Origin of the sequence: Christensenella hongkongensis, assembly GCF_000981035.1 — a bacterium.
GTDB classification, from domain to species: domain Bacteria; phylum Bacillota; class Clostridia; order Christensenellales; family Christensenellaceae; genus Christensenella; species Christensenella hongkongensis.
This window is the reverse complement of sequence record NZ_LAYJ01000103.1, coordinates 1-57,671: the sequence shown is the minus strand read 5'-3', so window position 1 is coordinate 57,671 and position 57,671 is coordinate 1. Positions and strand designations below refer to the sequence as shown.

The following is a 57,671-nucleotide window of genomic DNA, read 5'->3' as shown; positions in this document are numbered from 1 at the left end:
ACTTCTGAAGGTGGAGGACAAGTGCCAGTACGCCCAGGAGCTGAACGAAACCGGCGCTGTAAAAACAGCGGTATCCGCAACGCCTGCGGCAATCGGATATGTTTCACTCGAGGCGCTTGACGATACGGTAGTAGCGCTCAATGTAGACGGCGCTCCTGCCACGGAAGAGGCGATCAAGGCGGGAGAGTATCCGCTCTCAAGGCCCTTCCTCATGGTAACTGCGGAAGGCGAGCTTCGCCCGGAGGTACAGGCGTTCATCGACTTCGTACTCGGTGCGGAAGGCCAAAAGGTTGTCGCAGACAATAAACTGATCACGATTTCATAAATTTCCTCTTATGAAGAATAAAGAAAGAGACGCAGAGGAGTCTGCGTCTCTTTCGGCGGTTGTGGAAGGCGAAACATGGCGCGTTCCAAAACGATGGGAAAAAGGAGTGAAAAAGCAGAAATGAATGTCAGTGCGACAATCATGGGTGGAAGGAAGACAAAGACCGCCCTTGAAAAAACAATGAAAGGCGTTTTTATTGCGTGCGGCGCGTTTGCGGTGGTGGCGGTGCTGGTCATCACGATTTATATGGTCGTATCCGGCGCCCCGGCGATGTTCCAGATAGGTCTTAAAGATTTTCTGTTTGGTACGGAATGGGCGCCTACGGCTGCGGATCCAAAATTCGGCATCCTGCCCATGATACTCACCTCGCTGGTAGGTACGGGAATCACAATCGCGGTCGGCGTTCCGATTGCGCTTATGGCAGCGGTTTTTGTCTCGGAAGTGGCACATAAAAAGCTTGCCGGGATCGTAAAACCCGCAATCGAGCTTTTGGCAGGAATCCCTTCAGTGGTATACGGACTTTTGGGAATGATTATATTGGTTCCTCAGGTATCCAAGCTCGAAATGCTTTTGTATGCCAACGATCCGACGCATGCCTTTACCGGCGGCGCAAATCTGCTTTCAGGCGTTGTGGTGCTTACGATTATGATTTTACCAACAGTGGTCAATATCAGCATTACTTCTTTGAAAGCAGTTCCAAGGGAATACATGGAGGCGTCTCTTGCAACCGGCGCCACCAAAATGCAGACGATCTTTAAGGTGCAGATACCGGCGGCAAAATCGGGAATTATCACAGGCGTAGTGCTGGGCATTGGCCGGGCGCTCGGCGAGGCAATGGCAATCATCCTTGTGTCAGGCAACGTTGTGAATATGCCGGGGCTGTTTAACAGCGTCCGGTTCCTGACGACGGGTATTGTGTCAGAGATGAGTTATGCGTCCGGGCTCCACAGGGAGGCGCTTTTCAGTATCGGGCTTGTTCTGTTTATATTTATTATGGTCATTAACGTTATTTTGAATACGTTACTGAAAAAGGAGGCTGCGGGAAATGAAAAGTAGTGCGGAAAAGCTTTCCAACGACGTAAGCCTTATGAAAAAAAAGCGCCGCCCCAAGGATGGCGCGCAGCAGATCACGATTTATGCGTGTGCAATCCTTACGGTCGTTATCCTGTTTTATTTGCTTGTTTATATCATGGTGCGCGGGCTGCCGTCCGTAAATTGGGAATTTCTTTCCACCGCGCCAAGTGCGCTTAATAAAACCGTGGGAATCCTTCCCAGCATTATCAATACCCTGTACATGATTGGAATAACGCTGCTTATTGCAACGCCAATCGGAGTAGGCGCGGCGATCTTTCTCAATGAATACGCCAAACGCGGTAAAATCGTCAAGGTGATTGAGTTTACAACAGAAACGCTGGCAGGCATCCCTTCCGTATTGTACGGACTGTTTGGCGCTGTGTTTTTCGGCGTCACGCTGCAGCTTGGATACTCCATACTTGCCGGTGCGCTGACGCTTGTGCTGATGATCCTTCCGATCATTGTGCGTACTACGCAGGAGGCGCTTAAAACAGTGCCAAACGAATACCGCGAGGGCGCGCTTGGAATTGGAACGACAAAGTGGCACATGATCCGCACGATCATCCTGCCGGGCGCGATTCCGGGAATCATTACGGCCGTGATCCTTGCAATCGGCAGGATCGTGGGTGAATCGGCAGCGCTGCTTTTTACGTCGGGGATTGGAACCAATATGCCCACCAATTTCTTTGGGCATATGATGGAATCGGGCGCAACGCTCACCGTGCAGCTCTACACATACGCGGCAAAGGGGCAGAACGATTCTGCGTTCGGGATTGCCGCCGTATTGGTGGTGATCGTATTGGTAATCAACCTGCTGACGAATTACCTGAGCAAGCGTTTCAGCAATAAGAGGCAGTAGCGGAAAGGGGAAAAATCTTGAGTACTAAAATAGAAACAAAGCATCTCGATTTATATTACGGGCAAAACCATGCCTTAAAGGACATCAATATTGATATCGAAGCAGGAAAAATCACAGCCCTGATCGGACCGTCAGGTTGCGGAAAGTCCACTTACCTGAAAACGCTTAACCGAATGAACGATCTTGTGGATGGTGTAAAAATTACAGGAGAAGTTCTTTTGGACGGCGAAAATATATACGATACCAAAGTGGACGTTACCATTTTGCGTAAAAAGGTAGGAATGGTATTCCAGAAACCAAATCCGTTTCCAATGAGTATTTATGATAATATAGCCTATGGGCCGCGTATCCATGGCATCAAAAACAGGACGGATCTTGATGAAATCGTGGAAAACAGCCTGAAGGGGGCTGCGCTCTTTGAAGAAGTGAGGGACAGGCTCAAAAAAAGCGCGCTCGGGCTTTCCGGCGGGCAGCAGCAGCGCCTTTGTATTGCACGGGCGATTGCGGTTTCGCCGGAGGTGATTCTCATGGACGAGCCTACTTCCGCGCTCGATCCGATCTCCACGACAAAGATCGAAGATCTGATGAGCGAGCTCAAAAAGAAATTCACAGTTGTGATTGTCACGCACAATATGCAGCAAGCCGTCAGGATATCAGACAGGACGGCGTTTTTCCTGCTTGGTGAAATGGTAGAGTATAATAAAACAGAGGACCTGTTCAGTATGCCAAAGGATAAGCGTACGGAGGATTATATTACAGGTCGTTTTGGATAAGGACGGAGCATCAGGAAAAGAAAGGAATTGATTATGAGAAATAAATTTGACGTTGAGCTCGAGGATCTGAACCTGGACCTCATACGCATGGGCGCGAGGGCGGAAGAAACGATCACAAAAGTTGTGAGCGTGATTGAAAACTGCGATATGGAAGGAGCCAAAGAGATCATCGAGGACGACGACCTTGTGGATGCGATGGCGCGCCAGATTGAGAGCCGTTCCATGAAGCTCATCATGAAGCAGCAGCCGGTGGCGAAAGACCTGCGGATGATCTCCACAGCGCTTAAAATGATTACCGATATTGAACGCATCTGCGACCAGGCAGCGGATATTTCAGAAATAACGCTTTGCGTATGCAAGGAAATTGTGATCGAAAAACCAAAGCATATCCCCAAAATGGGAAAAACCACGGCGCAAATGGTTCACATGGCGGTGGAATCCTATGTGCACAGGGATATGGAGCTTGCCGAAAAGGTCATCGAAATGGATAACGAGGTAGACAGGCTTTACGACGTTGTCAAAAACGAGCTTCTTGAGATGGCAATCAGGGATAAAGACAAGATCGACCAGATTGTGGATTTTTTGATGATCGCAAAGTACCTGGAACGGATCGGCGACCATGCGGAAAATATAGCAGAGTGGACGGTGTTTTCAGAAACGGGCGTGCATAAAGACAAACGTATTTTGTGATATAATATCCATGTGAGGTGATAAAGTGGCGACGATCATGATTGTAGAAGATGACGCTTCGGTCAGGGAACTGATTGTGTGTACCCTCAAATCGGCGGGATTTGAGGTGCGGGCATATGAATGCGGCGAAGAGCTTTTGAAAAACTATAGCGAGGACGATGCGCCGCAGGCAATTTTGCTTGATATCATGCTGCCGGGTATCGACGGGTTTGAAGTATACCGGCGGCTTTCGGCGCAGGAAGGGTTCAATGTTCCTGTTGTGTTCCTGACTGCCCGCACCACCGAGGTAGATAAGGTATCGGGCCTGAACCTGGGGGCGGACGACTATATCACCAAGCCGTTTGGCGTACTGGAGCTGATCGCCAGGGTAAATGCGGTTATCCGCAGGGCACAGAAAATTTCTGTCAAACCGTTGCCAAAGGTGCGGGAGGCAGGAGGAGTCCGGCTTGATGCGGCGGCGCATGTGTTGTATGTAGATGGGGAAAAAACAGACCTCACCTATAAAGAGTTTGAAATACTCCACTATTTCATGCGCAACGAGGGTATGGTGCTTACGCGTGAAATGCTTCTCAATGAAATATGGGGCATTGATACGGATATCGAAACCCGTACAGTGGATATGCACATCAAGACATTAAGGCAAAAGATAGGGCGCTGCGGTTCGTACATCAAGACGGTGCGTGGCGTGGGATATCGGTTTGAGGTATAAAAGGTGAAAAAGAAAATTGTATTATTGACTACCTGCATGATGGTCATCGCGCTGGTGGTGACGGTACTGGTTTCCATGGCGAGCTTTAAAAGCACTTATACAAACGATGTGATTGCGGTCTTAAGGGGAAATATCAACGGCATGGAGCTCGCGATGGAGGGCAGGACCGATTATCAGCAGTTTGCGCAGGAATATCAGCAGGCATACGGCCAGAATAACAGGATCACGATCATTGCCGGGGATGGAACGGTGCTTGCGGATACGCAGGGCGACCTTGCGCAGGCCGAAAACCATCTGGACCGCCCGGAGGTAAAGGAAGCCCTTGCGGGCGGGTTTGGAGCGCAGGTGCGTTACTCGCAAACGACGGGTTCGGATATGATCTACGTAACGAAGCAAATGCCGGACGGGATAATTTTGCGCAATTCCATGCCGCTTAACAACGCTACGGCAATTATCAACCAGACGCTTCCCGCAGTGATCATTGTTTTTGTGCTGCTTGTGATTGTGGCGGCGGTGATATCCAATAAGATTGTACAGAATACGCTCATGCCGTTTACACAGCTGCACGATTCCATACAGGGATATATCGACGGCGACAATAAGGAGCTTCGAATTGAAAGCCCTTATCCGGAGCTTGACGATATTACGCAGGCGTTTGGACGTATTTCAGAAAGCCTGAACCAATATATCGAGAAGGTCAAGATAGAGAATAAAAAAACGGCACTTATCATAGACAGCATCAACGAAGGCCTGCTGATCATGGACGAGTCTTCCAACGTATTGCTGATCAACACCGCCGCCAAAGAGATATTTGGCGTGCAGGCGGTCGGGGCCAACGAAAATATTCTCCATTATGTGCGCCGCCAGGACGTGGTCTCCAAGCTTGAAAAAGCGCTCAGGAAGAAAAAGAACACGCGCTTTGAGGCGCGTGACGATATGAACGGCAAAACATACCGTTTTTATACGAGTATTGTGGATGAACCGGCATTTCTCGCAGGGAACAGCTACGGTATGCTGGTGCTGATCAGCGACGTAACGGATATTGAACTTTCAGAGCGGGTACGCAGGGATTTTGCGGCCAATGTTTCGCACGAGTTAAAAACGCCGCTTACATCCATCAACGGTTTTGCGCAGTTGATTGCAAACGGCATGGCGGGAGATAAGGAGAGTGTGGAATCTTACGCAAAGCGGATTTCAGGCGAAGCGGACAGGCTCATGGGGCTCATCAACGATACGCTGATGCTTTCGGAGCTGGAGCAGATCAGCATTGACGAAAATACAGAGGAAGTGAATGTGCGCGACGTTGCGGAGGATGCTCTGCACCTTCTGGAGAACAAGATTTCAGAAAAAGAACTTACCGTTAGCGTTGTGGGAGAAGCGAGCCTCAAAGCAAACAAAAACAGGATAAGCGAGCTGATGCTGAACCTGTGCGATAACGCGGTAAAATATAACCGGGAGAAGGGAAACGTCGATATCGGCCTTTCAGAGCAGGACGGTTACGTGACGATTACAGTAAAAGATACGGGAATCGGTATTCCCAAGGATGAAACGGGCAGGATTTTCGAGCGGTTCTACCGCGCGAAAAATTCCGGCGGCGCGACTGTCAGCGGTACGGGCCTTGGCCTTGCGATTGTCAAGCACATTGCTGCGCATTACGACGGGGAACTGGAGCTTACAAGCGTGCTTGGCGAAGGAAGCGCCTTCACGGTCCGGCTTAAAAAGGATTGATCGAAATTTTGCAAAGCAGTCCCGCCCGGATTTATCCGGCGGGGCTTTTTTGACTGATTCGGTTGACATTGGCAGGCAGAAATAATAAGATGAAAAGTAGAATTTTGTTGCAGTTTGCCAAATGGTTGCACAGCAAGCATTTGTTAGAAACTGTTATGCAGCGAACCTTTCCGGCGGAGCAGCCCTGCGATGCCGCAAGTTAATACGCTGTAATTTGATTGATTATGATTTTAAAGGAGTAAAAATATGCGGCTGGCAAAAATAGTCGGGGTTGCGCAAAGCCTGACAAAATCAGACGAATTATATGGAACGGATATACTGATCGCAATTCCTGTGGAAGTGGATACGTTAAAAGAAAACGGAGCGTCTTTTTTGGTGATGGACAGGCTTGGAGCAAAGACCGGGCAGATCGTAATTTGTTCATCCGGCAGCGCTTCGTGGGACGGAATGGCTGCCGGAGCGCCGGATGAGCGCGTGGTGGCGATTCCCGAGTCTCTTGAATTTGAAGGCAAAAATTATTTCGAGCAGATTGCCGCACGCCAGGAGGAGCCGGAAGAGGAATATGTGACGGCGCCGATTCCGGATATTTACGCGGCGCTTGAAGAAGAGCAAAAGCAAACGGAAGCGGCGCAAGCGCCTGCTCCGGAAGCCGCGGTAGACCTTGTGACAGACCTCACAGCGGAATTCAAAGCCCTGCACGAAGAGCTTGACAGCAGCTACAGGGAGGAAGCGCCGCAGGAGCCTGTACCGCAGGTAACAAGCTCGGTGCCATATGAAGATTATGCAAAATACCTGACGACCGAATTCAAGCCTGTCGAAATCCCGGCAGATTCCTATATGAGGCAAATCGGCACGGAAGAGACAGGAATGCAGGAAGGTACGCAGCCGGGGCAAACGACAGATAAATCTGCGGAAAATGAAGAGCAGAAAGAAACCTTTTCACGGCTCGATAAATACCGCAACAGAAAGAAAAAATAACGATACTATGGGAGATTCAATGGATACGATCTTTGACATGGAAACCGTCGCCCTGGACGATGAAAACAGCGCGCTTCTGATTATCGACCAGACGCAGCTGCCCTATCATAAGGAAATACTTCACCTGAAGGATCAGGAAAGCATCTGGGATGCGATCTACCTTCTTAAAGTACGCGGTGCGCCGGCAATCGGAGTTGCGGCGGGATTTGGTATCTATTTGGCGGCAAAAGAGATAGAAGAACAGGATTTTGACGCATTTTATGAAAAATTTAAGCGGGCGAAGGACTACCTTGATTCGGCTAGGCCAACTGCGGTAAACCTTTCGTGGGCCCTGAACCGCATGGACGCGGTTGTTCTTGCCAACCGCGAAAAAACAGTCGGGCAGATTAAGCAGCTGTTGCTCGCAGAGGCAAACGAAATCAAGCGCGAGGATATCCGGGTTTGCAAAACCATCGGAGAGAACGGGTTATCCCTTTTAAAACCGGGCATGGGGCTGTTGACGCACTGCAACGCGGGCCAGCTTGCCACATCAAAGTACGGAACGGCAACCGCGCCCATGTATCTTGGACAGGAAAAAGGTTACGGTTTCCGTGTGTTTTGCGATGAAACGCGTCCACTCCTGCAGGGAGCGCGCCTTACTGCTTACGAGCTGATGGAGGCGGGCATCGATACGACGCTTCTTTGTGATAATATGGCTCCGTCCGTTATGCGGCAGGGGCTTGTGGACGCTGTGTTTGTGGGCTGTGACCGTGTGGCGAAAAACGGGGATACAGCGAATAAAATCGGGACCTCTTATGTTGCCATTGCGGCAAAAAATTATGGAATTCCGTTTTATGTCTGCGCGCCGACCTCCACGATTGATATGGACTGCGAGTCCGGCGGAGATATCCATATCGAGCTTCGCCCCGCGGAGGAAGTAACGGAAATGTGGTATGAAAAACGCATGGCCCCTGAGGGCGTAAAGGTATACAACCCAAGCTTTGACGTGACAGACGCGCAGTTTATCACGGCGATCATCACAGAATACGGCATTGCATATCCGCCGTTTGATGTTTCCCTTAAGGAAATCTTCGAGAAGAAAAGCAAGGCGCAGAATGATTAAAAAGTTTAAACAGTAAGGGCTGTGGGAGAAATTCCCACAGCCCTTTATTGCTTTGATGAGTGATTCAGCTGATCAATTTTTCGATCAGGTTCTCCGCACTTTCCTTAAGCTTTCCGAGCTGGTATTCCGCCTCCTGCTTATCCATAGAGGAGGTGGAAAGATAGGATTTCAACTTCGGTTCCGTGCCTGAAGGACGGATAATAAACCTGCCGCCCTCCAGCTCGAAATAAAGCACATTGGATTGCTCCATATCGATGGGCGTTGCTTTGCCTGTTTTAAGGTCGATGCGCTCCTGTTTCAGATAGTCGCGCACCGCGACAACCGGGAAATCACCGATTGTTTCCGGGTAATGCGCGCGCAGGGTTTTGACCGCGTTCTGTATCTTCTCGATTCCTTCTTTGCCATACAGCGTTTTAGAAATCACGAGTTCCTCGAACCAGCCGTATTTTTCATACATATCGATCAATACTTCGTAAAGCGTCTTGCCAAGGGAAGCATACCAGCATGCGGCCTCGGCGATCATCATCGCGGCCTGCACGGCGTCCTTGTCGCGGACGAACGCGCCCTGCAAATAGCCGTAGCTTTCTTCAAAGCCGAATACAAATTTACCCTTTCCGGTACGCTGCGAAAGCTTGATCTGTTCGGCAATGAACTTAAATCCGGTAAATACGCTGCGAAGCTCTACACCGTAATGAGCTGCGATGGTATCCACCATATCGCTTGTCACGATTGATTTCACCACAAATTCGCCGCCTGTGAAACCGGCCTTTTTCTGGGAAAGAACATAATCCATAAGCAGGCAGCCGATCTGGTTGCCGGTAAGGATCACAAATTCATGCTCCGTATTACGCACGGCAACGCCAAGGCGGTCGCTGTCCGGATCGGTGGCAAGGATAAGGTTCGCGTCCTTCTGGTTTGCAAGCGCCATTGCGAGGTTAAAGCATTCGCGTTCCTCGGGATTGGGAGCCTTTACCGTCGAAAACGCCGGATCGGGATGCTCCTGCTCGGGAACGACGTGAAGACGTTTGATACCCAGGTCCTTTAACACGCGCCGCACCGGAACGTTTCCCGTGCCGTGCAGCGGCGTGTAGACGATATTGAGCGTATCGGCCATTTTTTTGACGATTTCAGGATGAATACACAAATCCTCAACTTTTTTGAAATAGATTTCATCGAGCTCCCTGCCGATATATGTCAGCAGGCCTTTGCGTTCCGCCTCGTCAAGCGGCATGGATTTGATATGGAACATATCGTCGATTTCTGAAATGTATTGCGTAATACGGTCGGAATCAGCGACAGGACACTGTCCGCCGTCCTCGCCGTATACCTTATATCCATTGTACTCAGGCGGGTTGTGGCTCGCCGTGATCACGACACCTGCTGTCGTATTGAGCTCGAGGATCGTAAACGAAAGCTGCGGAACGCTATGGGGCGTATCGTACATAAATACGTTGATGCCGTTCGCGCACAAAACGCCCGCCGTCTCACGTGCGAAAAGGTCGCTGTTTTTACGCGTATCATAAGCGATTGCTACGCCCGCAAGCGGATCTCCATGTGCAAGGATGTTGTTTGCAAGGGCCTGCGTCGCGCGTTTTACAGTAAACACGTTCATACGGTTGGTACCCATGCCAATAATGCCGCGCATTCCGGCAGTACCAAATTCCATTTCTTTATAAAACGAATCCTGAAGCGTTTCCGAGTCTTTTGCAACGTCTGCAATCTCCTGTTCGTATTCAGTTCCTGCAAGGGCCTTTTTCCAAACCTCATAATTTTCCTGATAAGTCATGAGAATCCTCCTTGTATTTTAAAATCCAAACGCTCTGTTTTCATTGCTGTGCATATATCCGTATAATCAATCAGCGCAAATACATCGATCGGCAGTTGCGCCGCCTTTTCATTAACACTATTATTATAACACAATTATATTTGCCAACACGGATTATTTTGTTGATTTTTAGGGCGGCTGTCTGTATCATGATAATAGGACAGTTTGCCCGTATTTTTGTCGTGTGCAGATTTTTGACAGGGCGTCTGCCGGGGAATGGTCACGCAAGGAGAATCTATGAGAAACGAATACCAGAAAAATATACGTAATTTTTGCATTATTGCACATATAGACCACGGAAAATCAACGCTTGCCGACCGTCTGATCGAGATGACGGAAACAGTGGCCCAGCGCGATCTGAAAGAGCAGCTTCTTGATACGATGGAGCTCGAACGGGAGCGCGGAATTACGATCAAATCGCAGGCGGTGCGTATGATCTACGAATATAACGGCGTAGAGTATGAACTGAACCTCATCGATACGCCCGGCCACGTCGATTTTACCTACGAAGTTTCACGCAGCCTTGCCGCATGCGAAGGAGCTGTGCTTGTGGTGGATGCGAGTCAGGGAATCGAGGCGCAGACACTGGCAAACGTCTATCTGGCCATGGATAACAACCTTGAGATCATCCCGGTGATCAACAAGGTAGACCTTCCAAGCGCCCGCCCGGATGAAATCGCCAAGGAAATCGAAGATGTGCTTGGCCTCGATGCTTCGGATGCACCGCGCATCAGCGCCAAGAGCGGGGAAAATGTAGAGCAGGTGCTGCAAGCCATTGTAGAGAAACTGCCACCACCGTCAGGCGAGGTAGAAAAGCCGTTGAAAGCGCTTGTATTCGATTCTTTTTATGATAATTATAAGGGCGCTATCAGCTATGTGCGCGTGATGGACGGACGGGCGTGCGCAGGAACGCGTATCAAATTTATGGCGTCAGGCAGGACGTTTGACGCGACAGAGGTTGGCATGTTTACGCCTGAACTGATACCGACCAAGGAAATCAAGGCAGGCGAGGTGGGTTACATTGCCGCGAGCATCAAAAACGTCGCGGATACGCGCGTGGGCGATACCATCACGGATGAGCAAAAGCCTGCGAATGAGCCGCTCCCCGGATATAAGAAGATTACGCCGATGGTTTACTGCGGTATTTATCCTGCAGACGGTGCAAAATATGACGACCTGCGCGACGCTCTGGAGCGCCTGCAGTTAAACGACGCGTCTCTGATTTACGATCCTGAAGTGTCTGTGGCGCTGGGCTTTGGATTTCGCTGCGGTTTTTTGGGACTGCTGCATATGGAGATCATTCAGGAGCGGCTGGAACGCGAGTTTGACCTGGACCTCGTTACGACTGCGCCAAGCGTTTCCTACCGCGTGCGCCTTACGAGTGGGGAAGAAATTGAGATTGAAAACCCAACGAACCTGCCGGATCCCTCCCTCATCGAATATATGGAGGAGCCGGTTGCAAAGGTGGGGGTTATGATGCCGGATACGTATGTGGGCGCGGTGATGGAGCTGTGCCAGGAAAAACGAGGCGTTTTCAAAAACATGGAATATATTGAATCCACGCGTGTGCTGCTGCATTACGAGATTCCGCTCAACGAGATCATCTATGATTTTTTTGATAACCTGAAATCGCGTACCCGGGGCTATGCGTCCATGGATTACGAAATCAAGGGATACGAAAAGAGCGAGCTTGTGAAGCTCGATATCCTTTTAAACGGGGAAATGTGCGACGCACTGTCGCTGATTGTCCATAAGGATAGGGCGTATGGGCGTGGCAGGATGATTGCGGAAAAACTCAAGGAAGTGATTCCGCGCCAGATGTTTGAAATCCCGATTCAGGCCGCAATCGGCGGGAAGATCATTGCGCGCGAGACAGTGAAGGCGCTGCGTAAGGATGTGCTTGCAAAGTGCTATGGCGGGGATATTTCGAGGAAAAAGAAACTGCTTGAAAAGCAGAAAGAAGGAAAAAAACGGATGCGTCAGGTGGGCAGCGTAGAGGTGCCGTCCGAGGCGTTCATGAGCGTTTTGAAGATGGATAAGTAAAGGTTTTGTTATGCTTGGATTATATTTTCACATCCCTTTTTGCCTGAAAAAATGTTCGTACTGCGATTTTTTGTCGATTGATAAAAAAGACAGGATAGACGCATATATGCGTGCTCTTTTGAAGGAAACGGAGCTCACCGGGGCGATGTATAATAAGCCGGTGGATTCCGTTTTTTTCGGAGGAGGAACGCCGTCGCTGCCGGATGCGGGCTATATCGTTGCGGTCATGGACGAGCTGCGCAGGTCGTACGCACTCTATAGCGACGCGGAAGTGACGCTCGAGGCAAATCCATGCTCCCTTACGAAGGAAAAGCTTGCAGCCTACCGGGAGGCGGGAATAAACCGCCTGAGCATCGGATTGCAGGCGGCACAAAACAGGCATTTGCTGACACTGGGGCGGCAGCATACGGTAGAGCTCTTTGACGAAGCATATGATTTGGCGAGAGAAGCGGGCTTTACCAATATCAATATCGACATTATTTACGCGCTTCCGGAGCAAACGCTTGAGGACTGGGAAGCGACTCTTATCCATGTAATCGAAAAAAGGCCGGAGCATGTCTCCGCTTACGCGCTGGGGCTGGAGGAAGGAACCCTCCTGTATGAAATGGTTGAAAACAGGGAGCTTGAGCCTGCGGGGGAGGATATGGACCTTGCCATGTATCATATGGCACAGGACCTGCTTGCGGACAGGGACTATGAGAATTACGAAATATCCAATTTTGCACAAAGAAAGCGTGAATGCAGGCATAACCTCAAGTACTGGAATATCAAGGATTATCTCGGACTTGGCGCCGCGGCACATTCGTGTATAGACCGCCTGCGGTTTGCAAATACGTTGGATATTGACGAATATATTGCGAATTTGGGTACGGGAAAGCTTCATTATTCGTCATATGAGATGTGCTCGGATGACGAGCGGAAGATAGAATATATCATGCTGAAGCTTCGCCTGAAAAACGGATTTTCTTTTTTCGATTATAAGAGCAGGTTTGGGGAAGACTTTTTAGAGCGTTTTCGTAAAGAGGTGCTCCATGTATACGAGTTGGGCTTGATTACGCTTGACGATCGTGGTATTGCGCCGACAAGGCGCGGATTTGACCTGCAAAACCAGTTGGTTGCAGAGATGATCAGGAACTTATGAGGAATTTAAAGATTACATCAGATAGGTAAAGAAAAGAATGCTTGTATCAATTACGGACGTAACCGTTGCGTACGGCGAGACCGAAATATTAAATCACATTACGGCGAATATCAACGCGGGAGATAAAATAGGGCTGATCGGCGCGAACGGCGCGGGGAAGACCACGCTTTTAAAAACCATTGTGCGGCGCATCCTTCCGGAGGAAGGGAACGTTACACATAAGGCGGACCTCTCCATCGGATATCTGGAGCAGAACAGCGGGCTTGTGGCGGATCATACCATTATTGAGGAGATGCGTACTGTTTTTGCGAAGGCGCTTGCCGCAGGAAAAAAGATGCGCGAGCTGGAAAAGCAGATGTCGCTGCATCCGGAGGACAAAGCGTTACAGACGGCTTATGCACAGGCGCAGACAAACTTTGAGGCGAGCGACGGGTATCAGGTAGAGGTAAAGATCAAAAAGATTTTGAACGGTATGGGCTTTGCAGATAAAGCCTGTGATACCAATATTTCGACACTTTCGGGAGGAGAAAAAACGAGGCTTGCGATCGCAAAGCTGCTGCTTATGGATCCTGAACTGTTGATTCTGGATGAGCCGACCAACCATCTTGATTTCAAGACGCTGATGTGGCTGGAGGATTACCTGAACGGCTATAAGGGAGCGGTATTGATCGTGTCGCACGACCGTTATTTTTTGGATAAACTGGCGCAAAAGATATGGGAAGTGGACGATACGGAGCTTACGGAATATACGGGAAATTATACCCAATATAAACAGCTGAAAGCGGACTATATCTCTTTCCAGATGAAGGAATACGAAAAGCAGTCCCGGCAGATCGCTCACATGGAAGATTACGTCGCGCGCAACCTCACAAGGGCCTCCACGGCAAAAAGCGCGCAAAGCCGCGTGAAAAAGCTGAGCAGTATGGAGCGGATCAGGAAGCCAAAGACTTCTGTTAAGGCGCCCAGCTTCAACTTTACTTTTACGCAAAGGCCGGTAAACGATATCCTGACAGTGACGGGGCTTACGCTTGCGGTGGGGGAAGAAAAAACAATATTGGCCCGGGATATCGGCATGGAAATGAAACGTGGCGAAAAAGCGGCGATTATCGGCGATAATGGAACGGGCAAATCGACGCTCATGAAAAAGCTGGTGGCTGTGGCAAACGGTGAGGCAGATACAGCCGTTGCGTTTGGAAAAAATACACTGGTTGGTTATTACGATCAGGAAAACAAAAATATGACGCCGGGCAAGACTGTATTGCAGGAAATTTGGGACGCGTATCCTTCCCTGCTGGAATACGGCTCGCGCTCCATGCTTGGTCGAGTGCTTCTGACGGGGGAGGATGTATTCAAAAAAGTGGGAGAGCTTTCCGGCGGGGAGCGGGCCAAGGTTGGGCTTGCGCTGCTTATGTGCGGGGAATACAACGTGCTTCTCCTGGATGAGCCGACCAACCATTTAGACCTTCCGGCGCGCGAAAGCCTGGAGGCGGCGCTGAAGGAGTATACGGGAACGCTGCTCTTTGTGTCGCATGACCGCTATTTCATCAATGCGCTTGCGGGAAAGATTTATGAGATCGCAGGCGGGGGCATCAATGAATTTGACGGAACCTTCGACGAGTACAGGGAATTAAAGGAGCAGGAAGAGCAGCAGGAGGCTGCAAGCCGCGAAGCTGCTGAGAAGAAGACAAAGACCGTAAGCGAGATCGCTGAGGTGAAAAATCCGAAGCAGCGCAGGGCGCAGGAAGCAAAACGCAGGGAGCGGATTTCATCGCTGGAGAAAAACATTGCTGAAATTGAAGCGCGCGAGACGCAGCTCAATATGGAGATAGCCGAGAACGCTGCCGATTTCGAACTGATTGGCAGGAATTGTGCGGAGCTGGAAGAATTGAAAGCGCGGCATGAAGAGCTGATGGAAGAATGGTTGCTCATTTCCGAGGAAGAATAGAAGGGGATATCCGGTCAGGAAATGCCCGGCGGCTTTGGCGGGCAATTTTCTTTTGAGGAATTGTGTTGTGAATTTACCGCGCTTATATTATAATAAGAACGCATAGAAAATTAGGCTCTGCGAGGTGGCGGGGCACACAAAGGGGCAGTTAGCTTGAAGATTTTTAATTCAATGACAGGCAAAAAAGAGGAACTGAATCCGCTCACGCCGGGGCAGTTCAATATATACGCGTGCGGACCGACGGTTTACAATTATGTCCATATCGGGAACGCACGTCCGCTGATCGTATTCGATACGCTCAGGAGGTATTTGGAATACCGGGGCTACAAAGTGAATTTCGTACAGAATTTTACGGATGTGGACGATAAGATGATCCGCGTGGCGGCAGAGGAAGGCATTACGGTAAAAGAGCTTGGAGACCGCTTCATCGATGAATATTTCAAGGATGCACAGGCATTGAACGTTCGTCCGGCAACCATTCATCCGAAAGCGACGGAACATATTGGCGAAATTATTGCGCTCGTGCAAAAACTCATCGATAAAGGCCACGCATACGAGCTGAACGGCGACGTATATTTCGATACGCAGAGTTTCCCGGGCTATGGCAAGTTGTCCGGGCAAGACCTGTCCGAGCTTGAGCTTGGCGCGCGGATCGACATCAACGAGAGTAAAAAGAATCCTATGGATTTTGCGCTGTGGAAGGCGCAGAAGGACGGCGAAATCGCATGGGACAGTCCATGGGGCAAAGGCCGCCCGGGCTGGCATATCGAGTGCTCGGCAATGAGTATGAAGTACCTTGGGGATACGCTTGATATCCACGGCGGCGGGCAAGACCTGAAATTCCCCCACCATGAAAACGAGGTTGCGCAGAGCGAAGCGGCCACGGGAAAACCGTTTGCAAACTACTGGATGCACAACGGATATATTAATATCGACAATAAAAAGATGTCCAAATCGGCCGGAAACTTTTTTACGGTCCGTGATATATTAAAGGAATTCCGCGGGAATGCGGTGCGGCTATTTATGCTGTCCGCGCATTACGCAAATCCGATCAACTTTTCGCGGGAGCTGCTACAGCAGTCGGAGACGGCATACGACCGTATCCTGAACTGCCGTGAGAACCTGAAATTTGTGATGGCAAATCCAAAGGACAACGCGGTGCAGGTCGCTCCGGCGATTGCCGCCCTGAATGAGAAATTCAACGCGGCGATGGACGACGATCTCAATACTGCGGACGCGATCGGCGGAATATTCGAATATGTCAAGGAGATCAACACGCTGTTTTCGGACGGTGGAAGGGCGCAGGACGCAAAAGCTGCAAAGGATGCGATGGATGCGCTTCTTGATGTGCTCGGCATCCTTCCGGCAGAGGAAAGTGAAATACCAAACGAAGTGATGGAGCTTGCAGAGAAAAGACAAGCGGCACGCGCAGAAAAAAACTGGGCGGAAGCAGACCGCCTGCGCGACGAAATTAATTCGCTTGGATATGAACTAAAGGATACGCCGGACGGCGTAAAAATCAATCAAATATAGGGGGAAACAGGTAAATGGATGGCGCTTTTAATTTTATGATGTTATTTGACATCTTTATTGCGGTATATTTATTGTATTACGCAATCAAGGGGTCAGGTAAGGCTTACGAAAATGATTATCCGGCAGAGATGCAGGAAGAACATTGCAAAATGCTCAGGAGGTTCTGCTGGATTGCCGGTGTTCCGCTGCTTGTTCTTTCTATTCTGGAATACACCAGCAGCGAGGGGATTACTTCCATCTGGAGCATTATCAGCATCGTGTATATCCTGACATGCGTGGTGGTGTACTTTGTAATGTTCCGTGTGAAATTCAAGGAATACCTGCGCAACCCGCGCAAAAATCTGCCCAAGAAATAAGAGCGGAAAAGATAAGCGTAAGAAATTTTGCGCTTTCAGGAAAAACGCAGCATTTCTTGCCTGCGTTTTTTTGCGTATAGCGTATAAGGCTACCGGTGCGCCTTGGCCGGAGCCAAAACAATGCGTTTATCGCGGGAGGAAAAAACATGGAATATTTTGCGCCGTATCTTGACATTATCACCACGTGCCTCAGTTTTGTTTCCATTATCATACTGGTGTGGGGCGTGGTGCTCAGCGTAAAGGATTTTTTGATTTCGCAAATCAGGCCGCGGGATAAAAACGCGAGGCTTCAGATGCTGACGGAAATCAAAAACCGCCTTGGCGGCTATGTCCTGTTAAGCCTTGAAATACTGATCGCGGCAGATATCATAGATTCGATCGTAAAGCCGACGTTTGATGATATCGTGCGGCTGGCGGCGATTGTAGCGATCCGTACGGTGATTTCATATTTCCTGAATAAGGAAATCAAGGAAGCCGATATGAAAAAAGACAGGGAACAGCAATAAAAGCAGCCGCTCTGGTTTATCAATAAAACAGGCAGATTTTAAAACGGATAAGGAGAATGAGGCAAATGAGTGAAAATTGTACGCACGATTGTGGAAGCTGCGGGGAGGAATGCGGTTCGAGACAGATGAATCCGGCGGATTTTCTGGAATCGCCGCACCAGTCGAGCAGCATCAAAAAGGTGATTGGCGTTGTGAGCGGGAAAGGGGGCGTAGGAAAATCCCTCGTGACCTCCATGCTGGCAGTGCTCCTTGAGCGCAAAGGCCTTCGCACAGCGATTCTGGACGCGGATATCACAGGCCCTTCGATTCCCAAAATGTTTGGCGTGACCGAAAAAGCGCGGGGCACGGAGGATACGATTTTTCCGGTGGAGACGGAGGAAGGGATACAGATTATGTCCATCAACCTTCTGCTGCCGGATGAAACGGAGCCTGTCGTGTGGCGCGGGCCGATTATCGCGGGCACGGTCAAGCAGTTCTGGACGGATGTGATCTGGACGGATGTGGACGTAATGCTGGTAGATATGCCGCCGGGAACAGGCGACGTTCCTCTGACGGTGTTCCAGTCGATCCCGCTTGACGGAATCGTGATTGTTACTTCACCGCAGGAGCTTGTGTCCATGATTGTGGAAAAGGCCGTCAACATGGCAAAGATGATGAACGTGCCAATCATTGGCCTGGTTGAAAATATGAGCTATCTCGAATGCCCGGACTGCAAAAAGCAGATCAGCGTATTTGGAGAAAGCCATATCGAGGAAACCGCAAAACGCTTTGGCGTTCCTGTGCTTGGAAAGGTACCTGTGGATCCTGAAATCGCGCGGGCCGCGGATGCGGGGACAATCGGTAAGGTAAAGGGCGAGTGGCTGGAGAACGCCGCAGAGACGGTCAGCAAGCTATGAGTACCAAACCAGAGGAGGCTGTCGCTTATTTTAAGCAGGGATATAACTGCGCTCAGGCCGTGGTGCTTGCATATGCGGACGAGATCGGCATTGACCGGCAGACTGCCGCAAAGCTTTCTTCCTCATTTGGCGGGGGCATGGGGCGGCTGCGCGAGGTTTGCGGAGCGGTAAGCGGAATGTTTATCGTGGAAGGCCTGAAAAACGGGTATGCCGATCCAGCCGACAGGGAAGCGAAAAAGGCGCATTATGCCAGAATCCAGAAACTTGGCGAACAGTTTCGAAAGGAAAATGGCTCTATTGTATGCAGGGAGCTTTTGGGACTTGCGGAAAAAACGAGCGAGCCAACGCCGCAGGAACGGACGCAGGAGTACTACAGAAAACGTCCGTGTGCGCAGCTTGTGGAATGCGCGGCGCGAATCGTCGGGCAGGAAATCATGAAATAAACGGATGAATCAGTCAAACAAGCGGGAATGCGTCCGGGCGCTGCCCGCTTGTTTTTTGTTGTGAATACGCAATTTGATACAATTTTATGAATAATTTGCGGGAGAGTTGAAAAAGAAGATGAAAATCACTATAATATAAACTACGGAACCGTATGGGCAGAGTGGCGGCGGGGAAAGCCTGCAACCATTCGCTGAGGCTTAAAATATATGAGGTGTTTAAAATTAAAATTATTGATATTACCCGCGAATTGACCGCGGAAACAAAGGTTTATGAAGGAGACCCGCACGTTCGTCTGGAATGCTTTTTCACAGTGGATAATTACGGTTATTCCGTTACCAAGCTTTCGATGGGTTCTCACAGCGGCACGCATCTTGACGCGCCCTCGCATGTGCTGAACGGCGCGCGTACAACCAAAGACATTCCCTTGAACGATCTGGTAGGAGAATGCGTGGTTGTGGATAAAAAGGATTTCCGGGTTCCGGCGGGAACCAAGAAGATTTTGCTCAAGAGCGCGCCCGGCGTTCCAGCGAAGCTGACGGCAAAAAGCGCGCAGAAGCTTGTGGACGCGGGCGTTCGCCTGATTGGAACGGACGATCTTTCCATCGGCGGGGACGAAGTGCACAAAATACTTCTTTCGGAAGGAATCGTCGTACTGGAATCCCTGTATCTTGACAAGGTAAAGGCGGGAGATTATTTCCTGTGCGCCCTGCCATTGAAAATCGAGGCCGACGGATCGCCGATTCGCGCCTGTTTGATTGAAAGCGGAGAGGTAGAATGAGCGAAATCGGAGCCGAAAAGGAAAATCTGGCAGGAATAAGGCTCATGGCGGCGGTTGCCGCGGTTTTGCTGATTTTTTCGGTTGCGGTGCTCTGCATTCAGGCGATTGCTTTTGATCACGATTTTTATAAAAATGAATACAAGAAGATGAATACGGCGGCGTATGTGGGCGTATCCGGGGAAAGTCTCGGGATGGCGACTGATACGCTGCTTGATTATCTGGAAGATAAAACCCCCACGCTCGATTTGCAGGTACAGGTAAACGGGCAGGATGAAGAATATTATAACGAGCGTGAAAAGGCGCATATGGTGGATGTGAAGGCGCTCTACCAGAAAGCCTTACAGTTTATGGCGATTGGCTTTTGCGGGGGCGGGGGATTGTTTGCGCTTTGCTTTGCGTTGAAACGAAGAAGGGCGGCAGGGCCGGTACTGCAGGCATATTTTTGGGCAGCGGTCGGCGTGCTTGCTTTTTTCGCCGTGATTGGCTGCGTTGCGGCAGCCGATTTCAATTATTTCTGGGTTAGCTTTCACCATGTGTTCTTTACGAACGACCTGTGGATGCTTGATCCGGCTACCTCGAGGATGATACGTATGTTCGAACAGGATTTCTTTGCAGATATGGTGGCAAAGATACTGGCTTGGTTTTTGGCTGTTACGTGCGGAACTGCCGCAGCGGCGGGAATTGGATATCAAAGGATGAAGAAGCATGGAAGACATTAGAATATTAGCGATTGAAACCTCCTGTGACGAGACGGCGGCTGCGGTTGTGAAAAACGGACGCGAGATTATCTCTGAGGCTTTGTATACGCAGATTGAAATACATAAAGAGTATGGCGGGGTGGTACCGGAGCTTGCGTCAAGAAACCACGTGGAAAAGTTGCCGGGCGTGGTGGAGGCTGCTGTCCGGGCAGCGGGTGGATTTGACGAAATCGACGCGATTGCGGTCACAAACGGACCGGGGCTTGTGGGCGCGCTCCTTACGGGCGTTTCTTACGCGAAGGGCCTTGCCTATGTGCTGAAAAAACCGCTGATTGCGGTGCATCACATTGCAGGGCACATTTGTGCGAATTATATTTCGCACCGGGAGCTTGAGCCGCCTTTCCTGTGTCTGGTCGTTTCAGGCGGGCACACGCAGATTGTATTGGCGCGCGATTATACGACCTATGAAACGCTTGGAAGGACACGCGACGATGCGGCAGGCGAGGCGATTGACAAGGTGGCGCGCGTACTGGGACTTGCGTATCCCGGCGGGCCGAATCTGCAGGAGCTCGCGAAAAAAGGCGATGAAAACAAGTATCGGTTCCCGCACAGTTTTCGTGGGGAGGCTCACCTTGATTTTTCATTCAGCGGACTGAAAACCGCGGTGATCAACCTGCTCCACCGTTTTGAGCAAACTGGCGAAGCGTACAGGAAAGAGGACGTCGCCGCATCCTTTTTAAAAAATGTGTCAGACACGCTTGTAAAAAATACATTTGAAGCAGCGGCAAGGACAAACTCAAAAATAATCGCTGTGGCGGGCGGGGTTTCCGCCAATGAGCAAATACGCTCTGCGTTTGAGAAAAAAGCGGAAGAAGAAGGGCTCCGGCTGTATTTTCCGGAACTGAAATATTGTACTGACAATGCGGCTATGATTGCTTCGTGTGCGTACTATGAATTTTTGAAGGGCTCGCGCGCAGGGCTTGACCTCAACGCGGAGCCTGTTATGGAGCTTTCCACATAAAGTTAGGACGGGGGAGAATGCGTTTAAAAAAAGCATTAATCATATTGCTTGCGGCGCTGCTTATTTTTACAATAACCGCCTGTGCAAAGGAAGAGGGGAACGCAGATGGGCCGGACCTTACTTCTGTGAGCCTTGATGGAATGAAAATCGTTGTAGATCCGGGGCATGGAGATACGGACGCGGGGACGATAGGCGTTTCCACCGGCAGGCTGGAAAAGGAAGTGAACCTTGAGATCGGCCTGAAGCTGCAAAGAGCGCTTGAGGACGAGGGAGTCACGGTCGTTATGACGCGCGAATCGGATGAGCCTATTGCAGCGGCGGAAGAAACGGACATCGCCAAGCGCAAGGAAGCGGATATGCAAAAACGCGAACAGATCATCAGGGATGCAAAAGCGGATATGTATATCGGCGTGCACCAGAACAGCTTTGAAAGCGCCGACGCGGTTGGGCCGCAAATTTTTTACCATACGGATTCCGTTCTTGGAAACGAGCTAGCAAAGTGTATTCAGGAAATTATGAACAACGAGCTGGAAATCGAATCGCCGCGAAAAGTGAACTGCGGCAGGTACCGCCTCCTGAAGCCGGGAAGCCAGCCGAGCGTAACTGTGGAATGCGGCTTTTTTACAAATCCGGACGAGGAAAAGAAGCTGCAGGACGACGATTACCAGAATAAGGTAGTCAAAGGTATCGTGGACGGGATCAAATATTATAAACTGGAGCAGGGGAATGCTGAATAATCTGCAGGATGAATTTATTTTAAGCGAAACAAAAGCGGCGCAGCTGCCGCCGCTTACTCTGGCATATATTGGGGATTGTATTTTTGACTTGTACGTGCGCACGAAGCACGTACTGGGTTGCTCCAAAAATGCGGGCAAACTGCACTCCATGAGCATCAGGCTTGTGAACGCGAAGGCCCAGTCCGAATTTGCGCACCGCTGGCTGGAACGGTTTACAGAGCAGGAGCGTGAAATTTTTATGCGGGGGCGCAATGCCAAAAGCCCTTCCGCACCAAAAAACATGAGCGTTGCGGATTATAAATACGCGACGGCGATTGAAGCTGTGATTGGCTACCTGTACCTGAGCGGACAGGCGGAACGCGTGAACGAGATACTCGGTACGATGGAGTTTGACCTGTAGCGCGACAGACATAAAACCTATATTGAGAGTGAGGAAGTATCAATGCCCAAGACGACTTTAAAAACAGTATTGCTGATGGCTACGCCGGACCCGGAGCTTATCGTTTCGATGGGGGCGAAGCTCTGTTATTCCAAAGCGGATATCGAACAACTGCAAAAGACCGCCAAAAGCGCGGAGTTCATTGACAGGCTGACGCAGATGGGGCATTTATCTCCGATAGAACACGCGTCGTTTTCGTTTGGGGTGGAGGGTGTATCACGTGCGCTTCTCGCGCAGATCACAAGGCACAGGCTGGCGAGTTTTTCGGTGCAGTCTCAGCGCTATGTGAACCAGAGTGCGAAAAAGGGGGAGTTTTCCTATATCATACCGCCAAGCATTGAAGCGCTTGGAAGCGAAGCGGTGGAGAAGTATGAACACCAGATGCAGACCATGCAGAAGTGGTATGACGAGTGGGTAACGGCGCTTGGCGCCAGTGGGGAAAAATCCAATGAGGATGCGCGGTTTGTACTGCCAAATGCCTGCGAGACAAAAATGATTATTACGATGAACGCAAGGGAGCTTTTGCACTTCTTTAGCCTGCGGTGCTGCAATCGCGCACAGTGGGAAATACGTGAGCTTGCATGGCAGATGCTTGCGCTTGTGATGGAGGCAGCGCCGGGGCTCTTTAAGAACGCGGGGCCGTCCTGCGTGGGCGGCGCATGCCAGGAAGGCAGGATGACGTGCGGCAGGGCTGCGGAGGTAAAGCGGCGGCATAAAGCTCTGATGGAGGGTAACCGCAATGATTGAAAAGAGGGGCGAATATATATTTGGACGCAACAGCGTACGTGAAGCGATCCGCAGCGGAGAGCAGATAGACCGTATCTATGTGATGCAGGACCAGTCGGAAGGAAGTATCCGCGAGCTCATTATGCTTGCGCGCCAGAATAAGATTGTGATAACAGAAGTGCCGCGCATCAAAATGGACGAGATGTGCGCCGATATGGGGCATGACGGAAAACCCGGGAACCATCAGGGCATCATTGCACAGATTCCTGCATTTGCCTACAGCGAAATGGACGATATTTTTGAGCTTGCCCAGGTGCGGGGAGAGCAACCTTTTATTGTGATACTGGACAGCATACAGGATCCGCACAACCTTGGCGCGATTATCAGGAGCGCCGAAGCACTGGGAGCGCACGGGGTGATTATTGGCAAACGCCGTTCGGCTTCGCTTACAACCTCTGCGTTTAAGGTGTCGTGCGGAGCGGCGCAGTATATTCCGATTGTAAAGGTTACGAATATCAATCATGCAATCGAAGAACTCAAGAAAAAAAATGTTTGGATCGCAGCGGCAGATATGGATGGGCAGCCGCTTGCGGGGACAAACTTAACGGGCGCGATAGCGCTTGTGATAGGCGGGGAATCCGAAGGGGTTGCACGCCTTACCAGGGAATTATGCGATATGGTTGTAAAAATCGAGATGGGAGGAAAGACGACCTCTCTTAATGCGTCGTGCGCGGCGAGCATTATGATTTACGAAAAGCGCAGGCAGGATTTGCTGAAATAAAATTGGAATGCGGGGGACGCAGTTGGAAAAGAATTTGAAGGGGCAGGATGGGGAACTGATGGAGGAACCGGCGCAGGACGAAAAGGTTGTCGTACACGCCGGATTTGAACGTTTTGCCCTGCTTACGGACGAGCAGGCTGTTGCGCTTGCCGACGAGGACAGCCTTGCCCTTGAATATATTTTGCATAAATATAAAAATTTTGTGCGCGCCAAAGCAAGGTCTTATTTTTTGATCGGCGCGGATAAGGAAGATATTGTGCAGGAAGGCATGATTGGACTTTATAAGGCGGTTCGTGATTACGACGTTGAAAAAAAGGCTTCGTTCCGTGCGTTTGCAGAATTGTGCATTACGCGCCAGATTATCACGGCGATCAAAACGGCGACACGCCAGAAGCACCAGCCGCTCAATACATATGTATCCCTCAATAAGCCGGTCTACGACGAGGAATCGGAGCGCACGCTGGTGGACATCATCGCGGCGACAAAGGTGTCTAACCCGGAGGAGATTATTATTGATAAAGAGGACTATGCAAGCATTGAGGAAGAAATTACCAATATGCTTTCAAGCCTTGAGAAAAAGGTGTTATCCTTTTACCTTCAGGGGCTTTCTTACCAGCAAATTGCAAAGATCATGAACCGGCATGAAAAGTCAATCGATAACGCATTGCAGCGGGCAAAGGGAAAAATCGACAAATTTCTTGCAGCAAAGGGAACGCCGCAGGAGTAGGAGGACAGCCGGCAACTTGACAAACCGGGCCTTTTCCCTGATAATATATGTCATGTAAAATGGATAGGAGTATGCGGTAAACGCCGTATGCAGAAGGAGAAATGAATGGCAAACGAGGATGTAGTATTAACACACCAGGGTGTGAAAGAGCTGGAAGAAAAACTGGAATACTTAAAAACTGTCCGCAGGCTTGAGATTGCGGAAGAGATTAAAGTGGCAAGAGCGTTTGGCGATCTTTCTGAGAACGCCGAATACGACGAAGCGAAAAACGAGCAGGCGAAGATTGAAGGCGAGATCGTAATGCTGGAAAAAATGCTTCGCAACGCGACGGTTGTAGACCAGGACGACGTGGATGTTCAGCGTGTAAACGTAGGGACGACGGTCAGGGTTCTGGACAAAGAATTTGACGAGGAAATCGAGTATAAAATTGTCGGATCTGCAGAAGCGGACGTCAGCATCAATAAAATATCGAATGAGTCTCCTGTGGGGCGCGCGCTTTTGGGCAAAAAAGTGGGCAACCTCGTGAAAGTGGAAACGCCCGGCGGCGTAGTCAAGCTGAAGATACTGGATATTCACAGATAAGGAGAAGCATAGAATGGAACAGCAGGAAAATACGCAGGAGCTGTCTGAGATTCTGCGCGTGCGCAGGGATAAGCTCGCCGCGCTCAAGAAAGAAGGACGGGATCCTTACGAAATTACAACCTTTGATAAGACACATTCCTCGGTTGATATTATTGGTAATTTTGATGCGCTTGAGGGCAGCACGGTAAGCGTTGCCGGAAGGATTATCTCTAAGCGCGTTATGGGAAAAGCAAGCTTTTTCCATATTATGGACGGCAGGGGCAAGATACAGATTTACGCCCGGCGCGATGTGATGGGCGACGAGCCTTATGCGGAATATAAACGCTTTGATATCGGCGATATCGTTGGCGTTACGGGCGAGGTTTTTAAGACGAATGCAGGCGAAATATCGGTAAAAAGCCACGAGGTTGTTTTGCTCTCCAAATCCCTGCTGCCGTTGCCGGAAAAATGGCATGGGTTGAAAGACACGGACCTTCGGTACCGCCAAAGGTATGTAGACCTGATCGTGAATCCGGATGTGAAGGATACGTTTTACGCGCGTTCGAAGATTATTAAGGGGATTCGCGATTTTCTGGACGAACAGGGCTATATCGAGGTGGAAACGCCGGTGCTCCAGCCGAGCGCGGGCGGAGCGACTGCAAGGCCGTTTATTACGCATCACAATACGCTTGATATCGATATGTATCTTCGGATTGCAACGGAGCTGCATTTGAAGCGCCTTATCGTAGGCGGTTTTGAACGCGTTTATGAAATTGGCAGGATTTTCCGGAACGAGGGCATGGATCCCAAGCACAATCCGGAATTTACAACAGTAGAATTATATCAGGCGTATACTGACTATAAGGGTATGATGGATTTGTGCGAGAAGCTGTTCCGTTATTGCGCGAAGCAGGTGTCTGGCAGCGATGTGATCACATACCAGGGAACGCAGATCAACCTGGGCGCGCCGTGGAAGCGCCTTACCATGAACGACGCGGTGAAGGAATATGCGGGCGTGGATTTTGCGGCGTGTAAGACGGACGAAGAGGCGCGTGCGCTTGCAAAGCAGGCGGGAATCGCGTTCGAAGGGGAGCCGTCGCGTGGGATGCTTTTGAACGAGGCGTTTGAGCAGAAGGTGGAAGAAAACCTCATCCAGCCGACGTTTATATGCGATTATCCAATCGAGGTTTCGCCCCTTGCAAAGAAGAAACCGGGCAGCGACTGGCTGGTGGAGCGTTTCGAACTGTTTATCACGGGCAGGGAGCTTGCGAATGCGTTTTCAGAGCTTAATGATCCGGACGACCAACGCGCAAGGTTTATGGATCAGGTTGCGAAGCGCGAGGCCGGAGACGACGAGGCGAACATGATGGACGAAGATTTTGTAACCGCTCTTGAGTACGCAATGCCTCCTACGGGCGGTATGGGAATCGGCGTGGACAGGATGGTTATGCTGCTCACGGATTGCTTCTCGATCCGTGATGTGCTGCTGTTCCCGACGATGAAACCGAAGAGCGAATAAACCCAGTGTTTATGCGGGTTTCAAGGTGGAAAACGCAAAATTTACGACTAACTTACGACCAGAACAAAGAGAATACGCAAAAAAATGGTTAGACTTCGAAGTTTAACCATTTTTAATTATATAAGCAACCTGTAATCTCTCTGATTGCATTGGTCGGGGTGGTACTATAAGGCTTACAACAAAAAAATTATTAAATAAAGGTTTCCGGGCGGTCGGTAAGCAGCATTTTATTCTATGATATTTTATAATAAACATGATATAATTATATTACTAATATGATTTGGTGTGTAAAATGAACAATATAGCCATAAGTAAAGGTGCATTTTCCTCACAAGAAGATTATACTCAAAGCGCAAATACCCTTTTCCATTTTATGAACAAGTTTACTTTCCTCAAATTAGCTCTAAAGAAGAAAGCTTTATTTCCAAGGTATTGCGTAGAAGATATTCAGTATCTTGGGTTGAAAATTCAAGAAAAAGAGTTCCAAGAAATAGCAGTTTTGCAAAAATGTTTTTGTGATATCCCACTCCATAAAATTGCCGCAAATTTTAACTGCGAGTTTTCTTCAGATTCATTAATTCGGATTGCCGAAATTGACGAAGCAAAGTGTCCCATTGTAAACAGCCATCCTGACTGCTATGGTGAATATGCTGTTGGATTTTCTAAAAAATGGGGAGAACAACACGATTTGCAGCCTATTCATTATCTAAACTCGACCTCACCCTATACCCGCGATTTTGTTCACCATTTTCTAGAAATTTATGAACGAGAAAATTTAGATGAAATTATTGCTTCGGATATTCTTCAGAGATTGTCCCTTATCAAGCCTCTTCGCGGAAAAATGAAACGAATTTTTGATATTAATGGTGAGCGCGTTGAACTTGAATTCAATAAAAATTTTCATGATGAGCAGGAATGGAGATTTATTCCTGATTTACGAGAGATAAACAAACTAAATGCAGAACGGGATTATACCATTGATCCTATCCTTGCAAACCTACGAGCAAGAGAATACCACAAAGAATATATTAATAGTCAATCATTAGAAATACAAAAAGAAGAGAATAATGTACTCTGGTTAAAATATAATTATTCAGAAATCAAGTACATAATTGTCCCCAGTCAACAAAGCCGAATCGATTTGATTGAATTCATAATGTCATTGGAGGATTCTAATTTTGTCGATCCGAATGATACACTTTTAGAAAGATATGTGCTGATTAGCAAAATAATGGTTTTGGACGACATAAGAAAGGATTGGTAAAGTGAGTAATATTCTTAAAGATATATTTTCTACTGACGAACCCCAAATGCAATTTACATTTAAATTTAAGGACGAAAACCAATATAAATCTTTTGTTGAAACGGTTAATGCAGATGTTGAGGATGGTGAAATGAAAAAAGTCCCAACTCCTGAAAGTCTCCGGCGTTTCATCAAGGTTGGCGAACATTCACATCTGGTAGAAGAAACTGAAGGAAATTTAGTAGCATTTTACCTTGGTGCCCCCTATCATGAGCACTCTTTGACCGTGCAGACAGAATACGGTGATTATACTTACTATTTCAAGTTGTATGACTATAAAAGCAAACGTGTTTTTGAAAATGATAAGGATAGTATTGTTTATTTTCGTATTGAATATAATAAAGAGCAACCAGAATCTGGTGCTCTTCAAACTCTATTTACATATAAAACAAACCCTAACAAAGCAAAAAGTGTTGAGGAACTGCATTTGGAATATAATCGTGCAAAACATTTATTAAAGAAAATATTTAAGTCACCCACTCCGAAAGAAATAGATAATGCAATTACAAGCTTAGAAAAATTAGAACAATATTGGCAACGTATTCATGAAGTTGAAACCGCTCTTCATATTAGTTTTAATCCCGAAAATATAAATGATAATGCTTCTGATGAAGGGAACATTGAAAAACTCTATTTATTATTAGTAAAAAAATACGCCATAAGGCAAAATTTAAAGGATGCCATTTATTCAGCTAAATATGATTCAACATCGGAAAAAACCATGTATCAGATTGGACAGGGCATAAGGATGTCAGGAACAATAACGCAAGAATATGAAATTTATGGGGAAACATTTGAAGTACATGAAGTTAGAGTTACTTTCAATTCCGTTATCGATGCAATAGAAGATAACGAAGCTGAAAACGAACTCATCATTAAATGTAAAGGTAGTGATATTGCACCTATTTATGTTTCATATAAAGGCTTTATAACATTGGATGAAGCAAACGAAGCCATAAAAGATTTTGATAGTTATGAAACCGATTATAAAAATGCCAAAACCTTTAATGAATTGATGGAAGAACAAATTTATAAAAGCCCGATACGATTAAAAAGCGAAAATCCAAAATAGTTTAGTATTTTGAACTTTCAATTAGATTTCTGATCATACTTTTTTTGTTTCAAAGCATATTTTAGCGTATACTCCGTTCCGCCCCGTTTGCCATCATAATAACAAATCAAACTGCTTGAATTATTCACCATAAAGTGGTTAGGTTCAAAAAAGCAATCACGCGAATATTCTTCTTGGACATATAGAATCTGATCGGCGTTAGCTTCTAAGTTAGCGTGGCGCAGACGCCAATCCTCTTTCCAGCGTTCGCTATGCTCCATATATGGAATTACCGCTACAAGCCGTATATGTTCGCAATCAGGGTGCTTTCTAAGCCTTAGTACGATTTCACCACATAGTATGTCAAAGCTCTGCGCCATACCGCAAAGGAATGTTGTATAGCCATGTTGTATGCGGTAGCAAAGGATGTATCGCCGTGTTTACGATATCAGGAGTTTTCTGTAATAACCTCCTGTTGAGAGCCTTTGAAACAAGAAAAAGCGAACGCGCAGCCCGCTTATATGGTTAAGGCATTCCCTGGTATGGTTCCTCACTTAGACCAAGAGGAATTATCTATTCTTGTTCTTTTTTCTTCTGCCATCATACCACGCAGCTGCCCCGGCGTATATCCGTAGACGTTTTGAAATGTATGGTAAAAGTTTGCTTTGCTGTGGTATCCTACTTCTGCCGCGATTTTCTCCACTGGAAGAGAAGTTGAAGTCAAAAGTTCCACCGCACGTTCTACCCGCACCGCGCGCAAATATTCCGAAACCGATTTTCCTTCGGTCAGCCGGAACCCTTCCTGCAATTTATTTTTATTGATTCCTACCATTGAAGAAAGTACAGAAATTGTCGGTGGATGGATTAATTCTTTTTTTAGTATTTGTTTTGCCTGTTCGAGCAGCAAATGGTCTTCCCGCCGCAATGAGATACACGGTTCCGTGCGGCTGCGATCCATATAGTCCATGATCATTCCTGCCGCAGCAAGCCCTTGTCCGCGCAGGAAAAGATCGAATGCAGCACCGGAGAGGGAACAGCTTTCAATTTGCCGGCACAGGGCGGATAATGTGGGAAGAAACACTGTCTCCGCATTCAGTAACTTATCGCAAAGAGGCCAGAAATCGGCAGGGAGGGAGACATTGTTACGGGTGAAGAAATCTTCAAAAAAATATAACGCAGTAAACGTGAGATGGGCCCCTTTTGGTACCCGCATAAAAAACGGTACGGTGGAAATACAAACATAAAAATGAAGCCCTGCATCCAGCGTGCGTTTTTCATCTCTACGCCGGTAAGTCTCTACTGCGTCTGCGTTATTGATGGAAAACCCCATATATTTTTGTCGAAGCTGCGTACGGCTCAAGTATCCTTCGTATATCGTAATGTCTGATTTTGCAAACATCAGGGATGCAGGATCGCCGCACAATTCTACACGTCCGTACGCCTTTGCCCCGCAGCCGCCGGGAAAACGGTAAATTACGCCTCTTTGGGTATCTTCCCTGACACCACCCAACCGTTCGTACAATGTATATACATCTTTTATTGAATTGGATACGATCATTTTCTTACTCCGTATTATTTTGGCATAAGCCGTATTGTTTTGGCACACATTTTCCCGACCTGTTTTTCGTCAAACACTGGAAAACAAAGGCGATGAACGAATTACCGGCCCTTTGGAGGGTATCGTTCCAAACACAGGAAAGGCCTTGCCTGTAAGATAATTTTATGCTATTCTTTCAAACGGTTAGCGTAAACTAACTACGGAAAATTATACTATGATTCGATTCGCCGGTCAAGAATGGTTACGGCGGGAAAGGAAGGGTATGTACAAGCAAAAGAAAAATACAATTAGCAGGGTATTTTCCATGGCTTGCTGCCCGAAAGGGAAATATACGATCGGCATTATTTTGTCAGCAGGCGGAATCCTCTTGGCCGCAGTACCGTTTTATGCCATTTACCGGATCGTTGAGGGATTCCTTTTTGCGGCAGCCCAAGAAACGGTTTTTCAATCAGCCTCTGCTTTTACATGGGCGGGCGTTACAGTAGGCAGCATTGCAGCAGGGATTGGTTGCACGATCGGAGGAAGCTGCCTGTGCCACGCGTCGGTTTTCGATGCTCTTTACCGCCTGCGGCTGCGCATCATGGAACACATGGGAAAACTAAGTATGGGATTTTTTACTGATGGGCGCGCGGGCGCTACGCAAAAAATGATGGAAGATAATGTCGAAAAAATGGAATCGATCATGGCTCATACGTTTCCCAATGTGGTAGGAGCCGCATTGCTGCTGGCTGCACTTGCCGCGCTGATGTTTTATTTAAACGTATGGCTGGCTATAACGGTTTTTGCCGCGCTCGGAATTGCATTCGCCATTCAGTTTTCCGCTTTTGGCGGGAGCCGCGGACAAAAAAACTGGGCGAACCTCAATAAAACGGTAACCGACCTTGACGCTTCTTTTTCGGAGTATGTATCGGGAATGGAAGAAGAAAAGATATTCGGGCATTCCAAAGCGGCCGCTTCCAAGCTGACAGAACTGATTGAAAAAACCCGGCAATACTGGGCCGTTTACTTAAAACGTGTTACTCCAATTTTTGGAGCATACAAAACAATTACCCTGTCGCTTCTTGCATTTATCCTTGCTGCGGGAACGATTCTAGTCCTAAATCATCCTGGCGACCAAGAAATGGTGAGCCAGATATTGACGTTCCTTATCATTGGTCCGGCTGCCATGAATCCGTTGATGGAACTTGTTGAGATGGGCTCTGATTTACAAAATCTTTCCGTTAAGATGGATCAGATCGACAACGTATTCGACTGTGTGCCTATGGTGGAACCCCAGAACGGAAAAACTCCAAAGGGCGCGGATATTGTTTTCCATGACGTATCTTTTTCCTATCAGCCTGCATCTGATCCGCTCAGGCGAATGGCGCTTGACCATGTCAGCATGAAAATTCCATCAGGAAGTTTTGCTGCCCTTGTAGGGCCTTCAGGCGGCGGAAAAACGACGGCAGGACAACTGCTTGCCCGGTTTTGGGATATCGAGAGAGGTTCGATTTCCATTGGCGGTGTCGACCTGAGGGACATGAAAACCGGGACACTGATGGACCAGGTTGCATTCGTTTTTCAGGATACGCACATTTTCGCACAGTCCGCATTCGACAATATCGCAATGGGACGCCAAGCAAGCCGGGCTCAGGTTGAAGAGGCTGCGCGTGCCGCACGTTGCCACGATTTTATTGCCGCGCTTCCACAAGGATATGATACGCGTCTGGGCGATGGCGGACACAAATTATCCGGTGGGGAAGCGCAGCGGATCGCCATTGCGAGGGCAATTTTGAAAAATGCTCCGATTGTTGTACTGGACGAAGCGATGGCTTTTACGGATGCGGAAAATGAACTTGCGCTTCGCCAAGCGATGGAAGAGCTGTTGCAGGGAAAAACTGTGCTGATGATTGCACACCGCTTGTACTCCATAAAGGATGCTGATCATATATTCGTCTTATCGGAAGGAAAAGTAGCGGAAGAAGGGAAGCATGGGTTCCTGCTGGAAAAAAATGGGCTATATGCCCATCTGTGGAAGATCCAAAGCGAAAGCGAACAATGGAGTATGAAAGGAGTCACTACCCATGCGTAAGATGATACAACAATTCACGTTTCACCATCCCAAAGAGTTAATTGCGCCCACTGTATGGCTGTTTGTATCTGAGGTGTCCACGCTGGTTCCCGCTATTTTGGTCTTTTTCGGAATATATGTGTTTGGCGCAGCCTTTTTTCCACCCTATACACTGGACACCGGGAGCCTGATCCAGTTGTCTGTCGCTGCGCTTGTATTTTGCGCCCTGCAATATGTCATTGAATTGATCTCCTATTGGAATACTTATTTCAGGGCTTATCGTGACACAGCGAAAAAACGGATTGCCTATATTAAAAAACTGCGCACGTTACCTCTCGGATTTTTTACAAAAAAAGAATCCGGAGAGTTGATCAATTCGTTTGGGAACGATTTTGCAAATGTCGAATATACGATGTGTTATTGGCTCCCATTTACCATTGCATCAAGTTTGTTAATGGTAGTATTCGCCGTTTGGATGGCTATATTTGACTGGCGTATGGCAATCGCAGCTTTTGCCTTGCTTCCGGTATGTCTGCTGATGAATCATTTCGCAGGAAAAATAAAAAGCAGGACCAGCCGTAGAGTCTTGGAAGCGCGCGCGAAAGCCGCTACCCAGCTGAACGAATATCTGCATGGCATGAAAGACCTTAAGGCCTATCGACAAGCCGGCCAAGGATTCAAACAGCTTCAGAAGGCATACGACAATCTACGGAAAACGACCATGAAAGACGAACTTGTGGCCGGGAGCCTGGGAAATCTATGTTCCGTGCTTACACAATTTGTCGTCCCGGTCATCGTGGTATCCGGTATGTATATGCTTCTTGGCGGGGGACTGCATATCCTCGATTATATAGGGCTTATCATTGTTGCAACCAAGCTCTCATCTCCTATGATGATGTTGGTAACGAGCCTTGGCGCATTGCGCGGTATGGCCCCATCCGGCGAACGGCTGGATTCCGTGATGGAGACACCTTCACAGGAAGGCAGCCAGACGGTGGAAAAAGTGGATGAATATTGTTTCGGGGATGTCGGGTTTTCGTATGGCAGTGAAGAGAACGTGATTCGCTCGGCAAACTTTGATATCCCGGCCGACCGGTTTACTGCGCTAGTAGGCCCCTCCGGGAGCGGAAAATCGACCTTGCTCCGGTTGATGGCACGATTTTGGGACAATCAGGAAGGGATGCTTACTGCAAATGGACGGGATATTCGCCAGATTCAGCCAGACAGCCTGCTTTCCAATATTTCTATGGTAATGCAGGATACCTATCTGTTCCGCGGGACCATACGTGAGAACCTGTGTTTTGGTAAAGATATTCCGGACGAGCAGTTGGAAGAAGCTTGTCGAAAAGCAAGCTGCCATACCTTTATCAGTAAATTGCCAGAGGGATATGACACGATGGTAGGAGAGGGCGGCGCCACTCTTTCCGGTGGGGAGCGGCAGAGGATTGCGTTCGCAAGGGCGTTACTCAAAGACGTTCCGATTTTGCTTCTGGACGAGCCGACCGCTTCGCTGGATGCAGATAATGAGGCCTTGGTACAAAACGCATTAGACGAAATTGCAAAAAACAGAACGGTAATTATGATTGCACACCGCCTAAAAACTGTTCGCGGGGCAGATCAAATTCTTGTGATCGAGAACGGAAGCGTTACTCAGCATGGAACGCATGACGAACTTCTGGCGCAGGAAGGACTGTATCAAAGATTATGGGCGATTCAAAATGAAGCCCAATCAATACAATTCAAACATATGGAGGAAAAATGAAATGGAAATTCCAAAAAGAAAATTCTTAAACTTGAAAGAACTTGTAACAGATGTACTTCTTTCTGTCTTGATGCTGGTGCTATCGTTAATCATTAGCGCGCCGTTTTCTGCAAGTATGCCGCTTCTTTATTTTCTCGTACCCGGCCTGGCGGGGATACTTTGGGGAATTATCTACGTGGTAATCATTGCCAAATGCCCGCATCCCGGCGCACAGATTTTCCCCGCTCTTATTTACGGATTGTATTTTCTGTTGTCTGGCAGCGTCTATGTATTTTTGTTCTTTGTAATCCTTGCTGTTGTAAATGAACTCATTATGCTGAAGGGCGGATATGAAAGCCGTTGGCGGCCGGCTATCCCCATTATTCTCATGGGCTGCCTGAATGCAATGGGATCAACCCTGACGTTATTGCTGTTTCGGGATAGTATGGTACAAAGCTATATGGCAATGGGTATGGATCAGGCCGCAGCGGACGCCGCGCTTTCCTCAGTGGAAGGATTCTGGCTTGCACCACAGAATATTGCGATTGCCCTGGTATGCGCCGCTGCGCTTACTTTCGTCGGTTACCTCTTAGGAAGAAAGCTGATGAAAAAACATTTCCGCCCGGCTGGTGCCGTATAAATCCATGAATAACGAAAAAAAACTTCTCGATCCACGGACTTACCTGTTCCTGTGCATTGCCAGCATTATAGCCGTTATCGTAATTCGAACTGAAACAAGCCTTGCATTCCTTTTTGCCGCTTGTATGGTTATACAGGCAATGTGCGGCAAAGCTGTCCGGATTCCGGTTTACCTTGGCGGATATTTGTTTTTGCTCTGGCTTTCCTGGGCAGGCGTACAATTACTGGGAGACCTTTCTACCTTTTTTATTGGCAGCGCGCTTTCCAACATTGGCATTTTAGGGAGGCGGGCGATGATCCCGCTTTCCTTTGCCTTCTTGATCGGGGAAGCGCCGACCGGAAGTTTGCTCGCTGCGTTCCATGTGCTCCATATCCCCAAATCCGGCGGAATCGCGGTTGCTGTTATACTGCGTTTTTTTCCTACGCTTGGGGAGGAATATCGGTGTATTCGCAACGCACAAAAATTCCGGGGCATTGGCGTCGGGCTTTGGAACACATTGGCACATTTGCCCTCGACACTGGAGTATATTTTGGTGCCTCTGATTATGCGCACTACCAAAATCTCGGATGAACTGTCCGCTTCCATTACCGTTCGCGGCGTGCGGTTTGGCGGTCAGGTTGTAAGTTACCGCCCTCTCTGTTTTTCGCGGAAAGATATTGCTTTATGCGCCGGATATACCGCAGCAGTCTTCTTGTTTGCGTTTCTCGATAAAGCTGGATTGGGAGGCATATGATGATTGAACTGAAAAATATTTGTTATGCCTATCCAGGCGCACACAAAGGAGCCGGACAACTTCAGGGAATCAACCTATCCATCGGTCAGGGAGAGTGCATTCTTTTGTCCGGGGTGAGCGGCTGTGGAAAGACAACGCTTACACGTGTTTTGAATGGACTCTGTCCGCAATTTTACGAAGGAGTCCTCACTGGAGAATACCGCATTGGCGAAAGGGATGCCCGAAGGATTCCGATCCATGAATTGGGAACCATTGTGGGAAGCGTATTCCAAGATCCCCGCAGTCAGTTTTTCGCAACCAACGCAACAGATGAACTCGTATTGGGGATGGAAAATATTCCGCTTGCACGTGAAGAAATGCACCGCAGGACGGCTGCAACGATTTCGCTTTTGGAGATTGAACGCCTGATGGGCCGACGGATTTTCCCGCTATCCAGCGGAGAAAAGCAGCGCCTTGCTATTGCTTCTGTCTGCGCCATGGAGCCGAAGGTACTCGTGCTTGATGAACCATCTGCAAACCTTGACAGCGAAGCGATACGGCATCTTTCCATTTTGTTATATCGCTTAAAAGAAAAGGGCTGTACGATCGTGTTGTCCGAACACCGTTTTTCCTATGTGCGTGAGTTATTTGACCGGTTGGTTTTCATGGAAAATGGGAAAATTAGCTCCATTTTGAGTCGGGACGAGGCGCTTTCCCTTACTCCGGAACAGCTTAGCGCGATGGGGATACGTGGATTTCAGGAACCAAAACTCAAGATTTGTGGAACTGCTTTGGAACAAGGCGATGAAGTTCTTCGCGTACAGGGGATTTCCTGTTTCCGGAGCGGAAGCCAAATATTAGATGATGTATCCTTCCATGTACAACGGGGGCAAATCCTTGCTGTTGCAGGGCAGAATGGAGCGGGAAAATCTACATTATGCCGCGCTGTGACAGGTCTTTACCGTTCACAGGGGGCGGTGGAGAATGAGGGACGGTTCCTCCGGCGGAAACAACGTACCAAAGCTTCTTTTTTTGTCCAGCAGGACGCAGATTACCAACTCTATGCGCCTACGGTCGAAGAAGAATTTTATATCGGATATAAATCCGATCCGCAGCGCCGCGAAAAAACGCAAAAGGCACTGGCAGCAGTAGGGCTTTGGGAATACCGCGAGCGGCATCCGATTTCCCTTTCGGGAGGCCAGAAACAAAGGCTTTTATTAGCGCTCGCCTCTGTAAGCGGCAGACGTATCCTGGTTTTCGATGAGCCGACAAGCGGGCTTGACGGCCATAATATGCGCCTTACTGCTGGCATTTTGAAAGAATTGGCGAGCAAGGGCAACTATGTGGTACTCATTACACACGATATGGAACTAATAGACCTTGTGGCAGATAGTATCCTATATTTATCCGGTGGAAAAATCGTTTACCACAAAAAATTATAAGAATATCGGGAGAGAAAGGCTTGAAACAATCAAAATGAGTAAAAAAATGATACAATAGAAGTGAAAAAATAAAAATTTGTTGAGGTTGTTTTCAATGATTATCAGACAAGAAACGCATAAGGATTACGAGGAAATCTATAAACTTATTGCAGAAGCATTTATGACAGCAGAACATTCTGACGGAAATGAGCAGGATTTAGTGGTTGATTTAAGAGCAGGAAATGCGTTCATTCCAGAATTGTCTTTAGTTGCTGAAATAAATGGAGAAATGGCAGGGCATATTTTATTTACAAAAGCTAACGTAGGTAATGATGAAGTACTTGTTTTAGCGCCACTATCAGTGAAACCGAAATATCAAAGACAGGGAATTGGAAAAGCTTTGATTTTGGAAGGGCATAAGATTGCGAAACGATTAGGGTATCCGTATTCATTGGTCTTGGGGAGCAATACGTACTATCCTAAAGTTGGATATATTCCTGCGGAACGGTTCAATATTGAAGTCCCAAATGGTATATCTGCCGATAATTTTATGGCAATTAACTTACAGGAAAAAGCGAAGCCGATTGGTGGTAAAGTTATCTATGCAAAAGAATTTGGGATATAAATTCCAAATTCTATCCTTTACCCGTTTATGGGTAGCAAGAAGCAGCAGCGCAAGTGGCAGATCAATATGCGTCTTGAGATGCGGCTAGTATCTTAGGGCTACGCCCGCATATGAAATACTCCCGGCTATGCCGGGCTTTTTTTATTTTAGTATGATTCAAATACGTTTTCCACCTGAAGCAATCAAGTCGTTAGCGGGCGGTGCAAAAATGTTGATTAAATTTCCTGTTGACTTGGAGTGCACTCCAGGTATTATGATAAAAGTAAATCAGAAAGGAGAGAGAATATGGAGTATATAAAATTGGGTAATTCCGGCATCGAGGTGTCGCGCTTTTGTGTTGGATGTATGAGTTTTGGCGATCCTGCCAGTAAAATGCACGCATGGACGCTGAATCCGAAGGAAAGCGAAACCATAATAAAGCACGCACTTGATCTTGGCATCAATTTTTTTGACACTGCCAACACTTATTCTGCCGGAACCAGCGAGGAATATCTGGGACGCGCTATTCGCGGCAATGTGCCGCACGATCAGGTGGTGCTTGCCACCAAGGTTTATTTTAACGAGGGAAATTTATCAAAAGAGGCTATCCTGAGGGAAATCGACGGTTCCCTAAAACGGCTGGGAACCGATTATGTCGATTTGTATATCATTCACCGTTTTGATTACAACACGCCGGTAGAGGAGACGATGGAAGCGCTGGACAGTCTGGTAAAATCCGGGAAGGTCAGGGCGCTGGGCGCATCCGCTATGTATGGCTATCAGTTTTTTAATATGCAGCTTGCTGCAGAAAAGAACAACTGGTCGCCTTTTGTCTCTATGCAAAACCACTATAATCTCTTATACCGTGAGGATGAACGTGAGCTGATCCCTGTTTGTAAGCAGCAAAATGTAGCGCTTACACCTTACAGCCCGCTTGCTGCGGGAAGGCTTTCGCGTATGGAGTGGAAGGCCAATACAAAGAGAAGCGAGACCGACAAGATGGCCGCTTCAAAATACGACGGAACGCAGGAAACAGATTATGCCATCGTACAACGCGTAAACGAGCTGGCGGAAAAACACAATGCCACAATGACGCAGGTTGCCCTGGCATGGCAGTTTGCAAAAGGAGTCGCGTCGCCGATTATCGGCGCAACTAAGGCAGAATATTTTGACGATGCGGCAGGTGCGCTCAATATCCGGCTTTCCGGCGATGAAATCACTTATCTTGAGGAACCGTATGTTCCGCATAAAATCGTAGGCGCAATTTAAACTGGCGGAATCAGAATTTGATTTTTATGGGATATCAGGAGGTATGATGATGAAGAAAGTGACGGCAGGCAGAGACGACTTAGGCGGATTTGCCCCTAAGTTTGCACAGTTAAACGACGACGTATTGTTTGGCGAAGTATGGGCGAGAGAAAAAGAACTCTCCCCGCGTGACAGGAGTTTGATTACCGTGACCGCATTAATAGCCGGTGGTAGTTTGGACGGCTCGCTAAAATATCATCTGCAAACCGCAAAGGCAAACGGCATCAAAAAAGAAGAAATTGCGGAGGCGCTGACACATCTTGCCTTTTATGCGGGATGGCAAAAAGCGTGGGCAGCCTTCCGGATGGCGAAGGACGTTTGGGCGGAATAAATGAGGAGTGACGGCGCATAAAACGAGTTGAAAAGTAATACAAAAAATAGTTTGTGAATCGATAAAAAAGCCTGGTTCTTCAAGCGCAAAGGGCCAGGCCTTTTTTATTTGGAAAAACTTTGGCAGAAACGGATTGCGTTGCGCGTCATCATCGAAATGTTGTCTTTGGTAAACGCAAGGGCATCTGCTAACTGCATCGGCGCAACGACGGTATCCCACACGGCAGATAATCCAAGGGAGTCAAAGTCAAAAAAACCCGGCTCGATAGAACCGACAATGGCGATTGCAGGAACACCAACGCGCCTTGCCGCTTTTCCCACACCACACGCTACCTTGCCGCGTTGTGTTTGAGAGTCGAGGCGGCCTTCACCGGTGATTACCAGATCGGCAGACCGGGCGATTTCGGAAAAACCGGTGAGTTCCAGCACGGTATCAATCCCCATTTGCATGGTCGCATCCAAAAAGGCCACCAGCCCTGCACCAAGCCCGCCAGCAGCCCCACTTCCGGGAAGAAAGGCGATATCTGCACCAAGGTCTTTTTTTACCATTTTTGAAAAATGGCGCAGACCCTGGTCGAGAAACCGAATCATATTATGGTCAGCGCCTTTTTGGGGCCCGAAAATCCACGCGGCGCCTTCTTCACCATAAAGCGGATTTGAAATATCGCACATGGCGATGATCTTCGTATTCCGTACAGCCGGATCGATATGGGTTGTGTCAATGCGGCTTATTTTATGCAGGGTCCCGCCGCTTGGCACAAATTCCACATTGTCCTGATCATAAAATTTGACGCCGAGAGCGGCGGCCATACCACAGCCTGCGTCGTTGGTAGCGCTTCCACCCAGTCCGATAATGATTTGGGGAAACCCTTTTGAAATTGCGTCAAGAATCAGCTCTCCCACGCCGAAGGTAGTTGCCTGCAAAGGATTTTCCTTCCCCTTTACGAGAGGAAGGCCCGCGCATGCTGCCATTTCGATCATTGCGAAATTTCCGCACTCCCCATAAAAAGAACGCATAGGTTCGCCGAACGGGCCTGTTACAGTTAAATAAGATTTATGACCGCCCAGTGCTTCCAGGAAACAATCAACGCTTCCTTCGCCACCGTCCGCCACTGGAATACACACAACGTCGCATTCAGGCAGTGCTTCTAAAATCGTATGTTTCATAATATGGCAGACCTCGCTGCTGGAAAGAGAACCCTTATAAGAATCAGGAACGAGTACAATACGTTTCACGATTTATAACCTCCAAATTTTTATGTCTCAATATTACATCCTCACAAAAATAATGCAAGTCATCCGTTTGGTTTTTGTAGAAAAATAGCCCTTTTCAACATTTTGATATAAATAAAATTCATCACGCTGCGGGCTTTGGTTAAAAGGGCTGCAAGAGTATTGACACCCCCAAAACCATGTGCTAGTTTTAAATTACGATAAGCGATTGCATACAAAATGCAATACACAAAATGTAAAATGCAATACACCCATTAAATTATAAGTTCCAGCATCAAACAAAATTAGACCGAACAATTTCGCAGATTAAAGAGTGCTATATGAAAATTACAAGAACATCAGTTGCAGACAGAGTCGCAGAACAGTTGAGGATGCGCATCATAAAAGGAGAATTGCTTCCGGGGGAAAAGATCGTTGAAGAAGAATTTTGTAATGAAATGGAAATCAGCCGTACGCCGCTCCGGGAAGCCTTCAGGGTGTTACAGGTGGAAGGATTCCTTTCATACAAGCCCAGATGTGGCGTAACGGTATCGAGTTATTCGATTGAAGATGTGGAAGAGTTGTGGGATTTAAGGTCCGTTTTGGAGTCGACGGCAGCTGCCCGCGTGGCGAACAACCGACAGTCTGATATAATTAAGAACCTTGCGTGTTTGAGCAGCGGGAATCCATTTATACAAGAATACGATAGCGTAAGCTTTTCAAAAAACGATACCCGCTTTCACACGACGATTGCCAATGGGTGCGGGAACCGGTGGATGGAAACGGAAATTGTCAGTTTGTGGCAAAAGGCCGCCATGCCCAGAAGAGTACTACTATATGATATAGAATCGGCAAAGCAATCCTGTGCGGAGCATGAGTTGATTGTACAAAGGATTAAGGACGGAGATTGTGAGGGTGCCTGGAAAGCGATGGACAGCCACATCAAAAACAGCCTCGAACGGATTAAAGAGAAATTTGACAGAAGTCATTTACAATAAGGAGAAAAGTCATGCAGGCAAAAAGAAGGTCGATGTTATATGTACCGGGGAGCGATCCCAAAAAATGTTTGAAGGCATTAATGTTCAATAGCGACAGCGTCATCTTTGACCTGGAGGACGCGGTGGCGCCGGACCAAAAGGAATTTGCGCGCCAGACAGTATGTGAGCTGTTAAAAGCACCGAGGGAAACAGGCAAGGAGTTGGTTGTGCGGGTAAACCAGGTGTCGGACTCTGTTGGCATGGAAGACCTGAAAGCGATCCTCCCGTGCAAGCCGGATACGGTAATCCTGCCCAAGGCTTCAGCACGTGAAGTCACGATAGCGGATACATTTGTTACTATTTTTAGAGAAGACAGAGAGATTGGATTGATACCGCTGATCGAGACTATGCACGGGCTTGTAACGTTGCGTGAAATCTTAAATAGCTCAGATAAAATAACGGGTGTCCAGTTTGGAGCGGAAGACCTGACAAAAGAAATGGGTATCAGGCGCACGGCGCAGGGAAAGGAGCTTTCCTACGCACGAAGCGAGCTTACGTTTATCGCAAGGTCGTTTGGTGTGGATGCGATCGATACCCCATATGTGGACTATCGGGATGTGGAAGGCTTCGAACAGGACCTTGCGTATATCCGCTCAATCGGTATGACGGCAAAAACGGCGATCCATCCGTCTCAGATTGAAAAAATCAATCAGGCATTTACTTTTTCCGAGCGCGATATCGCTGAGGCAAAGGAAATTGTGGAAGCATTTGAAAAGGCTGTGCAACAGGGACTGGGCGTAATCAGTATCAACGGAAAAATGGTGGACGCGCCTGTTGCCAAAAGGGCTGCGGATGTTTTAGCAAGCGCAGGGCTCAATGAAGTCAAAGGATTTTGAATATCGTAATCATAAATAGAGGAGAAGAAAAAAATGGTTAAGGAAACTGTGAAGGAAGAAAGAACAGAAGAAGAGCTTATCTCAAGCCTGATGGACAAAGCGCGTGCAGCGCAGAAGCAAATAGAGTTCTGCACACAGGAGCAGGTGAGAGAGCTTGCGGCAGCCATTGGCTGGTATGCAATTAACAATGCGCAGCGTTGGGCGGAATTTAATTTTGAAGAGACAAAGATGGGGGATGTGAAAAGTAAAATCGCCCGTACCCAAGCCCGTGCACGCGGCTTGATGCGCGATCTTAACGAAGCAAAAACTGTAGGGATCATCGAAGAACTGCCGGAAAAGTGTCTCGTAAAGATTGCAAAGCCTGTGGGCGTAGTTGGAGCGATGGTGCCTGTGACGGTTCCTGCGGGGGTGGTATTTATCAAAACGATGAATGCGCTGATGGGCCGCAACGCAATTATTTGTTCGCCGCATCCCCGGGCTAAAAAAACGACAAATATGGTGGTAGGAGAACTGCGCGCGCTTGTTAAGCGGTTCGGATATCCGGAAGACCTGATCCAGTGTATCGAACAGCCAACGATGGCTTTATCAAAAGAACTGATGAAGCAGTGCGACCTGATTGTGGCGACAGGCGGCGCAGGAATGGTAAAGAGCGCGTATTCATCAGGAACGCCGGCCTATGGCGTGGGCGCAGGAAACGTCGTAACGGTTGTGGATGAAACGGCAGACCTTGCCGATGCGGCACAAAAAACAGTGGAAAGTCAATTAAACGACCTCGCGATCGGCTGCTCGACAGAAAATTCCCTCGTGATCCAAAAAGGTGTTTACCAGAAGATACTGGACGAACTTAAGAAGCAGGGCGCTTACCTGTGCAGCCCGGAGGAAAAGGAAAAGCTCCAGCATACACTTTGGGTGGACGGACACCTCAATGGGGATATCATATGCACGACGGCAAGTAATATTGCTGAAAAATCCGGATTTACGGTTCCGGAGGGAACGACGTGCATCCTCGTGGAAGAAACGGGCTATGGCAAGGAATTTCCGTTCTCTGGTGAAAAACTCTCTGTGGTGGTGACGCTTTACCAGTATGATACGTTTGAAGATGCGATTGAGCTGGTAAATGGAATTCAGGCGTATTCTGGAGCAGGGCACTCCTGTGGCATCCACAGCTTCGACGACGACAGGATTTTGGAATATGCGCTTAAAACCCATACCACGCGCGTGGGCGTTCGGGTAGCGCAGGGAAAAGCGAATGCAGGGAACTGGAACAACGGAATGCCATTTACAATATCCCTTGGATGCGGCACGTGGGGCGGAAACATTGCCAGTGAAAATATTACGTGGAAACATTACATCAATACAACATGGGTGATTCGGGAGATACCGAATTTCAAGGTTCCTACAGACGAAGAGCTTTTTGGAAATGTCATAGAAGATAAGAGGGTTCTTGGATAAGAGAGGCGTGGAATGAAAATTGTAGTTTTGGATGGATACACAGAAAATCCGGGCGATCTTTCATGGGAAGGCCTGGAAGCGCTGGGCAGGCTGAAGGTGTATGAAAGGACACCCGTAGATAAAGTTGCGCAGAGAATTGGCGACGCACAGGCTGTCTATACAAACAAGACGCCGGTTACGCGCGAAACGCTGGAAAAGTGTCCAAATCTTAAATTTATCGGCGTGCTTGCAACAGGCTACAATGTGGTGGATGTAGCGGCGGCAAAGGAAAGGGGAATTGTGATCAGCAACATTCCCACCTATGGCACAGCGGCAGTCGCGCAGATGGCGATCGCGTTGTTGCTTGAGATATGCCACCATGTGGGCGCGCACAGTGAAAGTGTACACCGAGGGGAATGGGAAAATTGCAAAGACTGGTGCTATTGGAATTACGACCTGATCGAGTTGGACCAAAAGACCATGGGCATCATTGGATATGGCAGGATTGGTAAAGCGACAGGCCGGATTGCAAAAGCACTGGGGATGCGGGTGATTGCTTATGACACATATGTGCATGAAGAGGAGAGTTGCGACCTTGACACACTTCTTCGCGAATCTGACGTAATCGTGCTGCACTGCCCGCTTTTTCCTGACACGGAGCAGATCATACGTGCCGAGACAATCGATAAAATGAAAGAGGGAGTTATCATCATTAATAATTCACGGGGACAGTTGATCAACGAACACGACCTTGCACAGGCGCTTGAAAGTGGAAAGGTATCGGCAGCGGGACTGGACGTTGTATCTACTGAACCGATCCGTGGGGATAACCCGTTGCTTAAAGCGAAAAACTGCTTTATTACACCGCATATTTCATGGGCTCCAAGGGAGAGCCGGCAACGGCTGATGGATATTGCAGTATCAAACCTTGAAGCATTTTTGAAGGGCGCGCCCGTTAATTGCGTATGACGTGGAGCAAATAGCAGAAGGGGGAATGTGGGATGAAACGGTTTGACAGATTGTATCAAAGTATTAAGGATGTTGCAATCGGAAGGCTGATATATAATTACTATTTCCGGGACATTCAGGCAGGATGGAAGATGGAAAAACCGCATTCCCATAATGCTATTGAAATCATTTGCTGCATAGATGGAAGATTCCATGCGTGGGCACAAAAGGAAAGCAATGCAGTAATGGTAAAAAAGCCGGAATGCCTGATTCTCGAGCAGGGCATTCCACACAGGATATATCTGGAAAAAGATGCCAACGCGTTATGTGTCTGTATCCAGATCAACAAAGACGCAATTATTCCCGGACTTGGCTGCGGGCCTTTTATTGAAGAAGAGTTTAACCTTTTAAAGGATAAGTGCTATGGTGGCAAAGGATTTATCAAAGTTCTCGACGACAGCACGATAGCCGATAATATCACCCGCATCATCAGGGAAATCAACGAAAAAGAAGCCGATTGGGAAGAAACTGTAAAATTTGAAGCAGTAGGGCTATTCATCAAATTATATAAAAATATCAAAAAACAGTACGAAGGAATTACAAATAAAAGCAACGAGCACATTTACGGGGCGATGACCTACATCTATGAAAACATTTTGAATCCAATTACACCCAAGGATATTGCCCGGCACATTCACCTCAGCCCTAACCACCTGATGCACCTTTTCAAACAGTGCACGGGAAAGTCGGTTATGGATACTGTGATGGGAATACGGGCAGAACGGGGCAAAAATCTTTTGGAAAACACAACGCTCAGCATATCAGAAGTAGCGTTTCAGTGCGGTTACCCAACATTACAGCATTTCAGTATGCACTTTAAAAAACTGTATGGGACGTCGCCCTCGGAATACAGAAAGCAAATCGCAGAGATAGACCTCCTGCAAAGCAGATAGGGCTGCGCGCGAAAAGCGGAGCAGGGTATTAGTATAATCAATCGTTACAAAACAGATAGAAAAGCAACAAATGATGTTAAATTCTAACACCATAATCATTAATTTTACCAAAGGAGGGACATAATTATGACATTAGAAGGCAAGGTGGCAGTTGTAACCGGTGCTGCAAGACCGGAGAGTATCGGCCAGGGAATCGCGCTGAGGCTGGGTATGGAAGGAGCAAATGTTATTTGCTGTGACCTACGTGAAGCGGACGAAACGGTTGCTGCAATCAAGGAAGCGGGTGGTAATGCCATTGGATTTCAGGGAGACATCACCAAGTGGGAAAACTGTAAAGGAGTAATTGATTTTGCGGTTGAAAAATATGGTAGAATTGATATTCTCGTAAACTGTGCAGGTGTATCATCAAGGCTTCCGATTGAAGAGGAACCGCTGGAAAACTGGGACTTCATCATGGATATCAACCTGCGTGCAGTATGGATGATGTGCAGAGCTGCAATCCCTGAGATGAGAAAAAATGAATTTGGCAGGATCGTTAACATCGCTTCTGAAGCAGGTGTGCTCGGATGGACAAGACATGCAGTTTATGGCGCATCCAAAGGCGGTGTTGTCAGCCTTACGAGGTGCCTTGCAATGGAAACCTGCCATGATGGGATTACGGTAAATACGGTGAACCCAATGACAATTCCAACAAGGTTGTTTCTCGATCAGGGTAATCCGTTGGTTGGCAAGAACCTGGATGATTCACTGGATGCGATCCCAATGGGTACGCTTTCCACACCGGCTGATATTGCAGGAGCTGTGAATTTTTTCGTCGGTCCCGACGCCGGGTACGTGACCGGCCAGTATTTGAACATTGACGGCGGATATTCTGCGGGAAAAGCGTACGATAAAAAAGTAGAAAAATAAGGCCGATATGGCTTAAAACAAACAGAAGATAACGAAAAAAGAGGAGATTCTATTATGAAATACGACAGACCATACAGGCGTTCCCGTTATGGGACGATGGCAAAGGATTACGAACTGGGCGTGGATTTTGCAAAGCTTCGCTCCGACCGCGTCAAAAAGGCGCAGGCACAGCTTAAGGAAAAAGGACTGGGGGCACTTCTGTGTTTTGACGGTGATAACTGCAGGTATATTTCTTCGGCGTATTTACCTTACGGGATGCGTGAATATTTAAATGAATACTGCCTGCTTCCGGTGGAAGGAAAGCCCTTCCTGTACGACCTGGCAACTCCGGCAAAGCGCATTACCTGTCCGTGGCTCGAGGACAGGATCGCCCCGCCGATCACGCTTTTACGTGGTGCTCTGGAGCCGTTTACAGGCCTTCACAAAGTGTTTGCAAAGCAAATCAAGGAAAGATTGATCGAAATGGGCGTAGAGAAAAAGCCACTTGGCGTGGACTTTGCAGAGATCACGATGATCAGGGCGCTCGAAGATGAAGGAATTGAGGTCGTTGACGGACAGCAGGCGATCGTTGATGCACGTGCGATCAAGACCAAGGAAGAAGTCGAGCTCATTATGCAATGCTGTGCGATCGCGGAATCGGCACATGACAAGGTTGTCCGTGCGATCCGCCCGGGTATTAAGGAAAACGAGATCGTATCGATAGCTTCCAAGGAAGTACTTGACATGGGAATGGAAACGATACTGCTTATCCAGACGGTGACAGGGCCCCGCGGTATCCCACATTCACATTGTGCAACAGACCGGATTGTACAAACAGGGGATATGGTTTACTGCGATCCCACCGTTGCATTCCTTGGATACCGTACCTGCTATTATCGCACCTATGTTTGTGGCAAACCTACACAAGCACAAATCGACGCTTACGAACAAGCATCAAAGTGGCTGCGGGACGCAATGAACGTGGTAAAGCCGGGTGTGACGACTGCGGATATTGCAAAAGCGTTCCCAAAAGCGGAGGAATTTGGCTACCGCAACGAGGACGAAGCGTTCCTCCAGCAGTACGGGCATGGCGTGGGGATAGCCCAGTGGGAAAAACCCATTATTTCAAGGCGGTTCTCTATCGACCATCCGCAGGAGATCAAGGAAGACATGGTGTTTGCGCTGGAAACTTGGTGCAAGGCAGAAGACAACTCCGGTTCGGCAAGGATAGAGGAGCTTATCCACGTAACCAAGGATTCCTGTGAGATATTGACCTGTTATCCGTCTGATCACCTGATTTCGTGCGGAACGCCGGGATGCGAGGTGTTCTAACAGATCGACGGGAGTCAAACCCTAAACCAATATCAACAGTTACTCCATATGCTTATAGGTGAGGAGCGGCGTCCCACCGCTCCTCGGCGAGCCCAAAGGAATTTAAAGAATTCAAGTTATATTTCTACTCTGACCACATAAAAACAATCATCATTTTTATACGTTTTACCTTGCCTTGTGTTTGTATTGGCTAAAATGTGCGGAAAAAATGAAAAAAGGTAAAATATCGTAAAAATAGATCGAAATATGAATCTATGCTTTTAATGTAGGCTTACATTAAATGAAATAAAAAACAAATTAGGAGGAAAAGAAAGTGAAAAAAGTACTGGTATGTGTTATGGCGTTATTGATGGTGTTTGCCCTTGTAGCATGCTCTGCGGCAAGTGAACCGGCGACAGAGGCATCAACAGGGGCATCAACGGCGGGGGAAAGCTCATCTGAGGCTTCAGGGGAAGCCAAGCCAGCAGGCGATGGAATTGAAATCGCTTATCTGATCAACTCGGCAAACGATACTTATGAAAACTATGTGTTCAACAGTGCAAAAGAGTATTGTGACGCGAATGGTATCAACCTGACCATGTATGACGGCCTTAACGATACGGGCAACCAGCTCACGCAGCTTGAAACGGTATGCTCTAATGGCGCGGATGCAGTCATTGTCGTTCCGGTAGACACAAGCGGGGATGGACAGGAGTACCGTGCGATTACGGATAAATATAACATACCGATCGTGTCCGTCGCAAGGGAATTGAAGTCAGCCTGGGTAAAGGTTTCCGTCGACTCTGCAAAGGTTGGTAAAATGCAGGCTCAGTATGTAGTAGACACCCTGGGAGACAAGCTTGACGTAGCGCTCCTGGTGGGGACGCTTGGTACGGAAGATCAGCAACAAAGGACAAGCGCAAACCATGAAGTATTTGACGAGCACCCAGACATCAATATCGTGTTTGAGGAAACCGGTGAATGGCAAAGGGACAAGGGAATGACAGCGTGCGAAAACTGGTTACAGTCGGGCACACATATTGATGCGGTCGTAGCGAATAACGACGAAATGGCTGTAGGGGCGGCGCTTGCGATTCAGGCAGCCGGAAAAACAGATGAAATCAAAGTTTTTGGGATTGACGGAAATGAGGCAGGACTAGAAGAGATTAAGAACGGGACGCTTACTGCAACAGTATTCCAGCCTACAGAACAAGGCAAAATGGCTGTTGAGGCCTGCCTTGACTGCATCAATGGAAAATATACCGGCGAAGGGGATCCAGAATGGCTTCAGGTAGAGCCAGAGATTGTTACAGAGGAGAACCTTAGTAAATTCTGGGAGATCATTTTTGGGGAACCTCTGGAATAACCAGCTGAAAGGTGACCGGATAACAATTACTATCTGTCTTCTGTAAAAATTGTGGCAGGCGTCCTGCCCCAAAAAGGCGGGACGCCCTGCAATACAGAGAAATTATTTTTCAGAAGGCACAGCCGAAAGATATCTCAAGAAACAGGTGGCAATATGAATGACAACAATGAAGAATATTTATTGGAAATGAATCATATCACAAAGCAGCTTCCAGGAGTTTTGGCGCTCAACGACGTATCGCTTAAAGTCAAAAAGGGCGAGGTGCATTCCCTGCTGGGGGAAAACGGAGCGGGAAAGTCAACCCTGATGAAGATACTGATGAACATTTATCCGCAGGATAAGGGGGAAGTGGTTTTTAAGGGTGAGAAACGTACACGTAACGAGGCTACGATCGAAAAATCATTGGAGAGCGGCATTGCAATGATTCACCAGGAGCTGGCATCGTTTCCTGATATGACGATCGCCGAAAACATATTCCTGAACAGAGAACCGAAAAAAGGAATTTTTGTAGACGAAAAAAAATTGAACCAGGAAACGATCGAATTGTTCCGGTATATCGGAATGGATGTTGATCCCAAAAAGAAGATCAGGTCTTGCACGACATCGTACATCCAAATGGTTGAAATCGCAAGGGCGGTTTCACTGAAGGCGGATCTTATTATTATGGACGAGCCGACATCCGCTATTACGGATAAAGAGACTGAGCTTTTATTCAATATCATTAAGAAATTAAAAGACGACGGAAAATCGATTATCTATATTACGCATAAAATGGATGAAATATTCCGCATTGCGGATGTGGCGACCGTGCTGCGCGACGGCGAGCTCATTGAATCAAGGGTATCGGTGGCGCATACAACGGAGGATAAGCTTATTTCCTATATGGTAGGAAGGGAAATGACGCAGATGTATCCGGAATATGAGGCGCAGTTGGGAGAAGTACTCCTTTCTGTGAAGCACCTGTCCAGGCAAAGAGAATTTAAAGACATCTCGTTTGACGTACGGGCGGGCGAGATCCTCGGGATCGCAGGAATGATGGGGGCGGGACGCTCCGAGCTTGTTTCTGCAATTTTTGGGATCACAAAGCCAGATTCGGGCGAAGTCTATGTGAAAGGCAAAAAAATGAGGCCAAACGATCCGGCACAGTCGATAGAGAATGGAATGGCAATGCTAACTGAGGATAGAAAAAGGACAGGGCTGTTCCTGAATATGTCTGTCGCGGATAATATGTCGATCCCCAGCCTGAGCGAATTTAAGAACGGCTTGTTTTTGTCAAGAGACAAAATCGGCAGGGCAAGCACTGAACAGGTCAGGAATATGAATGTGAAAACGCCTAGTAACGACACGCCTGTGGCATCGCTTTCCGGGGGAAACCAGCAAAAGGTTCTACTTGGAAGGTGGTTACACAGGAATCCGGACATCCTGATTATTGACGAACCGACAAGGGGAATCGACGTAGGGGCAAAATATGAGATCCACAAAATTATATGCGATCTTGCAAAAAGCGGAAAAGCGATCATTATGATCTCATCTGAAATGCCGGAAATACTTGGTGTAAGCACCCGGGTACTGGTGCTTTCAAACGGGCGTCTTTCCGCAGAGCTCGTTAAGGATTCGGATTTCACACAGGAAACAATTATGCACTATGCAGCCCAAAAAATAACAGACGAGATTATCGAGGACAAAAAGGAGGCTATGGGAAAATGAATAATATCGCAGCCGGAAGGACTTTAAAAGAAAAAATGAGCGGCGTTACCTCAAAGATGGGGACGTTGCTGATCCTGATCGGGATCATTATACTGCTCAGTATTTTAGCGCCCAATTTTCTGTCGGTGAATAATTTTATGAACATCATCCGGCAGGTAGCAACCACAGGTATCATTGCTTATGGGATGGTTATGGTAATGATTACCGGAGGAATCGATCTTTCCGCAGGATCTATGCTTGCATTTTCCTGTATGGTGATTGCCGTTTTTGCAGAAAAAGGCAGTACAGCGACAGCGGTAGTACTTGGCATTGCAGTAGCAACGGCCTGCGGACTGATCAACGGTTTTGTGATATCGGCAACGGGGATACCGCCGTTTATCATGACGCTTGGAATGCAACTGATCCTGCGTGGCGCAGCAAACCTTGTAACAGGAGGATTTACGGTGACTGGTTTTGATAATGCGTTCAAGGAGATCGGACAGGGAACCATTGGCGGCGTGATACCGATTCCCGTTGTGATCTATGTGGTTTTGGGAATCATTATGTTTTTGGTACTCAGTAAAACCGTATTTGGCAGGAAGGTATTTGCGATTGGCGGAAACGAAGAAGCCTCGCGGCTTTGCGGCGTAAATGCAAAGAGAGTAAAGCTTGCAGTATATACGATTTCAGCATTTCTGACAGGTATTTCGGCAGTGTTGATTACCTCCCGTACCGCGGCGGGCAACCCTTCCGTAGGGCTCAATTACGAATTTGACGCGATTATCGCGGCAGTCGTCGGAGGAACCAGCCTTTCCGGAGGCGTGGGATCGATCCCCGGATGTATCATTGGCGCACTGATCGTAGGTTGCATCGAGGCGGGGCTTACGATGCTGGGCGTTTCCGCGTACTACAAAAATATCCTGAAAGGTGTTTTGATCATTGCGGCTGTCATTATCGACGTGAGCAAAAATAAGCTGGCGGCAAAGAAAGCCTGAAAGATTGGAATAGATGACCGGAGGAAGATAGAAATGCTGAATATTGGTTTGATCGGATGCGGCAGGATAGGGAAAATGCACGCGGAAACGGTTGTGAGCCGGATACCGGATGCAAGGCTGGCAGCTGTATGCGATGTATCGGAGGAAGCAGCTGCCGAAGCGGCGCAAACGTATGGGGCGGAGCAGTATTTTTCAGACTATCGTAAGGTTTTGGACAATCCGGGCATTGATGCAGTGCTTGTCTGTTCCAATGGCGATACCCATTCGGAGATTTCGATTGAGGCGGCAAAGGCCGGAAAACATATTTTTTGCGAAAAGCCTGTGGATGTATCGATCGGCCGGATTGTTGAGACAATGGAAGCGGTGGAAAAATCAGGTGTAAAGATGATGGTAGCCTTTAACAGGCGATTCGATCCAAATTTCCAAAAGATCAAAAGCATGGCGCTCAGCGGCGAGCTTGGCAGGCTGAAAATGATCCGGATCACCTCGCGTGATCCGGAAATGCCAAGCGGGGAGTATGCCCGAAAATGCGGCGGGCTTTTCATTGACACGACGGTCCATGATTTTGACATGGCTGCCTTTCTGGCGGGTGGAAAAATCATGGAGGTTTATGCGAACGTGGTGTCTATGCGAAGTGCTGACGGGGAAGAACTGGATGATTATGAGCCTGCGATTACGACGCTGAAATTTGAAAACGGCGTGATTGGCGTGATCGATAATAGCAGGGACTGTGCGTACGGGTATGACCAGCGGATCGAGGTTTTTGGAACAAAGGGCGCTGCAGCCGCTGAAAATGAGAGGGAAACAAACGTAATGGTCAGCGACTGTGACGGATTCCATATGGAAAAACCCTATTATTTCTTTTTGGAACGATACAAGCGCGCGTATGAGGAAGAGATGCGGCAATTTGTGGAGGCGGTCGTCCATAATTTCGATACGCCGACTTCTGCGCAGGACGGATTATATTCACTTGCAGCTGCAATGGCCGCCAATAAATCGGCAAAGCAAAACAGACCGGTGCTTCTGGAAGAAATTTTAAATACAGAAGGTACAGGGCGGCAGGGAAAGGAGAAACTGCTTTGAGACGTATTAAGACAGGCGTCGTGGGATTCGGCAGGCTGGGAACGATCCATGCTGAAGACATTGCATTTTCGATTCCGAATTCAGAGTTATACGCAATTTGCAGGAAAGATCCTGATAAAAAAACTGATCATATATTTGACGGAGTCAAAATATACACAGATTATGACGAGTTTCTTAATGATCCTGAAATGGAAGCGGTCTGCATTGTTTCGAGCTCCGATATGCACTGCGAGCAGGCAGTCAAGGCGTTGGAACATGGAAAACACGTATTTGTTGAGAAGCCTCTTGGAATTACGATTGAGGAGTGCAGCCGGGTAAAAACGACTCTTTCACGCTGCAGGAACCTTATCTTTATGGTAGGGTTCCAGAGGCGGTTTGATCCGTCCTATCTGGATGCAAAGGAAAAAATTAAGGAAGGCATTATCGGCAGGCCATACCTGATGAAATGCTCTAGCTGTGACAAAGAAGAATTTGCTGGAAGCTGGCTGCGGTATTCGCCTACGAGCGGAGGGCCGTATTTTGATTGCTGCGTGCACGATATAGATCTCGCGCGCTGGATTTTTGGTTGCGGCCTGGAATCGGTGTATGCAGTCGGTGATTGTTACCTTTATCCAGAGGCAAAACAGTATTATGATGCGGACAGCGCTTATGCCCTGATGAAGTTTAAAAACGGCGAAACCTGTTATTTGCATACAGGAAGAATTACGCCGCACGGATATCATACGGAAACCGAAATATGGGGAACAAAAGGAATTTTGAGGATTGCGAATATTCCACGCGCCAATCGGGTGGAATTATTGGAAGGGAGGGGCTGCCTCGTGGAGTGCGAGCCCACCTTTGTCGAGCGCTTTCGGGAAGCGTTCCTTCTTGAGAAAAAAGTTTTTTTTGATTGTATTGAACAAAAACGCATGCCGGAGCTGACGATAGACGATGCGATAGAGGCGACAAAGATTGCGCTTTTGGCAACACGGTCGTTTTTGAGCGGCCAGGTTGTGAAAGCGGAAAACAAANAGTTTGCGAAACTAAGGTCAAGATTAGGAAAATGGGGTTTAAGGAAATGGAAAAAGAGCGGGCATTAAAGATCTACCAGACGATGAATGAGATACGTGCGTTTGAGGAGAAGGCATACAAGCTGTTTGAGGAAAACAAGCTTAGGGGCTCGGTGCATCTGTGCACAGGAGAAGAAGCGATTGCGGCAACAGTATGCTCGAGCCTGGACGACGAGGATTACATAGCAAGTACGCACAGGGGGCACGGGCACTGCATAGCAAAGGGAGCGAAGCTTGACCTTGCGCTGGCAGAGCTGATGGGCAAGGCGACGGGCTACTGCAAAGGGCGCGGGGGCTCGATGCACATAGCAGACCTGACGAAGGGAAACCTGGGAGCAAACGCAATCGTAGGCGGAGGGATTCCAATCGCGTCGGGAGCGGCGCTGGCGCAGAAGCTGCAGAAGAAAAAGCATGTTTCAGTAGCGTTTTTCGGAGACGGGGCGTCGAACGAAGGAACGTTCCACGAGGCGCTGAATATGGCGGCAGTGATGAAACTGCCGGTGATATTTGTGTGTGAGAACAATGGTTTTGGGATATCGGTGCCGGTGAAGCAGTCGACGAGCGTGGAAAACATAGCGGATCGGGCGGCAGGCTATGGAATTCCGGGAGTGGTAGTGGACGGCAATGACGTGCTGGCAGTGGACGAAGCGTTCCGTGCGGCAAAGGAAAGAGCGCTCAAAGGAGAGGGGCCGACGCTGATCGAGGCGAAGACGTACCGCTGGAGAGGGCACTGGACGGGAGATCCGGAACCATACCGCAGCCGCAAGGAAGTGGATGAATGGAAGAAGAAAGATCCGATTGCGCGGTTCGAGAAATATATGGTAAAAGAGAAAATGGCGACGGCAAAACAGCTTGAAAAAATCAAGGCAGCAGCGTATGCGGAAATGGATGCGGCGGCGGAGTTTGCATTAAACAGCCCAGAGCCTGATCCGGCGCACGTCATGGACGACGTATACTACGAAGCGTAGATTGGAGGAAAAAGAAGATGAGCAATAAAACGTATGCAATGGCAGTGAGGGACACATTGCTGTCAGAGATGAAACGTGACGATAAAGTATTTGTAATGGGAGAGGACGTCCAGGTGCTGGGCGGAGTATTTGGATGTACGCGCGGGCTTGCGGACGAGCTGGGGGCAGACAGGTGCTTCAATACGCCGATCTCAGAGGCGGAAATGATCGGAGCGGGGTTAGGCGCAGCGTGCGCGGGAATGCGCCCGGTGGTGGAGCTGATGTATATGGACTTCACGCTTGTGGCAATGGACCAGATCATCAACCAGGTTGCAAAGACAAGATATATCTTCGGCGGGAAAGCAAGGATACCGCTGGTGATCCGCGGCCAGCAGGGAATCGGGCGTGGCAACGCGGCAACGCACAGCCAGTCGCTGGAAACGATATTCATGCACTTCCCGGGGCTCAAGGTAGCGTGCCCGTCCACCGGGACGGACGTAGCGGGGCTTCTGAGGACGGCGATCCGTGACGATAACCCTGTAATGTTCTTTGAGCACAAGGCGCTGTACAGCACAAAGGAAGACGTTCCGGACGATCCGGACTTCATGATACCGTTCGGCAAGGCAAAGGTCAGGAAAGAAGGAAAGGACGTGACGATCGTAGCAAACCTGCTTTATGTGTCAAAGGCGCTTGAAGCAGCGGCGGAGCTGGAAAAGGAAGGAATTTCCGCGGAGGTCATTGATCCGAGGACAATGGTGCCGTTCGACTATGACACGATCATCGAAAGTGTGAAGAAAACAGGCCGGCTTGTAACGGTGCATGAAGCGCACCGCCAGGCAGGGTGGGGAGCGGAGATCGCGTCAGAGGTAACGGAACGGGTGTTCCCGTATCTGGATCATGCACCTGTACGTCTTGGCGCAAAGCAGTGCCCGCTGCCGTTTAACATCGGGCTGGAGAATGCTGTGGTGCCCCAGGTAGGGGAAATCGTAGCAGCGGCGCGAGCGACGATGTACAAATAGGGGAGTGATAGGAAATGGCGGAAAAAGTAATCATGCCCAAGCAGGGGCTTCAGATGACAGAAGGAACGATCACGCAGTGGCTGGTGCCGGAAGGCGGAAAATGCGTGGAAGGGGAACCGCTGTTTGAAATGGAAACAGATAAACTGACGATCACGATGGACGCGCCGGCAAGCGGGACGCTTCTTAAGATCGTAAAAGGGGAAGGCGAAGTGGTGCCGATCACGGAGATGATCGCAGTGATCGGGGAGCCGGGCGAGGATATCACGGCATTGCTGGCGGAAGCGGGCGATACGGCGGCAGAGGCAGCAGCAGCGCCTGCCGCGGCACCTGCGGCTGCGCCTGTAGTAGCTGCAAAGGCAGCTCCGGCAGCGGTGGCTGCGGATGGATCGCGCAGGTTCAGTACGCCCAGGGCGCGGATGCGCGCGGAAGAAAAGGGCGTTGATATCCTGGAGGTGCCTGCAAGCGGGCCGGAAAACCTGGTGATCGAGCGGGATGTGCTTTCGTATGAAGGAGCTGGGGCAGTCAAAGCAACGCCGCTTGCAAAGAAGGTGGCGCAGCTTGAAGGCGTAGAACTTGCGGAGGTAAGCGGCAGCGGCTCTCACGGCAAGATCACAAGGGAGGATATCCTGGCTGCGGTAGCGGCAAGAAGCGCGGCAGCCGGTGGCGGGACGCAGCGCGGGGAGCGCGTTATCCCAATGAAGGGGATGCGCAAGGTGATTGCGGACCGGATGCAGGAAAGCCTGCGGGTGCACGCGCAGCTGACACATACGGTGCGCGCGGATATGACGAACGCGGCAGCGCTGCGTGAAGCATACAAAAAAGTGGATAAGAAGGTATCGTACAACGATATCGTATTAAAGGCGGTCAGCCAGGCGCTGCTTGACTTCCCAATGATGAACGCGATGATCACGGACGAAGGGATTGTGATGCGCGATTATGTGAACCTTGGGGTAGCGGTAGCGGTTGATAACGGGCTGATCGTGCCGAATATCAAGGACGCAGACCTGATGAAGCTGGAAGAGCTGAGCTTCATGACAAAGGAGCTTGCGGGCAAGGCGAAGGAAAACAAACTTGCGCTTGAGGAAATGAGCGGAGGCACGTTTACGGTGTCAAACCTTGGGATGTTCGGACTGGACGAATTCACGGCGATTATCAATACGCCGGAATCGGGCATACTGGCACTGGGAGCGATCACCAAAACGCCGGTGGTAATCGGTGATGAAATTGTGATCAGGCCGATCATGTCGATGACGCTGACGTACGACCACAGGATCGTGG

At 48.5% G+C, this 57,671-nt stretch carries 55 protein-coding genes and 1 pseudogene (1 of these 56 running past the window's edge); 52 read left to right on the top strand and 4 right to left on the bottom strand.

The window, feature by feature from the left end; all coding sequences use genetic code 11:
- The 9 genes from CHK_RS09215 to mtnA form a co-directional block, all read left to right on the top strand.
- A protein-coding gene (locus CHK_RS09215) for a phosphate ABC transporter substrate-binding protein (protein WP_046443762.1) crosses the window boundary here: on the top strand, positions 1-325 show its end. 578 nt of this gene lie to the left of the window's left edge; only the last 325 of its 903 coding nucleotides appear in the window; the start codon falls outside the window, past its left edge; the stop codon is at positions 323-325.
- A gap of 120 nt (positions 326-445) precedes the next feature.
- The gene (gene pstC / locus CHK_RS09210) at positions 446-1,381 is read left to right on the top strand and encodes a phosphate ABC transporter permease subunit PstC (RefSeq protein ID WP_046443803.1); all 936 of its coding nucleotides are present in this window, start codon (positions 446-448) and stop codon (positions 1,379-1,381) included.
- Positions 1,371-2,258 carry a phosphate ABC transporter permease PstA gene (gene pstA, locus CHK_RS09205; protein WP_046443761.1) on the top strand — a complete coding sequence of 296 codons (888 nt, stop codon included), beginning with the start codon at positions 1,371-1,373 and terminating at the stop codon, positions 2,256-2,258. The genes pstC and pstA overlap by 11 nt, the downstream gene beginning before the upstream one ends.
- Positions 2,259-2,275: 17 nt before the next feature.
- On the top strand, positions 2,276-3,031 hold the full coding sequence (gene pstB / locus CHK_RS09200; protein ID WP_046443760.1) for a phosphate ABC transporter ATP-binding protein PstB: 756 nt from the start codon (positions 2,276-2,278) through the stop codon (positions 3,029-3,031).
- A 33-nt stretch (positions 3,032-3,064) separates the two neighbouring features.
- A complete protein-coding gene (gene phoU / locus CHK_RS09195) occupies positions 3,065-3,721 on the top strand; it encodes a phosphate signaling complex protein PhoU (protein ID WP_046443759.1) in 657 nt (218 codons plus the stop codon).
- Positions 3,722-3,758: 37 nt separating this feature from the next.
- Positions 3,759-4,430: a response regulator transcription factor gene (locus tag CHK_RS09190; protein WP_046443758.1), complete on the top strand. Its 672-nt coding sequence runs from the start codon at positions 3,759-3,761 to the stop codon at positions 4,428-4,430.
- A 3-nt stretch (positions 4,431-4,433) separates the two neighbouring features.
- Positions 4,434-6,158: a sensor histidine kinase gene (locus tag CHK_RS09185; RefSeq protein WP_046443757.1), complete on the top strand. Its 1,725-nt coding sequence runs from the start codon at positions 4,434-4,436 to the stop codon at positions 6,156-6,158.
- Between the two features lie 246 nt (positions 6,159-6,404).
- The gene (locus CHK_RS09180; protein ID WP_046443756.1) at positions 6,405-7,136 is read left to right on the top strand and encodes a EutN/CcmL family microcompartment protein; all 732 of its coding nucleotides are present in this window, start codon (positions 6,405-6,407) and stop codon (positions 7,134-7,136) included.
- Between the two features lie 19 nt (positions 7,137-7,155).
- Positions 7,156-8,238, top strand: coding sequence for an S-methyl-5-thioribose-1-phosphate isomerase (gene mtnA, locus CHK_RS09175; RefSeq protein ID WP_330379233.1), 1,083 nt, complete (start codon positions 7,156-7,158; stop codon positions 8,236-8,238).
- A 64-nt stretch (positions 8,239-8,302) separates the two neighbouring features.
- Here mtnA and CHK_RS09170 read toward each other — a convergent pair whose 3' ends face one another.
- Entirely contained in the window at positions 8,303-10,024 is a 1,722-nt protein-coding gene (locus tag CHK_RS09170; protein WP_046443754.1) for a phospho-sugar mutase, read from the bottom strand.
- A gap of 276 nt (positions 10,025-10,300) precedes the next feature.
- On the opposite strand from CHK_RS09170, the gene lepA reads away from it, so the two are divergent.
- The 20 genes from lepA to CHK_RS09070 all read left to right on the top strand — a co-directional run bounded on the left by lepA (position 10,301) and on the right by CHK_RS09070 (position 29,289).
- Complete coding sequence (gene lepA, locus CHK_RS09165; RefSeq protein WP_046443753.1) at positions 10,301-12,106, top strand: translation elongation factor 4; 1,806 nt, start codon at positions 10,301-10,303, stop codon at positions 12,104-12,106.
- Between the two features lie 10 nt (positions 12,107-12,116).
- Positions 12,117-13,247, top strand: a complete 1,131-nt coding sequence (hemW, locus tag CHK_RS09160; RefSeq protein WP_046443752.1) for a radical SAM family heme chaperone HemW — start codon at positions 12,117-12,119, stop codon at positions 13,245-13,247.
- A gap of 37 nt (positions 13,248-13,284) precedes the next feature.
- Positions 13,285-15,192, top strand: coding sequence for a ribosomal protection-like ABC-F family protein (gene abc-f, locus CHK_RS09155; protein ID WP_046443751.1), 1,908 nt, complete (start codon positions 13,285-13,287; stop codon positions 15,190-15,192).
- Between the two features lie 153 nt (positions 15,193-15,345).
- A complete protein-coding gene (gene cysS, locus CHK_RS09150) occupies positions 15,346-16,725 on the top strand; it encodes a cysteine--tRNA ligase (RefSeq protein ID WP_046443750.1) in 1,380 nt (459 codons plus the stop codon).
- A gap of 35 nt (positions 16,726-16,760) precedes the next feature.
- Positions 16,761-17,081, top strand: coding sequence for a hypothetical protein (locus tag CHK_RS09145; RefSeq protein WP_160295625.1), 321 nt, complete (start codon positions 16,761-16,763; stop codon positions 17,079-17,081).
- Between the two features lie 146 nt (positions 17,082-17,227).
- A complete protein-coding gene (locus CHK_RS09140) occupies positions 17,228-17,587 on the top strand; it encodes a DUF1622 domain-containing protein (RefSeq protein ID WP_046443748.1) in 360 nt (119 codons plus the stop codon).
- A gap of 65 nt (positions 17,588-17,652) precedes the next feature.
- Positions 17,653-18,483, top strand: coding sequence for an Mrp/NBP35 family ATP-binding protein (locus CHK_RS09135; RefSeq protein ID WP_046443747.1), 831 nt, complete (start codon positions 17,653-17,655; stop codon positions 18,481-18,483).
- Positions 18,480-18,926, top strand: a complete 447-nt coding sequence (locus CHK_RS09130; protein ID WP_046443746.1) for a C-GCAxxG-C-C family protein — start codon at positions 18,480-18,482, stop codon at positions 18,924-18,926. The genes CHK_RS09135 and CHK_RS09130 overlap by 4 nt, the downstream gene beginning before the upstream one ends.
- Before the next feature lie 152 nt (positions 18,927-19,078).
- On the top strand, positions 19,079-19,705 hold the full coding sequence (locus CHK_RS09125) for a cyclase family protein (RefSeq protein ID WP_052740484.1): 627 nt from the start codon (positions 19,079-19,081) through the stop codon (positions 19,703-19,705).
- The gene (locus CHK_RS09120) at positions 19,702-20,424 is read left to right on the top strand and encodes a TIGR01906 family membrane protein (RefSeq protein ID WP_046443745.1); all 723 of its coding nucleotides are present in this window, start codon (positions 19,702-19,704) and stop codon (positions 20,422-20,424) included. Before CHK_RS09125 ends, CHK_RS09120 begins: the two co-directional genes overlap by 4 nt.
- Positions 20,411-21,424 (top strand): tRNA (adenosine(37)-N6)-threonylcarbamoyltransferase complex transferase subunit TsaD, encoded by a 1,014-nt coding sequence (gene tsaD / locus CHK_RS09115; protein ID WP_046443744.1) that lies wholly within the window; start codon positions 20,411-20,413, stop codon positions 21,422-21,424. Before CHK_RS09120 ends, tsaD begins: the two co-directional genes overlap by 14 nt.
- Positions 21,425-21,441: 17 nt before the next feature.
- Positions 21,442-22,161 (top strand): N-acetylmuramoyl-L-alanine amidase family protein, encoded by a 720-nt coding sequence (locus tag CHK_RS09110; RefSeq protein WP_046443743.1) that lies wholly within the window; start codon positions 21,442-21,444, stop codon positions 22,159-22,161.
- On the top strand, positions 22,151-22,561 hold the full coding sequence (locus CHK_RS09105; protein ID WP_046443742.1) for a Mini-ribonuclease 3: 411 nt from the start codon (positions 22,151-22,153) through the stop codon (positions 22,559-22,561). Before CHK_RS09110 ends, CHK_RS09105 begins: the two co-directional genes overlap by 11 nt.
- 42 nt (positions 22,562-22,603) lie before the next feature.
- Positions 22,604-23,347: an FAD-dependent thymidylate synthase gene (gene thyX, locus CHK_RS09100; protein ID WP_046443741.1), complete on the top strand. Its 744-nt coding sequence runs from the start codon at positions 22,604-22,606 to the stop codon at positions 23,345-23,347.
- On the top strand, positions 23,340-24,107 hold the full coding sequence (gene rlmB / locus CHK_RS09095) for a 23S rRNA (guanosine(2251)-2'-O)-methyltransferase RlmB (RefSeq protein WP_052740483.1): 768 nt from the start codon (positions 23,340-23,342) through the stop codon (positions 24,105-24,107). The genes thyX and rlmB overlap by 8 nt, the downstream gene beginning before the upstream one ends.
- 58 nt (positions 24,108-24,165) lie before the next feature.
- Positions 24,166-24,834: an RNA polymerase sporulation sigma factor SigH gene (sigH, locus tag CHK_RS09090; RefSeq protein ID WP_046443800.1), complete on the top strand. Its 669-nt coding sequence runs from the start codon at positions 24,166-24,168 to the stop codon at positions 24,832-24,834.
- 105 nt (positions 24,835-24,939) lie between these two features.
- Positions 24,940-25,416 carry a transcription elongation factor GreA gene (gene greA, locus CHK_RS09085; RefSeq protein WP_046443740.1) on the top strand — a complete coding sequence of 159 codons (477 nt, stop codon included), beginning with the start codon at positions 24,940-24,942 and terminating at the stop codon, positions 25,414-25,416.
- A 13-nt stretch (positions 25,417-25,429) separates the two neighbouring features.
- Positions 25,430-26,914: a lysine--tRNA ligase gene (gene lysS / locus CHK_RS09080; RefSeq protein ID WP_046443739.1), complete on the top strand. Its 1,485-nt coding sequence runs from the start codon at positions 25,430-25,432 to the stop codon at positions 26,912-26,914.
- A 292-nt stretch (positions 26,915-27,206) separates the two neighbouring features.
- Positions 27,207-28,178, top strand: a complete 972-nt coding sequence (locus CHK_RS09075; protein ID WP_046443738.1) for an abortive infection system antitoxin AbiGi family protein — start codon at positions 27,207-27,209, stop codon at positions 28,176-28,178.
- A gap of 1 nt (position 28,179) precedes the next feature.
- Positions 28,180-29,289 carry an abortive infection system toxin AbiGii family protein gene (locus CHK_RS09070; RefSeq protein ID WP_046443737.1) on the top strand — a complete coding sequence of 370 codons (1,110 nt, stop codon included), beginning with the start codon at positions 28,180-28,182 and terminating at the stop codon, positions 29,287-29,289.
- 17 nt (positions 29,290-29,306) lie between these two features.
- On the opposite strand, the gene CHK_RS09065 is transcribed toward CHK_RS09070, so the two are convergent.
- Both CHK_RS09065 and CHK_RS09060 read right to left on the bottom strand, forming a co-directional pair.
- Positions 29,307-29,681 (bottom strand): SLOG family protein, encoded by a 375-nt coding sequence (locus CHK_RS09065; protein WP_268872448.1) that lies wholly within the window; start codon positions 29,679-29,681, stop codon positions 29,307-29,309.
- A 137-nt stretch (positions 29,682-29,818) separates the two neighbouring features.
- On the bottom strand, positions 29,819-30,826 hold the full coding sequence (locus CHK_RS09060) for a helix-turn-helix domain-containing protein (RefSeq protein WP_046443736.1): 1,008 nt from the start codon (positions 30,824-30,826) through the stop codon (positions 29,819-29,821).
- 262 nt (positions 30,827-31,088) lie between these two features.
- Here CHK_RS09060 and CHK_RS09055 point away from each other — a divergent pair, with 262 nt between their 5' ends.
- The 8 genes and pseudogenes from CHK_RS09055 to CHK_RS09020 form a co-directional block, all read left to right on the top strand.
- Complete coding sequence (locus tag CHK_RS09055; protein ID WP_052740481.1) at positions 31,089-32,897, top strand: ABC transporter ATP-binding protein; 1,809 nt, start codon at positions 31,089-31,091, stop codon at positions 32,895-32,897.
- Positions 32,890-34,638, top strand: a complete 1,749-nt coding sequence (locus CHK_RS09050) for an ABC transporter ATP-binding protein (RefSeq protein ID WP_046443735.1) — start codon at positions 32,890-32,892, stop codon at positions 34,636-34,638. The genes CHK_RS09055 and CHK_RS09050 overlap by 8 nt, the downstream gene beginning before the upstream one ends.
- A 1-nt stretch (position 34,639) precedes the next feature.
- The gene (locus CHK_RS09045; protein WP_046443734.1) at positions 34,640-35,257 is read left to right on the top strand and encodes an MptD family putative ECF transporter S component; all 618 of its coding nucleotides are present in this window, start codon (positions 34,640-34,642) and stop codon (positions 35,255-35,257) included.
- A 4-nt stretch (positions 35,258-35,261) separates the two neighbouring features.
- Positions 35,262-35,990 carry an energy-coupling factor transporter transmembrane component T gene (locus CHK_RS09040; RefSeq protein ID WP_131925013.1) on the top strand — a complete coding sequence of 243 codons (729 nt, stop codon included), beginning with the start codon at positions 35,262-35,264 and terminating at the stop codon, positions 35,988-35,990.
- Positions 35,990-37,411, top strand: coding sequence for an ABC transporter ATP-binding protein (locus tag CHK_RS09035; protein ID WP_046443732.1), 1,422 nt, complete (start codon positions 35,990-35,992; stop codon positions 37,409-37,411). The genes CHK_RS09040 and CHK_RS09035 overlap by 1 nt, the downstream gene beginning before the upstream one ends.
- Before the next feature lie 94 nt (positions 37,412-37,505).
- Positions 37,506-38,015 carry a GNAT family N-acetyltransferase gene (locus tag CHK_RS09030; RefSeq protein ID WP_046443731.1) on the top strand — a complete coding sequence of 170 codons (510 nt, stop codon included), beginning with the start codon at positions 37,506-37,508 and terminating at the stop codon, positions 38,013-38,015.
- Between the two features lie 285 nt (positions 38,016-38,300).
- Positions 38,301-39,263, top strand: coding sequence for an aldo/keto reductase (locus tag CHK_RS09025; RefSeq protein ID WP_046443730.1), 963 nt, complete (start codon positions 38,301-38,303; stop codon positions 39,261-39,263).
- Positions 39,264-39,309: 46 nt separating this feature from the next.
- A pseudogene (locus CHK_RS09020) lies at positions 39,310-39,630 on the top strand (carboxymuconolactone decarboxylase family protein); the annotation flags it as partial.
- Between the two features lie 107 nt (positions 39,631-39,737).
- Here the strand turns inward: CHK_RS09020 and CHK_RS09015 are convergent.
- A complete protein-coding gene (locus CHK_RS09015) occupies positions 39,738-40,868 on the bottom strand; it encodes a glycerate kinase family protein (protein ID WP_046443728.1) in 1,131 nt (376 codons plus the stop codon).
- A 317-nt stretch (positions 40,869-41,185) separates the two neighbouring features.
- Here CHK_RS09015 and CHK_RS09010 point away from each other — a divergent pair, with 317 nt between their 5' ends.
- The 15 genes from CHK_RS09010 to CHK_RS08940 all read left to right on the top strand — a co-directional run.
- The gene (locus CHK_RS09010) at positions 41,186-41,842 is read left to right on the top strand and encodes a GntR family transcriptional regulator (RefSeq protein WP_046443727.1); all 657 of its coding nucleotides are present in this window, start codon (positions 41,186-41,188) and stop codon (positions 41,840-41,842) included.
- Positions 41,843-41,853: 11 nt separating this feature from the next.
- The gene (locus CHK_RS09005; protein WP_046443726.1) at positions 41,854-42,717 is read left to right on the top strand and encodes an HpcH/HpaI aldolase/citrate lyase family protein; all 864 of its coding nucleotides are present in this window, start codon (positions 41,854-41,856) and stop codon (positions 42,715-42,717) included.
- Positions 42,718-42,750: 33 nt separating this feature from the next.
- Positions 42,751-44,169: an aldehyde dehydrogenase family protein gene (locus CHK_RS09000; protein WP_046443725.1), complete on the top strand. Its 1,419-nt coding sequence runs from the start codon at positions 42,751-42,753 to the stop codon at positions 44,167-44,169.
- Between the two features lie 12 nt (positions 44,170-44,181).
- Complete coding sequence (locus CHK_RS08995) at positions 44,182-45,117, top strand: D-2-hydroxyacid dehydrogenase (RefSeq protein ID WP_046443724.1); 936 nt, start codon at positions 44,182-44,184, stop codon at positions 45,115-45,117.
- 32 nt (positions 45,118-45,149) lie between these two features.
- Positions 45,150-46,049, top strand: coding sequence for a helix-turn-helix domain-containing protein (locus tag CHK_RS15725; RefSeq protein WP_052740480.1), 900 nt, complete (start codon positions 45,150-45,152; stop codon positions 46,047-46,049).
- A gap of 126 nt (positions 46,050-46,175) precedes the next feature.
- On the top strand, positions 46,176-46,958 hold the full coding sequence (locus CHK_RS08985; protein WP_046443723.1) for an SDR family NAD(P)-dependent oxidoreductase: 783 nt from the start codon (positions 46,176-46,178) through the stop codon (positions 46,956-46,958).
- Positions 46,959-47,012: 54 nt separating this feature from the next.
- Positions 47,013-48,269: a M24 family metallopeptidase gene (locus CHK_RS08980; RefSeq protein ID WP_046443722.1), complete on the top strand. Its 1,257-nt coding sequence runs from the start codon at positions 47,013-47,015 to the stop codon at positions 48,267-48,269.
- A 313-nt stretch (positions 48,270-48,582) separates the two neighbouring features.
- Complete coding sequence (locus CHK_RS08975; protein WP_046443721.1) at positions 48,583-49,614, top strand: substrate-binding domain-containing protein; 1,032 nt, start codon at positions 48,583-48,585, stop codon at positions 49,612-49,614.
- A gap of 153 nt (positions 49,615-49,767) precedes the next feature.
- Positions 49,768-51,321 carry a sugar ABC transporter ATP-binding protein gene (locus CHK_RS08970; protein WP_046443720.1) on the top strand — a complete coding sequence of 518 codons (1,554 nt, stop codon included), beginning with the start codon at positions 49,768-49,770 and terminating at the stop codon, positions 51,319-51,321.
- Positions 51,318-52,295, top strand: a complete 978-nt coding sequence (locus tag CHK_RS08965) for an ABC transporter permease (RefSeq protein WP_046443719.1) — start codon at positions 51,318-51,320, stop codon at positions 52,293-52,295. The genes CHK_RS08970 and CHK_RS08965 overlap by 4 nt, the downstream gene beginning before the upstream one ends.
- Positions 52,296-52,328: 33 nt before the next feature.
- A complete protein-coding gene (iolG, locus tag CHK_RS08960) occupies positions 52,329-53,378 on the top strand; it encodes an inositol 2-dehydrogenase (RefSeq protein WP_046443718.1) in 1,050 nt (349 codons plus the stop codon).
- Positions 53,375-54,457: a Gfo/Idh/MocA family oxidoreductase gene (locus CHK_RS08955; RefSeq protein ID WP_052740479.1), complete on the top strand. Its 1,083-nt coding sequence runs from the start codon at positions 53,375-53,377 to the stop codon at positions 54,455-54,457. The genes iolG and CHK_RS08955 overlap by 4 nt, the downstream gene beginning before the upstream one ends.
- A complete protein-coding gene (locus CHK_RS08950) occupies positions 54,421-55,395 on the top strand; it encodes a thiamine pyrophosphate-dependent dehydrogenase E1 component subunit alpha (RefSeq protein ID WP_046443717.1) in 975 nt (324 codons plus the stop codon). The genes CHK_RS08955 and CHK_RS08950 overlap by 37 nt, the downstream gene beginning before the upstream one ends.
- 17 nt (positions 55,396-55,412) lie before the next feature.
- Positions 55,413-56,393, top strand: a complete 981-nt coding sequence (locus CHK_RS08945) for an alpha-ketoacid dehydrogenase subunit beta (RefSeq protein WP_046442309.1) — start codon at positions 55,413-55,415, stop codon at positions 56,391-56,393.
- Positions 56,394-56,407: 14 nt separating this feature from the next.
- Positions 56,408-57,671, top strand: a 1,264-nt coding sequence (locus tag CHK_RS08940) for a dihydrolipoamide acetyltransferase family protein (RefSeq protein WP_046443716.1), incomplete at its 3' end; no start/stop codon positions are given.

What these genes read in the sequence shown, in the direction of transcription:
- pstC (WP_046443803.1), top strand. Translation starts at nt 446, where the DNA reads ATGAATGTCAGTGCGACAATCATGGGTGGAAGGAAGACAAAGACCGCC.
- pstA (WP_046443761.1), top strand. Translation starts at nt 1,371, where the DNA reads ATGAAAAGTAGTGCGGAAAAGCTTTCCAACGACGTAAGCCTTATGAAA.
- phoU (WP_046443759.1), top strand. Translation starts at nt 3,065, where the DNA reads ATGAGAAATAAATTTGACGTTGAGCTCGAGGATCTGAACCTGGACCTC.
- CHK_RS09190 (WP_046443758.1), top strand. Translation starts at nt 3,759, where the DNA reads ATGATTGTAGAAGATGACGCTTCGGTCAGGGAACTGATTGTGTGTACC.
- CHK_RS09180 (WP_046443756.1), top strand. Translation starts at nt 6,405, where the DNA reads ATGCGGCTGGCAAAAATAGTCGGGGTTGCGCAAAGCCTGACAAAATCA.
- mtnA (WP_330379233.1), top strand. Translation starts at nt 7,156, where the DNA reads ATGGATACGATCTTTGACATGGAAACCGTCGCCCTGGACGATGAAAAC.
- CHK_RS09170 (WP_046443754.1), bottom strand. Translation starts at nt 10,024, where the DNA reads ATGACTTATCAGGAAAATTATGAGGTTTGGAAAAAGGCCCTTGCAGGA.
- lepA (WP_046443753.1), top strand. Translation starts at nt 10,301, where the DNA reads ATGAGAAACGAATACCAGAAAAATATACGTAATTTTTGCATTATTGCA.
- hemW (WP_046443752.1), top strand. Translation starts at nt 12,117, where the DNA reads ATGCTTGGATTATATTTTCACATCCCTTTTTGCCTGAAAAAATGTTCG.
- abc-f (WP_046443751.1), top strand. Translation starts at nt 13,285, where the DNA reads ATGCTTGTATCAATTACGGACGTAACCGTTGCGTACGGCGAGACCGAA.
- CHK_RS09145 (WP_160295625.1), top strand. Translation starts at nt 16,761, where the DNA reads ATGATGTTATTTGACATCTTTATTGCGGTATATTTATTGTATTACGCA.
- CHK_RS09140 (WP_046443748.1), top strand. Translation starts at nt 17,228, where the DNA reads ATGGAATATTTTGCGCCGTATCTTGACATTATCACCACGTGCCTCAGT.
- CHK_RS09135 (WP_046443747.1), top strand. Translation starts at nt 17,653, where the DNA reads ATGAGTGAAAATTGTACGCACGATTGTGGAAGCTGCGGGGAGGAATGC.
- CHK_RS09130 (WP_046443746.1), top strand. Translation starts at nt 18,480, where the DNA reads ATGAGTACCAAACCAGAGGAGGCTGTCGCTTATTTTAAGCAGGGATAT.
- CHK_RS09125 (WP_052740484.1), top strand. Translation starts at nt 19,079, where the DNA reads ATGGGCAGAGTGGCGGCGGGGAAAGCCTGCAACCATTCGCTGAGGCTT.
- CHK_RS09120 (WP_046443745.1), top strand. Translation starts at nt 19,702, where the DNA reads ATGAGCGAAATCGGAGCCGAAAAGGAAAATCTGGCAGGAATAAGGCTC.
- tsaD (WP_046443744.1), top strand. Translation starts at nt 20,411, where the DNA reads ATGGAAGACATTAGAATATTAGCGATTGAAACCTCCTGTGACGAGACG.
- CHK_RS09110 (WP_046443743.1), top strand. Translation starts at nt 21,442, where the DNA reads ATGCGTTTAAAAAAAGCATTAATCATATTGCTTGCGGCGCTGCTTATT.
- CHK_RS09105 (WP_046443742.1), top strand. Translation starts at nt 22,151, where the DNA reads ATGCTGAATAATCTGCAGGATGAATTTATTTTAAGCGAAACAAAAGCG.
- thyX (WP_046443741.1), top strand. Translation starts at nt 22,604, where the DNA reads ATGCCCAAGACGACTTTAAAAACAGTATTGCTGATGGCTACGCCGGAC.
- rlmB (WP_052740483.1), top strand. Translation starts at nt 23,340, where the DNA reads ATGATTGAAAAGAGGGGCGAATATATATTTGGACGCAACAGCGTACGT.
- sigH (WP_046443800.1), top strand. Translation starts at nt 24,166, where the DNA reads ATGGAGGAACCGGCGCAGGACGAAAAGGTTGTCGTACACGCCGGATTT.
- greA (WP_046443740.1), top strand. Translation starts at nt 24,940, where the DNA reads ATGGCAAACGAGGATGTAGTATTAACACACCAGGGTGTGAAAGAGCTG.
- lysS (WP_046443739.1), top strand. Translation starts at nt 25,430, where the DNA reads ATGGAACAGCAGGAAAATACGCAGGAGCTGTCTGAGATTCTGCGCGTG.
- CHK_RS09075 (WP_046443738.1), top strand. Translation starts at nt 27,207, where the DNA reads ATGAACAATATAGCCATAAGTAAAGGTGCATTTTCCTCACAAGAAGAT.
- CHK_RS09060 (WP_046443736.1), bottom strand. Translation starts at nt 30,826, where the DNA reads ATGATCGTATCCAATTCAATAAAAGATGTATATACATTGTACGAACGG.
- CHK_RS09055 (WP_052740481.1), top strand. Translation starts at nt 31,089, where the DNA reads ATGTACAAGCAAAAGAAAAATACAATTAGCAGGGTATTTTCCATGGCT.
- CHK_RS09050 (WP_046443735.1), top strand. Translation starts at nt 32,890, where the DNA reads ATGCGTAAGATGATACAACAATTCACGTTTCACCATCCCAAAGAGTTA.
- CHK_RS09045 (WP_046443734.1), top strand. Translation starts at nt 34,640, where the DNA reads ATGGAAATTCCAAAAAGAAAATTCTTAAACTTGAAAGAACTTGTAACA.
- CHK_RS09040 (WP_131925013.1), top strand. Translation starts at nt 35,262, where the DNA reads ATGAATAACGAAAAAAAACTTCTCGATCCACGGACTTACCTGTTCCTG.
- CHK_RS09035 (WP_046443732.1), top strand. Translation starts at nt 35,990, where the DNA reads ATGATTGAACTGAAAAATATTTGTTATGCCTATCCAGGCGCACACAAA.
- CHK_RS09030 (WP_046443731.1), top strand. Translation starts at nt 37,506, where the DNA reads ATGATTATCAGACAAGAAACGCATAAGGATTACGAGGAAATCTATAAA.
- CHK_RS09025 (WP_046443730.1), top strand. Translation starts at nt 38,301, where the DNA reads ATGGAGTATATAAAATTGGGTAATTCCGGCATCGAGGTGTCGCGCTTT.
- CHK_RS09010 (WP_046443727.1), top strand. Translation starts at nt 41,186, where the DNA reads ATGAAAATTACAAGAACATCAGTTGCAGACAGAGTCGCAGAACAGTTG.
- CHK_RS09005 (WP_046443726.1), top strand. Translation starts at nt 41,854, where the DNA reads ATGCAGGCAAAAAGAAGGTCGATGTTATATGTACCGGGGAGCGATCCC.
- CHK_RS09000 (WP_046443725.1), top strand. Translation starts at nt 42,751, where the DNA reads ATGGTTAAGGAAACTGTGAAGGAAGAAAGAACAGAAGAAGAGCTTATC.
- CHK_RS08995 (WP_046443724.1), top strand. Translation starts at nt 44,182, where the DNA reads ATGAAAATTGTAGTTTTGGATGGATACACAGAAAATCCGGGCGATCTT.
- CHK_RS15725 (WP_052740480.1), top strand. Translation starts at nt 45,150, where the DNA reads ATGAAACGGTTTGACAGATTGTATCAAAGTATTAAGGATGTTGCAATC.
- CHK_RS08985 (WP_046443723.1), top strand. Translation starts at nt 46,176, where the DNA reads ATGACATTAGAAGGCAAGGTGGCAGTTGTAACCGGTGCTGCAAGACCG.
- CHK_RS08980 (WP_046443722.1), top strand. Translation starts at nt 47,013, where the DNA reads ATGAAATACGACAGACCATACAGGCGTTCCCGTTATGGGACGATGGCA.
- CHK_RS08970 (WP_046443720.1), top strand. Translation starts at nt 49,768, where the DNA reads ATGAATGACAACAATGAAGAATATTTATTGGAAATGAATCATATCACA.
- CHK_RS08965 (WP_046443719.1), top strand. Translation starts at nt 51,318, where the DNA reads ATGAATAATATCGCAGCCGGAAGGACTTTAAAAGAAAAAATGAGCGGC.
- iolG (WP_046443718.1), top strand. Translation starts at nt 52,329, where the DNA reads ATGCTGAATATTGGTTTGATCGGATGCGGCAGGATAGGGAAAATGCAC.
- CHK_RS08950 (WP_046443717.1), top strand. Translation starts at nt 54,421, where the DNA reads ATGGGGTTTAAGGAAATGGAAAAAGAGCGGGCATTAAAGATCTACCAG.
- CHK_RS08945 (WP_046442309.1), top strand. Translation starts at nt 55,413, where the DNA reads ATGAGCAATAAAACGTATGCAATGGCAGTGAGGGACACATTGCTGTCA.